General features: G+C 71.4%; 57 protein-coding genes, 6 tRNA genes and 1 other RNA gene (1 of these 64 cut by a window edge). 27 read left to right on the plus strand and 37 right to left on the minus strand.

All coding sequences use genetic code 11. From position 1 onward, the window contains the following. Positions 1-11 precede the first annotated feature (11 nt). The 4 genes from ACWC5O_RS11450 to ACWC5O_RS11465 form a co-directional block, all read right to left on the minus strand. Positions 12-482: a PPOX class F420-dependent oxidoreductase gene (locus ACWC5O_RS11450; protein WP_450780960.1), complete on the minus strand. Its 471-nt coding sequence runs from the start codon at positions 480-482 to the stop codon at positions 12-14. A gap of 68 nt (positions 483-550) precedes the next feature. Continuing rightward, positions 551-1,372 carry a YceI family protein gene (locus ACWC5O_RS11455; RefSeq protein ID WP_450586290.1) on the minus strand — a complete coding sequence of 274 codons (822 nt, stop codon included), beginning with the start codon at positions 1,370-1,372 and terminating at the stop codon, positions 551-553. Between the two features lie 103 nt (positions 1,373-1,475). Then, positions 1,476-4,034, minus strand: a complete 2,559-nt coding sequence (locus ACWC5O_RS11460) for an MFS transporter (RefSeq protein ID WP_450586292.1) — start codon at positions 4,032-4,034, stop codon at positions 1,476-1,478. A 13-nt stretch (positions 4,035-4,047) separates the two neighbouring features. Next, positions 4,048-4,542 carry a MarR family winged helix-turn-helix transcriptional regulator gene (locus tag ACWC5O_RS11465; RefSeq protein WP_450586294.1) on the minus strand — a complete coding sequence of 165 codons (495 nt, stop codon included), beginning with the start codon at positions 4,540-4,542 and terminating at the stop codon, positions 4,048-4,050. Between the two features lie 204 nt (positions 4,543-4,746). Here ACWC5O_RS11465 and ACWC5O_RS11470 point away from each other — a divergent pair, with 204 nt between their 5' ends. Next, a complete protein-coding gene (locus ACWC5O_RS11470) occupies positions 4,747-4,944 on the plus strand; it encodes a hypothetical protein (RefSeq protein WP_450586295.1) in 198 nt (65 codons plus the stop codon). A 22-nt stretch (positions 4,945-4,966) separates the two neighbouring features. On the opposite strand, the gene ACWC5O_RS11475 is transcribed toward ACWC5O_RS11470, so the two are convergent. The 9 genes from ACWC5O_RS11475 to ACWC5O_RS11515 all read right to left on the minus strand — a co-directional run bounded on the left by ACWC5O_RS11475 (position 4,967) and on the right by ACWC5O_RS11515 (position 10,394). Next, on the minus strand, positions 4,967-5,710 hold the full coding sequence (locus ACWC5O_RS11475; protein WP_450586297.1) for a hypothetical protein: 744 nt from the start codon (positions 5,708-5,710) through the stop codon (positions 4,967-4,969). A 38-nt stretch (positions 5,711-5,748) separates the two neighbouring features. Further along, positions 5,749-6,675 (minus strand): RNA polymerase sigma factor SigF, encoded by a 927-nt coding sequence (locus ACWC5O_RS11480; protein WP_450586298.1) that lies wholly within the window; start codon positions 6,673-6,675, stop codon positions 5,749-5,751. A 312-nt stretch (positions 6,676-6,987) separates the two neighbouring features. Continuing rightward, a complete protein-coding gene (locus ACWC5O_RS11485) occupies positions 6,988-7,857 on the minus strand; it encodes an RNA polymerase sigma factor SigF (protein ID WP_450586434.1) in 870 nt (289 codons plus the stop codon). 175 nt (positions 7,858-8,032) lie between these two features. After that, positions 8,033-8,326, minus strand: coding sequence for a Dabb family protein (locus ACWC5O_RS11490; RefSeq protein ID WP_450586300.1), 294 nt, complete (start codon positions 8,324-8,326; stop codon positions 8,033-8,035). Between the two features lie 31 nt (positions 8,327-8,357). Then, positions 8,358-8,537, minus strand: coding sequence for a hypothetical protein (locus ACWC5O_RS11495; protein ID WP_450586301.1), 180 nt, complete (start codon positions 8,535-8,537; stop codon positions 8,358-8,360). 167 nt (positions 8,538-8,704) lie between these two features. Then, positions 8,705-8,789: transfer RNA gene (locus ACWC5O_RS11500), tRNA-Ser, on the minus strand. A gap of 45 nt (positions 8,790-8,834) precedes the next feature. After that, the gene (tadA, locus tag ACWC5O_RS11505) at positions 8,835-9,266 is read right to left on the minus strand and encodes a tRNA adenosine(34) deaminase TadA (protein WP_450586303.1); all 432 of its coding nucleotides are present in this window, start codon (positions 9,264-9,266) and stop codon (positions 8,835-8,837) included. Positions 9,267-9,322: 56 nt separating this feature from the next. Beyond that, positions 9,323-9,859 carry a tRNA adenosine deaminase-associated protein gene (locus tag ACWC5O_RS11510; RefSeq protein WP_450586436.1) on the minus strand — a complete coding sequence of 179 codons (537 nt, stop codon included), beginning with the start codon at positions 9,857-9,859 and terminating at the stop codon, positions 9,323-9,325. Between the two features lie 334 nt (positions 9,860-10,193). Next, on the minus strand, positions 10,194-10,394 hold the full coding sequence (locus ACWC5O_RS11515; protein ID WP_450586438.1) for a hypothetical protein: 201 nt from the start codon (positions 10,392-10,394) through the stop codon (positions 10,194-10,196). 105 nt (positions 10,395-10,499) lie between these two features. Here ACWC5O_RS11515 and upp point away from each other — a divergent pair, with 105 nt between their 5' ends. Beyond that, entirely contained in the window at positions 10,500-11,135 is a 636-nt protein-coding gene (upp, locus tag ACWC5O_RS11520) for a uracil phosphoribosyltransferase (RefSeq protein WP_386580343.1), read from the plus strand. Positions 11,136-11,260: 125 nt separating this feature from the next. Here upp and ACWC5O_RS11525 read toward each other — a convergent pair whose 3' ends face one another. Both ACWC5O_RS11525 and ACWC5O_RS11530 read right to left on the minus strand, forming a co-directional pair. Continuing rightward, positions 11,261-11,899 carry a LytR C-terminal domain-containing protein gene (locus ACWC5O_RS11525; RefSeq protein ID WP_450586305.1) on the minus strand — a complete coding sequence of 213 codons (639 nt, stop codon included), beginning with the start codon at positions 11,897-11,899 and terminating at the stop codon, positions 11,261-11,263. Positions 11,900-11,998: 99 nt separating this feature from the next. Beyond that, entirely contained in the window at positions 11,999-12,295 is a 297-nt protein-coding gene (locus tag ACWC5O_RS11530; protein WP_003999914.1) for a type II toxin-antitoxin system VapB family antitoxin, read from the minus strand. Positions 12,296-12,681: 386 nt separating this feature from the next. On the opposite strand from ACWC5O_RS11530, the gene ACWC5O_RS11535 reads away from it, so the two are divergent. Then, complete coding sequence (locus tag ACWC5O_RS11535) at positions 12,682-13,428, plus strand: hypothetical protein (RefSeq protein WP_450586307.1); 747 nt, start codon at positions 12,682-12,684, stop codon at positions 13,426-13,428. A 226-nt stretch (positions 13,429-13,654) separates the two neighbouring features. Here the strand turns inward: ACWC5O_RS11535 and ACWC5O_RS11540 are convergent, their stop codons facing one another. The 5 genes from ACWC5O_RS11540 to ACWC5O_RS11560 form a co-directional block, all read right to left on the minus strand. Next, positions 13,655-13,783 carry a hypothetical protein gene (locus ACWC5O_RS11540; RefSeq protein ID WP_450586309.1) on the minus strand — a complete coding sequence of 43 codons (129 nt, stop codon included), beginning with the start codon at positions 13,781-13,783 and terminating at the stop codon, positions 13,655-13,657. A gap of 46 nt (positions 13,784-13,829) precedes the next feature. Then, complete coding sequence (locus ACWC5O_RS11545; RefSeq protein ID WP_450586310.1) at positions 13,830-14,153, minus strand: hypothetical protein; 324 nt, start codon at positions 14,151-14,153, stop codon at positions 13,830-13,832. A 77-nt stretch (positions 14,154-14,230) separates the two neighbouring features. After that, on the minus strand, positions 14,231-14,899 hold the full coding sequence (locus ACWC5O_RS11550) for an HdeD family acid-resistance protein (protein ID WP_450586312.1): 669 nt from the start codon (positions 14,897-14,899) through the stop codon (positions 14,231-14,233). Positions 14,900-15,007: 108 nt separating this feature from the next. Then, entirely contained in the window at positions 15,008-15,601 is a 594-nt protein-coding gene (locus tag ACWC5O_RS11555; RefSeq protein ID WP_450586314.1) for an HhH-GPD-type base excision DNA repair protein, read from the minus strand. Between the two features lie 24 nt (positions 15,602-15,625). Further along, complete coding sequence (locus tag ACWC5O_RS11560) at positions 15,626-16,348, minus strand: siderophore-interacting protein (RefSeq protein WP_450586315.1); 723 nt, start codon at positions 16,346-16,348, stop codon at positions 15,626-15,628. Positions 16,349-16,426: 78 nt separating this feature from the next. Here ACWC5O_RS11560 and ACWC5O_RS11565 point away from each other — a divergent pair, with 78 nt between their 5' ends. From ACWC5O_RS11565 to gcvH, 8 genes are all read left to right on the plus strand, one after another. Continuing rightward, on the plus strand, positions 16,427-18,694 hold the full coding sequence (locus ACWC5O_RS11565; RefSeq protein ID WP_450586317.1) for a penicillin acylase family protein: 2,268 nt from the start codon (positions 16,427-16,429) through the stop codon (positions 18,692-18,694). Beyond that, positions 18,672-19,271 carry a GNAT family N-acetyltransferase gene (locus ACWC5O_RS11570; RefSeq protein WP_450586318.1) on the plus strand — a complete coding sequence of 200 codons (600 nt, stop codon included), beginning with the start codon at positions 18,672-18,674 and terminating at the stop codon, positions 19,269-19,271. The genes ACWC5O_RS11565 and ACWC5O_RS11570 overlap by 23 nt, the downstream gene beginning before the upstream one ends. 178 nt (positions 19,272-19,449) lie before the next feature. Then, positions 19,450-19,758 carry an SDR family oxidoreductase gene (locus ACWC5O_RS11575; RefSeq protein ID WP_450586320.1) on the plus strand — a complete coding sequence of 103 codons (309 nt, stop codon included), beginning with the start codon at positions 19,450-19,452 and terminating at the stop codon, positions 19,756-19,758. Between the two features lie 56 nt (positions 19,759-19,814). Further along, positions 19,815-21,614 carry a copper resistance CopC/CopD family protein gene (locus tag ACWC5O_RS11580; protein WP_450586322.1) on the plus strand — a complete coding sequence of 600 codons (1,800 nt, stop codon included), beginning with the start codon at positions 19,815-19,817 and terminating at the stop codon, positions 21,612-21,614. A 2-nt stretch (positions 21,615-21,616) separates the two neighbouring features. Beyond that, complete coding sequence (locus ACWC5O_RS11585; protein ID WP_450586324.1) at positions 21,617-22,240, plus strand: poly-gamma-glutamate hydrolase family protein; 624 nt, start codon at positions 21,617-21,619, stop codon at positions 22,238-22,240. Beyond that, positions 22,230-22,406 carry a hypothetical protein gene (locus ACWC5O_RS11590; RefSeq protein WP_450586326.1) on the plus strand — a complete coding sequence of 59 codons (177 nt, stop codon included), beginning with the start codon at positions 22,230-22,232 and terminating at the stop codon, positions 22,404-22,406. Before ACWC5O_RS11585 ends, ACWC5O_RS11590 begins: the two co-directional genes overlap by 11 nt. 156 nt (positions 22,407-22,562) lie before the next feature. Further along, complete coding sequence (locus ACWC5O_RS11595; RefSeq protein WP_450586328.1) at positions 22,563-23,858, plus strand: MFS transporter; 1,296 nt, start codon at positions 22,563-22,565, stop codon at positions 23,856-23,858. Between the two features lie 147 nt (positions 23,859-24,005). Then, the gene (gene gcvH, locus ACWC5O_RS11600; protein ID WP_450586330.1) at positions 24,006-24,389 is read left to right on the plus strand and encodes a glycine cleavage system protein GcvH; all 384 of its coding nucleotides are present in this window, start codon (positions 24,006-24,008) and stop codon (positions 24,387-24,389) included. A gap of 295 nt (positions 24,390-24,684) precedes the next feature. Here the strand turns inward: gcvH and ACWC5O_RS11605 are convergent. Continuing rightward, positions 24,685-24,772, minus strand: a tRNA-Ser gene (locus ACWC5O_RS11605). Between the two features lie 97 nt (positions 24,773-24,869). On the opposite strand from ACWC5O_RS11605, the gene ffs reads away from it, so the two are divergent. The 6 genes from ffs to ACWC5O_RS11635 all read left to right on the plus strand — a co-directional run bounded on the left by ffs (position 24,870) and on the right by ACWC5O_RS11635 (position 33,685). Continuing rightward, positions 24,870-24,968, plus strand: an RNA gene (gene ffs, locus ACWC5O_RS11610) — signal recognition particle sRNA small type. 59 nt (positions 24,969-25,027) lie between these two features. After that, positions 25,028-27,340 carry a DNA polymerase III subunit gamma and tau gene (locus ACWC5O_RS11615; RefSeq protein WP_450586332.1) on the plus strand — a complete coding sequence of 771 codons (2,313 nt, stop codon included), beginning with the start codon at positions 25,028-25,030 and terminating at the stop codon, positions 27,338-27,340. 177 nt (positions 27,341-27,517) lie between these two features. Further along, a complete protein-coding gene (gene purD / locus ACWC5O_RS11620; RefSeq protein ID WP_450586334.1) occupies positions 27,518-28,837 on the plus strand; it encodes a phosphoribosylamine--glycine ligase in 1,320 nt (439 codons plus the stop codon). Positions 28,838-29,113: 276 nt separating this feature from the next. Further along, positions 29,114-30,964, plus strand: coding sequence for a hypothetical protein (locus tag ACWC5O_RS11625; protein ID WP_450586336.1), 1,851 nt, complete (start codon positions 29,114-29,116; stop codon positions 30,962-30,964). Positions 30,965-31,196: 232 nt separating this feature from the next. Beyond that, positions 31,197-32,693: a N,N-dimethylformamidase beta subunit family domain-containing protein gene (locus ACWC5O_RS11630; protein ID WP_450586338.1), complete on the plus strand. Its 1,497-nt coding sequence runs from the start codon at positions 31,197-31,199 to the stop codon at positions 32,691-32,693. A 92-nt stretch (positions 32,694-32,785) separates the two neighbouring features. Continuing rightward, positions 32,786-33,685 (plus strand): phosphoribosylaminoimidazolesuccinocarboxamide synthase, encoded by a 900-nt coding sequence (locus ACWC5O_RS11635; RefSeq protein WP_450586340.1) that lies wholly within the window; start codon positions 32,786-32,788, stop codon positions 33,683-33,685. A gap of 49 nt (positions 33,686-33,734) precedes the next feature. Here ACWC5O_RS11635 and ACWC5O_RS11640 read toward each other — a convergent pair. From ACWC5O_RS11640 to ACWC5O_RS11675, 8 genes are all read right to left on the minus strand, one after another. Next, positions 33,735-33,810 (minus strand) — tRNA-Gly (locus ACWC5O_RS11640). A 23-nt stretch (positions 33,811-33,833) separates the two neighbouring features. Next, the gene (locus tag ACWC5O_RS11645) at positions 33,834-34,448 is read right to left on the minus strand and encodes a response regulator (RefSeq protein ID WP_450586342.1); all 615 of its coding nucleotides are present in this window, start codon (positions 34,446-34,448) and stop codon (positions 33,834-33,836) included. Then, positions 34,445-35,686, minus strand: a complete 1,242-nt coding sequence (locus tag ACWC5O_RS11650; RefSeq protein ID WP_450586344.1) for a sensor histidine kinase — start codon at positions 35,684-35,686, stop codon at positions 34,445-34,447. The genes ACWC5O_RS11645 and ACWC5O_RS11650 overlap by 4 nt, the downstream gene beginning before the upstream one ends. Positions 35,687-35,700: 14 nt before the next feature. Then, complete coding sequence (locus ACWC5O_RS11655) at positions 35,701-36,480, minus strand: ABC transporter permease (RefSeq protein WP_450586346.1); 780 nt, start codon at positions 36,478-36,480, stop codon at positions 35,701-35,703. Further along, positions 36,477-37,415 carry an ABC transporter ATP-binding protein gene (locus ACWC5O_RS11660; RefSeq protein ID WP_450586348.1) on the minus strand — a complete coding sequence of 313 codons (939 nt, stop codon included), beginning with the start codon at positions 37,413-37,415 and terminating at the stop codon, positions 36,477-36,479. The genes ACWC5O_RS11655 and ACWC5O_RS11660 overlap by 4 nt, the downstream gene beginning before the upstream one ends. Positions 37,416-37,541: 126 nt before the next feature. After that, a tRNA-Gly gene (locus ACWC5O_RS11665) sits at positions 37,542-37,614 on the minus strand. A gap of 82 nt (positions 37,615-37,696) precedes the next feature. Further along, positions 37,697-37,768, minus strand: a tRNA-Gly gene (locus ACWC5O_RS11670). A 156-nt stretch (positions 37,769-37,924) separates the two neighbouring features. Then, complete coding sequence (locus ACWC5O_RS11675) at positions 37,925-38,242, minus strand: histone-like nucleoid-structuring protein Lsr2 (protein WP_031164632.1); 318 nt, start codon at positions 38,240-38,242, stop codon at positions 37,925-37,927. Between the two features lie 311 nt (positions 38,243-38,553). Here ACWC5O_RS11675 and purS point away from each other — a divergent pair, with 311 nt between their 5' ends. The 3 genes from purS to purL are packed head-to-tail and all read left to right on the plus strand — an operon-like array spanning position 38,554 to position 41,749. Beyond that, positions 38,554-38,817, plus strand: a complete 264-nt coding sequence (purS, locus tag ACWC5O_RS11680; protein ID WP_015659417.1) for a phosphoribosylformylglycinamidine synthase subunit PurS — start codon at positions 38,554-38,556, stop codon at positions 38,815-38,817. Further along, entirely contained in the window at positions 38,814-39,494 is a 681-nt protein-coding gene (gene purQ / locus ACWC5O_RS11685) for a phosphoribosylformylglycinamidine synthase subunit PurQ (RefSeq protein WP_450586351.1), read from the plus strand. The genes purS and purQ overlap by 4 nt, the downstream gene beginning before the upstream one ends. Then, entirely contained in the window at positions 39,491-41,749 is a 2,259-nt protein-coding gene (gene purL, locus ACWC5O_RS11690; RefSeq protein ID WP_450586353.1) for a phosphoribosylformylglycinamidine synthase subunit PurL, read from the plus strand. The genes purQ and purL overlap by 4 nt, the downstream gene beginning before the upstream one ends. Before the next feature lie 126 nt (positions 41,750-41,875). On the opposite strand, the gene ACWC5O_RS11695 is transcribed toward purL, so the two are convergent. From ACWC5O_RS11695 to ACWC5O_RS11705, 3 genes are read right to left on the minus strand one after another with little or no spacing between them, the layout of a single operon-like run. Beyond that, on the minus strand, positions 41,876-42,157 hold the full coding sequence (locus ACWC5O_RS11695; RefSeq protein WP_450586354.1) for a type II toxin-antitoxin system RelE family toxin: 282 nt from the start codon (positions 42,155-42,157) through the stop codon (positions 41,876-41,878). Positions 42,158-42,160: 3 nt separating this feature from the next. Further along, positions 42,161-42,418 carry a type II toxin-antitoxin system Phd/YefM family antitoxin gene (locus ACWC5O_RS11700; protein ID WP_450586356.1) on the minus strand — a complete coding sequence of 86 codons (258 nt, stop codon included), beginning with the start codon at positions 42,416-42,418 and terminating at the stop codon, positions 42,161-42,163. A gap of 54 nt (positions 42,419-42,472) precedes the next feature. Next, complete coding sequence (locus tag ACWC5O_RS11705) at positions 42,473-43,948, minus strand: MFS transporter (protein ID WP_450586358.1); 1,476 nt, start codon at positions 43,946-43,948, stop codon at positions 42,473-42,475. Positions 43,949-44,044: 96 nt separating this feature from the next. Between ACWC5O_RS11705 and ACWC5O_RS11710 the strand changes: the two genes are divergently transcribed. The 5 genes from ACWC5O_RS11710 to purM all read left to right on the plus strand — a co-directional run bounded on the left by ACWC5O_RS11710 (position 44,045) and on the right by purM (position 48,893). Further along, on the plus strand, positions 44,045-44,683 hold the full coding sequence (locus ACWC5O_RS11710; protein ID WP_450586360.1) for a TetR/AcrR family transcriptional regulator: 639 nt from the start codon (positions 44,045-44,047) through the stop codon (positions 44,681-44,683). A 10-nt stretch (positions 44,684-44,693) separates the two neighbouring features. Further along, complete coding sequence (locus tag ACWC5O_RS11715; protein ID WP_450586362.1) at positions 44,694-45,491, plus strand: sterol carrier family protein; 798 nt, start codon at positions 44,694-44,696, stop codon at positions 45,489-45,491. A gap of 98 nt (positions 45,492-45,589) precedes the next feature. Continuing rightward, positions 45,590-46,033: an META domain-containing protein gene (locus ACWC5O_RS11720; RefSeq protein WP_450586364.1), complete on the plus strand. Its 444-nt coding sequence runs from the start codon at positions 45,590-45,592 to the stop codon at positions 46,031-46,033. 201 nt (positions 46,034-46,234) lie between these two features. Next, positions 46,235-47,764 (plus strand): amidophosphoribosyltransferase, encoded by a 1,530-nt coding sequence (purF, locus tag ACWC5O_RS11725; RefSeq protein WP_450586366.1) that lies wholly within the window; start codon positions 46,235-46,237, stop codon positions 47,762-47,764. Between the two features lie 34 nt (positions 47,765-47,798). Next, positions 47,799-48,893 (plus strand): phosphoribosylformylglycinamidine cyclo-ligase, encoded by a 1,095-nt coding sequence (gene purM / locus ACWC5O_RS11730; RefSeq protein WP_450586367.1) that lies wholly within the window; start codon positions 47,799-47,801, stop codon positions 48,891-48,893. A gap of 82 nt (positions 48,894-48,975) precedes the next feature. Here the strand turns inward: purM and ACWC5O_RS11735 are convergent, their stop codons facing one another. Together ACWC5O_RS11735 and ACWC5O_RS11740 are read right to left on the minus strand one after the other, a co-directional pair. Further along, positions 48,976-49,227: a DUF3073 domain-containing protein gene (locus tag ACWC5O_RS11735; protein ID WP_067000810.1), complete on the minus strand. Its 252-nt coding sequence runs from the start codon at positions 49,225-49,227 to the stop codon at positions 48,976-48,978. Between the two features lie 304 nt (positions 49,228-49,531). Then, positions 49,532-50,626, minus strand: a complete 1,095-nt coding sequence (locus ACWC5O_RS11740) for a Leu/Phe/Val dehydrogenase (RefSeq protein ID WP_450586369.1) — start codon at positions 50,624-50,626, stop codon at positions 49,532-49,534. Positions 50,627-50,826: 200 nt separating this feature from the next. On the opposite strand from ACWC5O_RS11740, the gene ACWC5O_RS11745 reads away from it, so the two are divergent. Both ACWC5O_RS11745 and bldC read left to right on the plus strand, forming a co-directional pair. Next, positions 50,827-51,669 carry a hypothetical protein gene (locus tag ACWC5O_RS11745; RefSeq protein ID WP_450586371.1) on the plus strand — a complete coding sequence of 281 codons (843 nt, stop codon included), beginning with the start codon at positions 50,827-50,829 and terminating at the stop codon, positions 51,667-51,669. Between the two features lie 519 nt (positions 51,670-52,188). Then, positions 52,189-52,395 (plus strand): developmental transcriptional regulator BldC, encoded by a 207-nt coding sequence (gene bldC, locus ACWC5O_RS11750; protein ID WP_003949541.1) that lies wholly within the window; start codon positions 52,189-52,191, stop codon positions 52,393-52,395. Between the two features lie 459 nt (positions 52,396-52,854). Here bldC and ACWC5O_RS11755 read toward each other — a convergent pair whose 3' ends face one another. From ACWC5O_RS11755 to hrpA, 3 genes are all read right to left on the minus strand, one after another. Beyond that, on the minus strand, positions 52,855-53,046 hold the full coding sequence (locus tag ACWC5O_RS11755; RefSeq protein ID WP_450586372.1) for a DUF6274 family protein: 192 nt from the start codon (positions 53,044-53,046) through the stop codon (positions 52,855-52,857). Between the two features lie 270 nt (positions 53,047-53,316). Beyond that, positions 53,317-53,391: transfer RNA gene (locus ACWC5O_RS11760), tRNA-Asp, on the minus strand. 96 nt (positions 53,392-53,487) lie between these two features. Next, positions 53,488-54,872, minus strand: partial view of an ATP-dependent RNA helicase HrpA gene (gene hrpA / locus ACWC5O_RS11765; protein WP_450586374.1) — the 3' end only. The gene runs 2,560 nt beyond the window's last position; only the last 1,385 of its 3,945 coding nucleotides appear in the window; its start codon lies beyond the right edge, outside the window; its stop codon occupies positions 53,488-53,490.

Consider the following 54,872-nt stretch of genomic DNA (forward strand, 5'->3'; position numbering starts at 1 on the left):
GGCTGGGAGGTCTACCCCTCGGCCACCAGTCGCGCCGGAAATCCCCCGGTCGCCACGGGCCCCCACCGTTCCGGAGTGACCCGGATGATCGACTTGCCCTGCTTGACCATCGCCTCCCGGTACTCGTCCCAGTCGGGGTGCTCGCCGGCGATGTTGCGGTAGTACTCGACCAGGGGCTCCACGGAGTCGGGGGCGTCGACGACCTCGGCGGTGCCGTCGATCTGGACCCAGGGGCCGTTCCACTCGTCGCTCAGGACGATCAGGCTGACCCGTGGGTCGCGCTTGGCGTTGCGGGTCTTGGCGCGCTCGGGGTAGGTGGAGACCACGATCCGGCCCGAGTCGTCCACCCCGCAGGTCAGCGGGGAGCCCTGGGGGCTCCCGTCGGTGCGGCGGGTGAGCAGGATGGCGCGGTGGCGGGGGCGTACGAAGTCCAGCAGTTCGTCCAGCGAGACTTGGGTGTTCGTCGCGATGTCGGGTGCCATGGCCGCAGCCTAGAGCGCGCACGCGCCGGTGAGCCTGACCCTGCCGGGCACAGGCTCACCGGCGCGCCTCAGGCGGCGGGCAGTGCGCCGCCCTGGACCGCCTGGATGTCCAGCTCGACCTTGAGGGTCGTGCCGATGGCGGCGATGCCCGCCTGGAGGACCTGGTTGTAGTTCATCGCGAAGTCCTCGCGGTGGAGTTCGGTGGTGGCGCGGAAGGCGGCGCGGGTGCCGCCCCACGGGTCGGCCCCGGTGCCGAGGTAGGCCAGGTCCAGGTCGACCGGCCGTACGACTCCGTGCATCGCCAGCTCGCCGTGGACCGTCCAGCGGTCCGGGCCGGCCTGGGTCAGGCCGGTCGAGCGGTAGGTGATCTCCGGGTGCCGCTCGACGTCGAGGAAGTCGGCGGACCGCAGATGCGTGTCGCGCATCCCGTTGCCGGTGTCGACGGAGGCCGCCCGGACCACCGCTTCCACACGGGACCTGGTGACGTCGTCCGGGGCGATCTCGATGGACCCGCCGAACTCCGCGAACCGGCCGTGCACGCTGGAGATTCCCAGGTGCTGGGCGACGGCGGCGACGGAGGAGTGCACCGGGTCGATGGTCCACGGGCCGGGCGGCGGCAGTTCGGTGCCGCCCTGCCGGGCCAGGGTCACCGTGCCGACCTCGGCTCGTCCGCTCGCGGTGACGATCGCGCTGGAGGCGGCGGGCGCGTACCCGACGGCGGTCACGATCACCGTGTACGCCCCCGGCGCCAGCTCGGTGGCGTCCCGTACGGCACCCTCGGTGTCCGCCTCGGCTCGCAGCACCTGCGTACCGGTCATGTCGGTCACCGTGACGACCGCGTGCGACACGGCCCATCCGTCCCGGGTACGGATCCTCGCGGTCAGTCCCATCCCGTTTTCTCCCTGCAAGGAATGACAAAGGCTTGTAATGAGTCGCGTATGACACCGGCCCGTGGCGCGCGCATGGCGGCGCGCACCACGGGCCGGGGATGAACTACTCGCCGAGGTGGGCGAGTTCGATGTCGTGGCCGTCAACTCCGATGCCGGAGAGGGTCAGCGCGGTGGCCGCCGGCGGGTAGCCCGTCGCGATGACGGTGTACTCGCCGTTGTCCAGGTCGGTGAAGGCGTACGCGCCGTCCGTCCCGGTGGTGGCGGTGCCGACCACGTTGCCCGCCGCGTCCACGAGGGTCACGCGGGCGTCGGCCAGCGGGCCGTGCGGGGCCCGTACGACACCCTGCAGCTGGGCGCCGGCGTCCAGGCCGACCTCGATCCGGGTGACGCCGGTGGCGCCGATCTCGACGGGCAGGGCGCGCGGACGGTACCCGGCCGCGTTCACCGCGACGGTCACCACGCCCGGCACCAGCTCGGTGAAGGCGAACTCGCCCTGCTCACCGCTGGCCGCGGTGGCCAGCAGGTCCCCGCGCACATCGGTGACGATCACCATCGCGTCCTTGACCGGCAGCGCGCTCCCGGCCGCCCGGACCACACCGCTCAGCCCGCTGGTGCCGCTGAGCAGGAGGTCGTACGACAGCGGCTCCTCGCCCACCACGATCGTGGAGGCCTGTGGCTGGTAGCCGTCGGCGGAGGCGATCAGCACGTACGAGCCCGTGCCCGGCGCGTTCAGCCCGTAGGAGCCGTCGGCCTGGGCGACCGAGCGGCCCAGCTGGCGGCCACCGAGGGAGATCAGGGTGACCGCGGCCTGCGGGACCGGGGCGCTCTCGGCCCCGCGGACGAAGCCGTGGACCGGGGTGCCGCCGGAAGAGCCCGCCGCGTCAGCGGCAGGTGTCGACGCCTCGGGGGCGGGCAGGGTGGCGACTGCGGTGAACTGGTCGGTGGCGGCGGCCTCGGTGCCGTCCTGCGGGTTCACGATCGGGGCGGCCCAGCTGGGCACCTTCTCCCCGGCGGGGGCGGTCTGCGCGACGGCGGCGGCCCGGGTCTCGGCCTTGCCGGCCTCGGCGGCCTGGGCCAGGGCGCCCGTCGTGCGCAGCGGGACCTCCTTGATGAACAGGGTGACCAGGAAGGCGAGGAAGGCGATCGGCGCGACGTACAGGAAGATGTCGGCGATGCCGTGCCCGTAGGCGCCCTCCAGCCAGGTGCGGATGTGCGCGGGCAGCAGGTCCATGTCCGGCAGCTGGCCGGAGCCGCTGGCCTTGGCGGCCGCCAGCTGCTCCTTGGGCTTCAGCTGGCCGATGGTGTCCTTGGCGTAGTGGGTGATCCGGGTCGACATCACGGAGCCGAGCGCCGAGACGCCCACCGCGCCGCCGAGGGACCGGAAGAAGGTGACGACCGAGCTGGCGGCACCGAGTTCGTGCGGGGCGACCTGGTTCTGGGTGGACAGGACCAGGTTCTGCATCATCATGCCGATGCCGAGGCCCATGACCGCCATGAAGATCGCGATCTTCCAGTAGTCGGTGTCGTACCGCATGGTGCCGAGCAGCCCCAGACCGGCCGTCAGCAGCACACCGCCGGTGACCAGCCAGGCCTTCCACTTGCCGGTCTTGGTGATGACCTGGCCGGAGACGGTGGAGGAGACGAACAGACCGGCGATCATCGGGATCGTCATGACACCGGACATCGTCGGGGACTTGTCGCGCGCCAGCTGGAAGTACTGGCTGAAGAACACCGTGCCGGCGAACATGGCGATGCCGACGAAGAGGGAGGCGACCGAGGCCAGCGCGATGGTGCGGTTCCGGAAGAGACGCAGCGGGATGATCGGCTCGCCGGCCTTCGTCTCGACGAAGAGGAAGATCAGCGTGAGGAGGAGCGCGCCGCCGACCATCGTGTAGGTCTGCCAGGACAGCCAGTCGTACTTGTCGTCGGCGAAGGTGACCCAGATCAGCAGCAGGCTGACGGCGGCGGTGATGAAGAAGGCACCGGCCCAGTCGACCTTGACCTTGCGCTTGGTCTCCGGCAGGTGCAGCGTCTTCTGCAGCACGAGCAGGGCGATCAGCGCGAAGGGGATACCGACGAACAGGCAGTAGCGCCAGCCGAGCCAGTCGGCGTCGGTGATGACACCGCCGACGAGCGGGCCGCCGACGGTGGCGACGGCGAAGGTCGCGCCGAGGTAGCCGGAGTACCGGCCCCGCTCACGCGGGGAGATCATCGCGGCCATGATGATCTGGGCCAGCGCGGTCAGACCGCCGGCGCCGAGGCCCTGGATGACCCGGGCGCTGATCAGCATCCCCGGGTTCTGCGCGAGACCGGCGACGACCGAGCCCGCGATGTAGATGACCAGGGCTATCTGGACGAGCGCCTTCTTGCTGACCAGGTCGGCGAGCTTGCCCCAGAGCGGGGTCGAGGCGGTCATCGCCAGCAGCGCGGCCGTGACGACCCAGGTGTAGGCGCTCTGTCCGCCGCCGAGGTCCTGGATGATCTCGGGCAGGGCGTTGGAGACGATGGTGGACGACAGGATGGCGGCGAACATGCCGAGCAGCAGCCCGGAGAGCGCCTCCATTATCTGCCGGTGGGTCATCGGGGCGTGCCCGGAGGCGCCTTGGGAGCCTCCCCCGTGCTTGGCGTGAGCCCGCACACCGGCTGGTGTGGTCGTTGCCATGGGCTTCCTTTGCTTACGTGCTTGCGGGTGTACGGGTGGTCTCTTCGACTACGGGTGCGGGCAGCCGTGGCGGGGCGGACCGGCAGTCGCCGAAGCTGGCGCGCAGGCGCGTCATCAGCCGGATGAGCTGGCCGACCTCCTCGTCGGTCCAGTCGCTCAGCCGGTCGGCGAGCAGATGGGTGGTCCGCCGGGACAGCTCGTCGAGCTGCTCCAGGCCCGCGGGCGTCAGACGCAGGATGCGCGAGCGCTTGTCCGCGGGGTCCGGTGACCGCTCGATCCAGCCGCGTGCGGCGACGTGCGCGACATGCCGGCTGGTGACCGACATGTCCACGGCGAGCAGCTCGGCGAGCTTGCTCATGCGCATGTCGCCGTGGCGACCGAGCAGGGTCAGCACGGCGGCCGAGCCGGCCGGGCACTCGGGCGGCAGGATCCGCCCCATGTCCCGTTTCACGGCTCCGACGGCACTGAGCTGACGCGCCAGCTCTTCGTACTGCGCCTGCCCGGCCATCACACCTCCCGTATTCGTTGCTTGGGGCAACCATAGATCAGTTGGTTGCTGCAGGCAAACAAGTGGGGGTGGGCTGGCGTAAAAACTTGGCAAAGGCAAGTGTTGCGACAGTAAATACGCAGGTGGGGGAGGGTGGCCTGCCCCCCTCTGTCCCGGTGGCCCCGCACTTGGGTCGGTCACCTGGATTCGCTAGTGTCTCGGGCCATGGCTAACACCCAGGGCCCCCAGGGCAACTACGACCCCGCCGGCAGCACCCAGATGTTCCGCGCGTTCGTCGACGAGGCTCCCCAGGGAGGCCGGCAGCAGGCGGCCGCCTCCTCCGGCCCGCGCCTCGGCCTGATCATCGGCGTCGTCGTCGCCGTGGCCGTCGTCGCCGCGGTGGCCTGGCTGGCGATGATGTAGGGACGCGACCTCCGGGCGAGCCTCACTCGCTCCACTGGACGGACACGTCCCGCGTCTCGATGTGCATGCCCAGCGGGACGCGCCAGGCGTCGACGCACACCGTCCAGGTGTGGTCCGCGCGCGCTCCCGGTCCGATCGGCACCGGGAGGTCCACGGTCGACTCGACCGTCCCCCAGTCGATGCCGAGCGCGCCGATGATGTGCGTCCCGAACGTCACCGTGCCCGACCGCACCGCCGTCCCGCCGGAGTTGTGAAAGCCGACGGTCACCTTCTCGCACCAGCGCTGGTCCGTGTCCTTGCGCGAGGGGTCGCCCCAGCCGAGGTCGGCGGGCGCGGGAGGCTTGGTACGACTGGGAGTTGGGGTGGGTGACGACGGCTGCTCCGGGGCGGTCGTGCCGTCACCGGTGGTGCTCGGTGGGCTGTCCGCGGGATCGGGTGCGGTGCTCCCGCCGGCCGGCGGGGTGCCCGACTCGGTCGCATCGGAGGGTGGATCCGAAGTGACCCCGTTCGACGGTGAGTTGGAGTGTGTGGTCGGCCCGTCCAGCGGGACCATCCGCACCGCTCCCGTCGGCGCCCCTGCCGAACCCGCCGGGCTCGGCACACCGCCCACCGCCACGTATCCGTCCCGGCCGCCGCCTCCGCACGCGGCCAGAGCCACGCCCAGGCACACGACGGCCGCCGACGCTGCCGTGACGGCGCCTCGGCGGCCCTGTGTCCATGTCGTCGTACGAAGTGTCCGGGTACGAAGCATCCGGGTACGAAGCATCCGGCCATGGTGACTGACGCTTCGTCAGATAGGAAGCCTCAGTCGGAGATGAGCCCTTCGCGCAGCTGGGCCAGGGTCCGGGTCAGCAGGCGGGAGACGTGCATCTGGGAGATGCCGACCTCCTCGCCGATCTGGGACTGGGTCATGTTGGCGAAGAAGCGCAGCATGATGATCCGGCGCTCCCGGGGCGGCAGCTTGGCCAGCAGCGGCTTGAGGGACTCGCGGTACTCCACGCCCTCCAGCGCGGTGTCCTCGTAGCCGAGACGGTCGGCCAGGGAGCCCTCGCCGCCGTCGTCCTCGGGGGCCGGGGAGTCGAGGGAGGAGGCGGTGTAGGCGTTGCCGACCGCGAGGCCGTCGACCACGTCCTCCTCGGAGACGCCGAGGACCGCGGCGAGTTCGGTCACCGTCGGGGAGCGGTCCAGCTTCTGGGACAGCTCGTCGCTGGCCTTGGTGAGGGCCAGGCGCAGCTCCTGCAGCCGGCGCGGGACGCGCACCGACCACGAGGTGTCGCGGAAGAAGCGCTTGATCTCACCCACGACCGTCGGCATCGCGAACGTCGGGAACTCCACGCCCCGTTCGCAATCGAAGCGGTCGATCGCCTTGATCAGGCCGATGGTGCCGACCTGGACGATGTCCTCCATCGGCTCGTTGCGCGAGCGGAAGCGGGCCGCCGCGTAGCGCACGAGCGGGAGGTTGAGCTCGATCAGGGTGTCCCGGACGTAGGCGCGCTCGGGGCTGTTCTCGTCGAGTGCGGCGAGCCGCAGGAACAGGGAGCGGGACAGGGTGCGGGTGTCGATGTCCGCCGTGGCCGGGACGGCCGGGGCGGCATCGGGGGCCTGGACGGGCGGGGCCGGCAGGGTCTCGAGGGACGTGACGTCGTCGAGCACGTCGATGGCGTCGAGCTGCTTGGGCGCTGCCTCGCTCGTGGGCGTGAGCACCTTCGAGCTGCCCTGGTCTGCGGACATGCCACCCCCTTTGGGTCGCGGGACGGTCGCGGCGGCGATGCCTTTCGAGCAACGCAGCCTTCACCTGAATACCGGAGCCGGAGGTCCGGCAAACGCGCTTCCCGCAGAATGTCACATGTCGGCAACACGCTGTAGCGACATGTCGACATGTGAGATGTGAATCGGCCCTGGAAAGAAGGGGTCTGACGGTTTTTCGGCGCACAACTGTCGGGAACCGCCCTGGTGAGCGATTCGCTCTCGCCGGTTACCGATCGATCCTGCTTGCGAATCGGTTCGAGCTGGTGTGTTCCGGTCCGTGCTCCCGTGCGCCGGTTATGCCTCGATGCGATTCGCGGAACGCAGCCGCTGGAAGCTACGCGCGAGTAGTCGGGAGACGTGCATCTGGGACACACCGAGTTCCGCGCTGATCTGAGACTGAGTGAGATTGCTGTAGTAGCGCAGAAGAAGGATTCTCTGTTCACGTTCTGGGAGTTGCACGAGGAGATGGCGGACCAGGTCGCGGTGTTCCACGCCGTCCAGGGCCGGGTCCTCGTAGCCGATGCGGTCCAGCAGGCCCGGCAGCCCGTCGCCCTCCTGGGCGGCCTCCAGGGAGGTCGCGTGGTACGACCGCCCGGCCTCGATGCAGGAGAGCACCTCGTCCTCGCTGATCCGCAGGCGCTCGGCGATCTCGGCGGTCGACGGCTGGCGCCCGAAGGCCGTGGTGAGGTCCTCGGTGGCGCTGTTGACCTGTACCCACAGCTCGTGCAGCCGGCGCGGTACGTGGACCGTGCGGACGTTGTCCCGGAAGTACCGCTTGATCTCGCCGACGACGGTCGGCATCGCGAAGGTCGGGAACTGCACACCCCGGTCGGGGTCGAAGCGGTCGATGGCGTTGATCAGGCCGATGGTGCCGACCTGGATGACGTCCTCCATCGGCTCGTTGCGGGAGCGGAAGCGGGCGGCCGCGTAGCGCACGAGCGGGAGGTTGGCCTCGATGAGCGCCCCGCGCACGCGGTTGTGTTCCGGGGTGCCCGGCTTGAGGTCCTTCAGCTCACCGAAGAGCACCTGGGTCAGGGCGCGGGTGTCGGCACCGCGGCGCTTCTCGGGGGCGGGAGGGACTGTGGCGGGGTCGGGGGGAGCGGAGGCGGGGGCTGGGGCGGGCGCCTCGTCCTGGGGCGGCGCAGTACTGGCCGACACGGTCAACGCCACCTCTTCATCGGTCAATCATCCGTCAAAAGCGGTCATAGCATCACAAGACATGTGCACTGTGTGCAAGCACCGGATAACGCCGTGTTGTGTTCAAACAGCGCCAAGTTGGGTCACAAGACGCGCGAAAGCCCCCCGCCGTTCCCGGCGGAGGGCTCCCGGAGCGAGGGGCTCAGAACTCGTAGTCGGCGATCACCCACGTGGCGAACTCCCGCCACAGCGCGACACCCGCCTGATGGGCCGGGTGCTCCAGGTAGCGCCGCAGCGCGTCCGTGTCCTCGACCGCCGAGTTGATCGCGAAGTCGTAGGCGATCGGCCGGTCGCTGATGTTCCAGGCGCACTCCCAAAAGCGCAGCTCCTCGATCTGGCCGCCGAGCGCCCGGAAGGCGGCGACGCCCTCGACGACCCGTGGATCGTCGCGCTCGACGCCCTCGTTGAGCCTGAAGAGGACCAGGTGGCGGATCATGGGGTGTACCTCAGCTCTCTCGGCTTTCCGCTCAGCTCTTTGCTCCGTTGGCGATCCAGGTCATGAAGTCACCTATGGCCTTGGCCGCGTCCGATATGCCCTCGAAGGCTATCTGGACGTAGTCGGCCGCCTTGGCCGGATCCGTGATGATCACGTACAGCGCGAAGACCACGAGCACGTACACGGCGATCTTCTTGGCGTTCACCGTCACCGCGGCCTCCCCTGTGCCTGTGTGCCCCGTGGGACCCCTGTTGCCGGCGGCGAGTGTAACCTTCGTGCCCCCCGCGGGGGCCAACGGCCCGCCCGCCGAGGTTCCTTGCCGGGTCCCTGCCCGGTCACGCACGAAGGGCCCCGTCTCGCGACGGGGCCCTTCTTCAGCGGTAGCGGAGGGATTTGAACCCTCGGTGACTTGCGCCACACTCGCTTTCGAGGCGAGCTCCTTCGGCCGCTCGGACACGCTACCGAGGGAGACCTTACAGCAAGGTGGGGCATGGTTTGAAATCGGTATTCAGGGGCCCCGGAAAAACTCTGTGAGGATCCGGGCGCAGTCCTCGGCCAGGACGCCCTCGATCACCTCGGGCCGGTGATTGAGCCGCCGGTCCCGTACGACGTCCCAGAGGGAGCCGGCCGCCCCCGCCTTGTCGTCGCGGGCGCCGTAGACCACCCGGTCCACGCGGGCCTGCACGAGCGCGCCCGCACACATCGTGCAGGGCTCCAGGGTGACCACCAGCGTGCAGCCGGTCAGCCGCCACTCGCCGAGCCTGGACGCAGCCCGCCGGATCGCCAGGACCTCCGCGTGGGCCGTGGGGTCGCCGGTGGCCTCGCGCTCGTTGTGCCCGGCCCCGAGCACCGTCGTACCGTCCGGGGACAGCACGACGGCGCCGACGGGGACGTCCCCGCCCTGGACGGCCAGCTCGGCCTCGTCCAGGGCGAGCCGCATCGCGGCCCGCCAGCGGTCGCGTACCGGGTCCGGCGCGCCTTCCGTGTGCGAAGCGGTCAGCGGACGGTCTCCAGCACGTCCGAGGCGCCCAGGGCCTCGGCGATCTCGGCCAGCGCGTCGTTCGGGTCCAGGCCCAGCAGTTCCTTCTCGTTGACGCCCAGGTCGTCGAGGATGCGGCCGTCGCCCACCGGGCCGTGCGGCACCGCGCCGGCGGCGACGGTCCCCTCGTCGTCGTCCTCGTCCTCGGCCTCGCCGTCCTCGGTGCCGTCGAGGTCCAGGGAGTCCAGGTCGGGGCCGTCGTCGGAGCCGGGCTCCCGGCCGAGCAGCTCGTCGGTGAGCAGCAGCTCACCGTAGGCGCTGCGGGCGGCTGCGGCCGCGTCGGAGACGAAGATGCGAGGGTCCTCCTCGCCGTCCACGCGGACGAGACCGAACCAGGCGTCCTCCTGCTCGATCAGGACGAACACCGTGTCCTCGTCGGGAGAGGCTTCCCGGGCCAGGTCGGCCAGATCCGACAGGGTCTCCACATCGTCGAGCTCTGTGTCGCTCGCTTCCCACCCGTCTTCGGTGCGCGCGAGCAGTGCGGCGAAGTACACCGTGACTCTCCCACTGGTCATAGGCGTGCCGGTTGGGGGTCCCCCCGGCGGAGGTTCTGGGCGGAGAGAGCTGGGCTCCGAGCCCCACCCACTCGGAATCGTGGCAGAAACAAGGCGTTCAGGGGACGTCTTCGGCTCCCTGTGTCTGGCTGTTTTGATCGTGTGTCCGCATCCCGGGGGGAAAAGGACTCACCAGCGCACTCGTTGCCGCCACCTGCGGATCGTACGCGGCTTTTCCAGGCACCCACGCACGCCCACCTCCCAAACGCCGGAGCGGGCACGGATCTTCCTCACCTGGATCTCACCTTGACGGCGCCCGTGCACCGGGCTCCGCCTACCAGCGGAAGGTCCGCATTCGCATGGCGTGGCGCAGTCGGGCGGCCTTGGCGCGTCGGGGCTGGACCCGTTCGCGCAGCGCGCGGGCCTCGGCGAGGTCGCGCAGGAACTGGGCGCGGCGGCGTCGGCGCTCGGTGTCGGTCTCGGGCCGTTCCGGCCCGACGGTGTTCTTCGCGGCGTCGGTTTTGCGGTCAGGCAGGTCAGGCACAGTCACACCACCCCCGGTCCGTCCCTCCCACTTTCCCTCGGACGGGCGGTTTGATGCCAGAGCGAGGGGCCACCGAGCGCGGCTACTGTTATGGGCATGCGTCTCCACGTCGTCGACCACCCCCTGGTCGCCCACAAGCTCACCACGCTGCGCGACCAGCGCACCGACTCCGCGACCTTCCGGCGGCTCGCCGACGAACTGGTCACCCTGCTCGCCTACGAGGCCACGCGGGACGTGCGCACCGAGCAGGTCGACGTCCGGACGCCGGTCGCGCAGACCACCGGCGTCAAGCTCGCCCGCCCGCGTCCGCTGGTCGTGCCGATCCTGCGCGCCGGTCTCGGCATGCTGGACGGCATGGTCCGGCTGCTGCCGACCGCCGAGGTGGGCTTCCTGGGCATGATCCGCAACGAGGAGACGCTGCAGGCCTCCACGTACGCCTCGCGCATGCCGGAGGACCTCTCCGGCCGCCAGGTGTACGTCCTGGACCCGATGCTGGCCACCGGCGGCACGCTGGTCGCGGCCATCCAGGAGCTGATCAAGCGCGGTGCCGACGATGTGACCGCCGTGGTCCTGCTCGCCGCGCCCGAGGGCGTCGAGGTCATGGAGCGCGAGCTGGCGGGGACGCCGGTGACGGTCGTCACGGCGGCTGTCGACGACCACCTCAACGAGCACGGGTACATCGTGCCCGGGCTCGGGGACGCGGGGGATCGGCTGTACGGCGCGGCAGAGTAGGCGCTCCGCTCCGGACGCCGTAGGGGTGCGGTCGTGCCGGCGGCTGCGGGTTCGTTGTGGCTGGTCGCGCCCACGCGGCGGAGCCGCATGCCGGACACGGCCCCGCGCCCCTGGGGGCGCTTGCCTCAGCAGCTCTTCTTCGTGGCGGCCGCCGGCTCGGGGTCGGTCAGCTTGACCAGGGCCTGGTCGGCGGCCGTTCGCTGGGTGAGGTTCTTGAAGCCGTCACCGAGGATCAGGTCGAGGTCGGTGCCCTTGCGGGCCGCGTCGGTGCGGTGTTCGGCGGCGGGCAGTTGGGTGGCGAGCACCGGCAGCGAGGTGTTCAGCGCGGAGGCGGGGCCGAGGAGTATCCCGGCGCCCTTGACCTTCTTGTCGAACTCCTTGGACGCGTTGCCCACGTCGCCGATCTTGAAGCCGCGCTTCTTCAGCTCGTCCGCGGTGTCCTTGGCGAGGCCGGTGCGCGCGGTGGCGTTGTAGACGTTCACGGTGATCTCGCCGGGCTTGGGCAGCGCCTCCACCTGTGCGGCGGCCGTACTCGCCTTCGTGCGGCAGTGCGGCTTGGTGCCGGACGCCGAGGTCTTCTTGTCGCCGCCGGTGAAGACGTCGATGAGCTGCAGCGTGCCCCAGCCGATCAGGCCGAGCACGGCGGCGGACGCCACCACGGCGAACACGAGCCTGCCGCGTCTCCGGGGAGGGCGCATCCGCGGGTATTTGCCCCCCGTGATCCGGTACTGGCCGCCCATGCCGGGGGGAGTCAGCATGCTCATGGGCGCAGCGTAGTGCGCCTGGGCGGCGATGCCTATTAGATGATCAGTAGACGCCGCTCAGCGGAACCCGAAAGGGTCAACGGCCGTGTCGTGCCGCGGTCAGTCGAGTTCGAGCACGCGCGCGTGCAGCACCTGGCGCTGCTGGAGGGCGGCGCGGACCGCACGGTGGAGGCCGTCCTCCAGGTACAGGTCGCCCTGCCACTTCACGACGTGCGCGAAGAGGTCGCCGTAGAACGTCGAGTCCTCGGCCAGCAGGGTCTCCAGGTCGAGCTGCCCCTTGGTCGTCACGAGCTGATCGAGGCGGACCGGGCGCGGCGCGACGTCCGCCCACTGCCGGGTGCTTTCCCGGCCGTGGTCGGGGTACGGCCGGCCGTTTCCGATGCGCTTGAAGATCACACGGAAAGCCTACCGGTCAAGACGTTCCGGGCGCAGCCAAGGCGACGGAGTGTGACGCTGGAAAAGCCGTAGCGAAACGGATCATAGCGGGGCCTATCGGGAACAGGGGCCGGGGAGCTCGACCGGACTGAGCCGTTTCGGAGGCATGGCGAAGACCTTCCGCAGCACGGCGACGGTACTTGGCCACGACCCTTCCGGCAGTTGATCAACAGTGCGTAATCTCCTTGCCGCACAAGCTCTTCACGTATGGGTCAGGGGGAGACCGCAGGCAGCACCGCTCCACACCGCTCGCCAGAACTCTGGGCGCGGCGGCCATGCTTTCGGCGGCCATCGCATGGGGGGCGACCGTCTTGCCTCCCACGCACCCCCCGCGCCTGGAGGTTCTCGTGCCTCTGGCCCTGGCGGCGCTGTTCAGCCTGGGGTGGGTGCTGGCGGGCCGGTGGGCGCCGCCCGTGGAACCGCTGCCGACGACGGCTCCTCCCCAGGAGAGGATCCCCGGCAAGCTGGGAGCGGTGCGCCGCGACTGGGGATTCTTCGTCGCGGCTTGCCTCACCGTCCGGGCGCCGTGCGCGGCCGGCTGTGTCGCAGTAGCCGCAGCAGGAGACGATGACCCGTTCCTGTACGCCCTGTACGTCGTGGTCAGCTGGCTCTTCGGTGTCGTGCTCTCCCTGTACGCGCTCGCCCTGCTCAAGAACCAGCTCGGTCCCGGGCAGCGCATGCTCAGGGAGGACGCCGCCGCGGGCAGCGTCCACGCGGTCCGCGTCCGGTTCGCCACCCCGGTGCGGGAGGCGTACCGGTACCCGACCGGGGACGGTGTCGGTCGGATCGCCACCTCCAGCACCTACTGCATCGAACTCGTGCACGAGAACGAGGCCGGCAGGCGGCGGACCATCCGGCTGCGGGCCATGTCCGGTCACAACTTCCGCATATCCGTCGGCAACAAGCACCTCGCCCATGCCGCCGCCCGACTCGTCGGCCGTACCGGTACCTGCCGAAGGCACACGCCTCACAGCTGTGCGTCGCGGCGGCCGGCGCGCTCCTCTCCGTCCCGTTCCTGCTGGGTGTCGTCCCGCACTGGGCCGGCATGCTGCCGGCCGTGCTCTCGGGGGCCGTGGGGCTCTTCGCGGGGATGAGGGGCGGAGTGAGCCTGGACCAGGAACCGTGGACCGTCCGCACGACGTCGCATCCGTCGCTGCGGTAGGCGCAGCACGGCCATGGACGGGCAGGTCTCGGATCGCGCCCGGCTCGAGCCGCGCGGTGTGCCGTGTTGTGCACAGGCTGTGGATCGCGAGTCGGCGTACGAGGGGCTGGGCGCAGGCGGTGACCCGGCGGAGGCGGTGGTCCGCCCCCGCCGGGGGCTCAGCGGCCGTCCTCCCTCGCCGCCGGCTGCTGCGGTTGCGGGTTCTTCCGCTCCGGCTGGGGCGGTGTGCCGCGTCTGGCCTCCGCGCGCAGCAGGGCGCGCAGGACCGCGTACGGGTCTGTGGGCATGGTGGGTTCCTTGCGTCGAGCTGACTGGCCTGGGGGGAGGGCACGGTCAGCAGCGCAGGACCACCGTCCGGAGCAGGGGCACGGCGTACGGCGGCCGGGGCACGGCGGGACACGGGCGCAGCGCCGGACGGACGGGCGTCGGCGGGTCGGGCAGGGGTGCGGTGCGCTCGGGCGCGTCGGTCTGGTGGAGGGTGCGCGCGGGCGGCCGTAGCAGCGTGTCGAGGACGTCGTGCTCGGCGGTCTCGGCCGACACGGCCGGGGCGGGCGCCGCCTGGGCCTGCAGATGGGCGCCGGGCACCCACAGGGCGAGGAGCAGCACGAGCACCCGCAGCCAGGTACGGCTCCGGGGGAGGCTCGGGGTCCCGCTCACGGCAGTTCTGTGCCCGCCCGGCACCCGTCGCGCATCCCGCGTCCCGGAAGATCCGCCCGCTCGGCGTACCACGGAGATCACACCGTGTGCGGGACCTGCCGGGCGCGGCCGCGGATGCGCAACGCGGTGACGATCTCCACGACGCCGACGACCACCAGCCACCAGCCGCCGACCAGGGTCAGCACGGCGACCGACGTGAACGGGGAGTCGATCAGCACGATCCCGGCGATGAAGGTGACGACCCCGAGGAAGATCTGCCAGCCCCGGGCGGGCATGCGGCTGTCGGAGGCGGCGGCCAGGGTCTGGGTGATTCCGCGGATCACCCAGCTGATGCCGATCCACAGGGCGAGCAGCAGGATCGACTGCATGGGCCCGCGGAAGCAGAACAGGCCCAGCACGATCGACAGGGCGCCGCTGATGAAGGCGAGCACGCGCAGCGAGGTCGTCTTGTGGGTGCCGAACGCGGAGACCAGCTGGAAGATGCCGCTGACGAGGAGGTAGACGCCGAACAGGACACCGGCGGCGAGCAGGGAGGGGCCCGGCCAGACCAGCACCAGGATGCCGAGGACCAGCGAGGCGACGCCGGTGAGCAGGACGACCTGCCAGGCGGCCCGGGACAGGGCGTGCAGGGGGCCCTCGAAGGGCGGCTCGGGCTCGTGGTGCGCCTGCGGGGCCCCTCCCGCGTGGACGTTGCGGTCGTCGTACTCGCGACCCCAGGAGGGGTCACCGGTGGGTGCCTCGGTCATGCTCCATGCTTGGACCGCCCGTGCTCGTCCGGCCACCGGGGTGGGCCATGCGGCTGAGCCGCCCGCCCGGCCGGGCCCCGCCACCGGGGTGGGCCACCCGTTCGAGCCCTACTTCCCGGCGGCCTTCGCGGCCTTGGCCGCCGCCTTCGTCTCCTGCTTGTGGGCGCGCACCTTGGCCAGCGACTCGGGCCCGGTGATGTCGGCGACGGACCGGAAGGACTTCGCCTCGCCGTACGCCCCCGCGGCCTCCCGCCACCCCGCGGGTGCCACGCCCAGCTGCTTGCCGAGCAGCGCGAGGAAGATCTGCGCCTTCTGCCTGCCGAACCCGGGCAGGTCCTGGAGCCGCCTCAGCAGTTCCTTCCCGTCCTCGACACCCTTCCAGACCAGCTCGGCGTCCCCGTCGTAGTGCTCGACAAGGTACTGGCACAACTGCTGGATACGCTTGGCCATCGAGCCCGGGTAGCGGTGCACGGCGGGCTTCTCGGAGAGCAGCGCGGCGAAGGCCTCGGGGTCCATGACGGCGATCTCGTGCGCGTCCAGGTCCTCGGCGCCCATCCGCCGGGCGATGGTCACCGGCCCCTTGAACGCCCACTCCATCGGAACCTGCTGGTCGAGCAGCATCCCGGTCAGCGCGGCGAGCGGACTGCGCCCGAGCAGCGCGTCGGCCTCGGGGTCCTGGGCGAGGTGCAGCGTGACGTTCATGGGTCGATGATCGCGCCTGCGACGTCAGGACGCGCGCCAGTACCCGAGGGCATGCACCCGGGTCTTCGGCAGGCCCAGCTCCTTGCGCACGAACGCGGCCAGCGTGCGGGTGGTGGCCGTGTCGCAGGCGATCCAGACGTACGGGTCGGGGGTGCCGTCGAGCACGACGGGCAGCTCGGCGCGGACCCGGTCGGTGAGGTGGGCGCCCTCGTCGCGGCGGGGCACCTCGCGGATCTCGTGGCGGGCCGGGTCGGCGTGCCAGGGGAGACCGTCCAAGGTGCCCTCGAACCAGATCGTCGCCGGGGCGGAACCCAGCGTGCCGAGCAGGGAGTTGATCGCGGGCAGCGAGGCCGGGTCGCCGACGGCGACGACGTGCGAGGGGACGGGATCGGGATGCTGGAACCCGGTGCCCTGGACGGTCGCCTCGATGGTGTCCCCGGGCCGCGCGGCCCGCGCCCAGTCGGCGGCGCACCCGTCGTGAAGCGCGAACTCCAGGCCGAAGGTGCCGGTCGCCGGGTCCGGGCCGACCAGGGTGTAGGCCCGCTGGTGCGGGCGGCCGGCGTCGGAGAACCACAGGCGTATCCACATCGTGGGGTGGACGCCGGTCGCGGCGAGCAGCCCGCCGTCGGTCAGCCGCAGCCGCCGGTAGTGCGGGGTGACGTCCTCGGTCTCGGTGACCGTGCACACGAAGTCCTTGGCGCGCAGCAGTCGTAGGACCGCTCCCTCCCAGCCCCGCCCCTGCCCCATCCCGTCTCCACTCCTCGCGTACGATTCCTGGGCCGCACACTTAGGCAAGGCTAACCTAAAACAAAGGGGTGTCCCAGGGTGACCACCGAGACCTACCGCGACGCCTGGGGCATCCCCCACCTACGCGCTTCAGACGTTTGTGCCCTCGCCCACGCCCAGGGCCGCGTCACCGCCCTGGACCGCGCCTGGCAACTGGAGGTCGAACGGCACCGCTCCCAGGGCACGTCGGCCGCCTTCCTCGGCGCCGCCGCCCTCCCCTGGGACGTCTTCGCCCGCCGCGCCCGCCTCGACGACACCGCGAGACGCTGCTTCACCGCGCTGGAGAGCCGGGACCCGGAGACGGCGGACTGGGTCCGGGCGTACGTGGACGGCGTCAACGAGGGCCTGCCGGAAGGCGCCCACCGGGCCCCCGAGTTCACTCGAACCGGCCTCACCCCCACCCCCTGGCACCCCTGGACCCCCCTCGGCATCTGGCTCGGCACGCACATCCTCTTCGCGGGCTTCCCGGCCAAGCTGTGGCGCGAGGAGGCGATACGGCACCTCGGCCCGGAGGCGGTCGGCATGTTCGCCACCGACGGCCCCGGCACGGCGGGCAGCAACGGCTGGCTCCTCTCGGGCGAGCGCACCGTCACCGGTCTGCCTCTCCTCGCCGGCGACCCCCACCGCTTCATCGAAGCCCCCGGCGTCTACCAGCAGATCCGCCTCTCCTGCCCCGAGTTCGACGTCGTCGGCCTGGCCGTCCCCGGAGTCCCGGGCATCGCCCACTTCGGCCACACCGGCACGGTCGCCTGGTCCATCACCAACGCCATGGCCGACTACCAGGACCTCTACCGCGAACGCCTCCGCCGCACGGGTGCAGGCGTGGAGGCCCTGGGCCCCGACGGCGCCTGGCACCGCGCCCAACGCCACACGGAGACCGTGGAGATCGCGGGGGAGGAGCCACTGGAGATCGAGATCATCGAAACGCAACGGGGCCCGGTGATCGCCGGGGGCCCGGAGGGCTTGGAGACCACGGAACCGAGGCGAGCCGCCGACGGCGGAGGCGAGGCGAGGGCCGCGAACGACGACCCGCGAGCCGCCGACGGCGAGGACGCCCTAGCCGACGGCGAGGGCGCCCCACAGGGGCCACCCGCACCCGACGACGAAAGCCGCACGGGTGGTGCGGGTGGGAACCGGATCGCCGCCGAAGGCGGAGCCGAGGCGGCCCTGGCCCTCCGCCATCCACCCCGCGTCACAGAAGACCTCGGCTTCAGCAGCCTCCTGCCCCTCCTCCGAGCCCGCCGAGTCACCGACATCGACCGCGCCTTCGACACCTGGGCCGAGCCCGTCAACGTCGTACAGGCAGCCGACACCGAGGGCGGCACCCTGCACCGAGTCGCGGGCCGCGTACCCATCCGGTCGAAAGCCAACTGCACGCGCCTGGTCCCCGCCTGGCAGCCCGGCCACGACTGGCACGGCTGGCACGAGATGCCCCGCGCCGCCCTGACCGACGGCATCGCGGTGATGGCCAACCAGCGAGGCCCGGCCGCACCACTCGGCACCGAGTTCGCCCCACCGCACCGCGCCACCCGGATCCGCGCCCTCCTCGACGAGCGCCCCGTCTGGTCCGCCGCCGACCTGCCCGCGATCCACACGGACACCCACCTCGCCTCCGCCGCGCCCCTCCTGGACCACCTGGCCGAGCTCGACGACCTCACCCCCGAGGCCGCCCGGCTCAGGGACCGCCTCCTGGCCTGGAACCGCCGCATGGACGCGGACAGCGCCGACGCGGCGTCGTACGCGGCGGTGCGCGGCGCGGTCGTACGACACCTCGCCGCACACCCGGCGTTCGCCGCGCTGACCGAGGTGCCCGCCTACCCGGAGGTCCTCCTCCCCTGGCTCGCCCTCCTCCCGCGCATCGGCTTCGCCCTCGAACACCTGCTGAGCGCCGAGGAGTTGTACGGCGTCGACCGGCTCGCCGCCGTACGCGTGGCCGTCGAGGAGGTCGCCGCCGGGACGCCGACGGGCACGTGGGGCGACACCCACCGCCTTGCCCCCTGGCGGGCGCTGCCCGGCGAGCCGTACGACGAACCAGGTCTGTCCGGCGACCACGACTGCGTGCTGTGCACCTCCGCCGTGCCCGGCCTGACCGACCTCGCCGTCCGCGGCCCGGCGGCCCGTTACGTCTGGGACCTGGCCCGCCGTGAGGACAGCCGGTGGGTGGTGCCCTTCGGCGCGTCCGGGGTCCCCGGCTCGCCGCACCACCGTGACCAACTCCCCCTGTGGCTCGGGGGAGAGCTCGTTCCCGTCGTCACCGACTGGGACCGCCTCGAGAAGGAGACCGATGTCCGACCCGCACGTCCATGAACAGGTGATCGACGGCTACGGCACCGTCCGCATCCGCCCCCTCGACCCGGTGGCCGACGCGGAGGTGGTCCACGCCTGGGTGAGCGACGAACGCGCCGCGTTCTGGGGCATGACCGGCCTCACCCGGGCCCAGGTCGGCGAGATCTACGCCCACATGGCCGGCCTGGACACCCACCACGCCCACCTCGTCACCAAGGACGGCGAACCGGCCGCCCTGCTCCAGACCTACGAGCCCGACGCCGACCGGGTCGGCGAGTGCTACGAGGTCCGCCCCGGCGACATCGGCGTCCACCTCCTCCTCGCGCCCGCCGCGGACGGCCCGCGCCCCGGCTGGAGCGCGGCCCTGCTGACCGCGATGACGTCGTACCTCCTGCTGGCCCTGGACCGCCGCAGAGTCGTGGTCGACCCGGACGTGCGCAACACCAAGGCGATCGCCCGCTTCGAGCGCCAGGGATTCCGGCGCGGCCCCGAGGTGGTCCTCCCCGAGGTCGACATCCCGGACGCGTACCTGCCCGAGAAGCGTGCCCAACTGGCCTTTCTGGACCGGGAGGCAGCCTTCCCGGGTGACCACGCCTGACGAGCTGATCGCCCACTACGGACTGGAGCCGATTTGGTTCAGGGCCTCTCCGGCGCCTTTGTCCCAGTGAGGGGAGCGTTCCCGCTCGTCGCCAAGGGACGGTTCGAACACGGCGACTCGGCCGTGTTGACCGTGTGTTACCCGGTCGAAGTGGCCCGCTGCACGGAGCTGTTCACCCGTGAGCGGGCTCTCTCCGTCGAGGCAGCCCTCATTACCGGCAGCGGCCGCCCGCGCGGCCGCCCCGGAGTACGGTCCCCACGGCATCCGCGTCGACTCGGTCTCGCCGGGCCTCATCGACCGGGAGGGCCTGGCCCAGGCCTGGCCGCACGGCGTAACGCCGCTGGCTCGACGCCGTCCCCACCGGCCGCCCGGGCCGTGCGCGGGACGTGGCGACGCCTGCGTGTTCCTCGCCTCGCCCCTCGCCTCGTGGATCACGGGCCACGATCTGGTGGTGGACGGCGGGGTGTCGGCGCGGCCGACGTGGTGAGCGTGGCGGCCGATCCTTGCGTACCTGTAGGAGGGCCAGTGGGACGGAGGGGTGAGGTGCGCGACGAACACCGGTGGCTGCGACGGCTGACCGTCCTCGGCGCGGGCCTGCTCCTGCTCCTCCTCGGCACGACCGCCCCCGCCTCGGCCCACGCGGCCCTGCGCGGGACGGACCCCGCCGACGGAACCGTCCTCAAGTCGGCGCCCCGCGAGGTCAACCTGACCTTCACGGAGTCGGTCGGCCTGCTGACCGACTCCCTGCGCGTCTACGACCCCGAGAACCACCGCGTCCGCACCGGCGAGGCGGACCACGCCGCCGGCCGCTCCGACACCGTCCGGGTCTCCCTGCCCGCCAAGCTGGGCACCGGCACCTACACGGTGGCCTGGCGGGTGGTGTCGGCGGACAGCCACCCGGTGTCGGGTGCGCTCACCTTCTCGGTCGGCACACGCACGGCGACGGCGACGAGCGTGCTCCCGGACCGTGCGGAGAACCCGGCGACGACCAGCCTCTACAACATCGCGCGCTACGTCGCCTACCTCGCCGTGGCGCTCCTGCTGGGCCCGGCGGCGTTCGTGGCGTACTGCCGCCCGCCGAGGCCGGCCCACCTGCGCACACCGGTGGCGGCCGCCTGGGGCACCCTGTTCGCCTCGACGATCGCCCTCTTCCTCCTGCGGGCCCCGTACGAGGAGGGCACCGCCCCGACGACGGCGTTCGCCCTCCCCTCGCTCACCCGCACGGCCTCGACCCGCCCCGGCGAACTCCTCCTCACCCGCCTGGCCCTGCTGCTCCTGGCCGGTGCCTGCGCACTGGCCCTGCGGAGATGGCGCCGCCGGATCCCCCGCCGAGCCGCCCTCGCGACCGCCGCGACCCTCTCCGTCGCTCTCGCCCTGACCTGGGCGGCCTCGGAACACGCCTCGGCGGGCCTCCAGGTCCCCCTGGCGATCACCTCCACCACGCTCCACCTGCTGGCGACGGCGGCCTGGCTGGGCGGCCTGACGGCCCTGGTGCTGACGCTGCGCCGCGCCTCTCCGGGCCCCGCCGCACCGCTGGTCCCGGCCGTCACCCGCTTCTCCCGCCTGGCCTTCGCCTCGGTGACGGTCCTGGTGGCGACCGGTGTCTACCAGTCGTGGCGGGGCCTCGGCTCCTGGCAGGCGCTCACCGACACGACGTACGGCCGCCTCCTGCTGGCGAAGCTGACAGCGGTCACCCTCCTGCTCGCGGCCGCGTCCCGCTCCCGCCGCTGGACGACCCGCCTGGCGACCCTGCTCCCGGCACGCGAACGGAACCGCGTCCCGCAACCGGCCGGCGGCCCCCCGCTCCCCCCGGAGCCGAACCCCGCGCCCGCCCCCTCCCCGCACCACCCCCACAACCTCCGCCGCTGGGTGCTGACCGAGATGGCGGTGGGCACCCTGGTCCTCGTCCTGACGACCCTCCTGACGAGCACGCTGCCGGGCCGGGCGGCGGCCGAGGCGGCCGAGGCGGCGGAGTCGGCACCGGCGACGGCCGGCATCCAGGCGGCCTCGGTCACCACGATCCCCTTCGACGTCGGCACCCCCGGCGGCCACGGCAGGGTACAGATCACCCTGGACCCCGGCCGGGTCGGCACGAACTCCGTCCAGGCGGTGGTCTACGGCCCCGACGGCGGCCTGTCCGCGGTCCCCGGACTGCGCATCACGTTCACCCTCCCCACCCAGCGGATCGGCCCCCTGGACACCAAGGTCACCGACCGGGGTGGCTACTGGGCCGCGGACGCCTTCAACCTGCCGATCCCGGGAACGTGGACGATGAAGGTGACGGTACGGGTGTCGGAGGTGGACCAGGTGACGGTGTCGAAGGCTGTGCGGGTGGTGCGCTAGCGGTGGCGACCGAGCGCGTGGTGATCGAGGAGGTGGAGTTCGCAGCCGCCCTTACGCTCCGGTCGCCCGAGATCGGGCTGCTGGCCCTGCACGGCAGCAAGGAGGGCGGCACGGCGGAACTGGCCCACGAGGTGGCGGCCCGCACGGGAGCCAGCTGCCTGGTCTTCACCCAGCCCGCCGGCGACCCGGTGCACATCCCCTCGCACCGCATGTCCGTACCCACCTGCGCGGCCCTGCAGCAGTTCCTGTCCCACGTGTCCCTGACGATCTCCCTGCACGGCCACCTGAGACCCGAGACCCCCCGCGCGATCTTCCTGGGCGGCGCCAACCGCGCAGCGGCCGACACCCTGGCCCACAGCCTCACCCTCCTCGCCCCGGACTTCGACACCGTCACCGACCTGGACCACATCCCGCCCGGCCTGCGCGGCCTGGGCCCCCGCAACCCGGTGAACCTGACCCCGGCCGGCGGGGTCCAGATCGAACTCCCCCTGAGCGCCCGGACCGAGGGCCCCCGGAAGACCCTCGGAGCTCCGGATGTGCCGTCGCCGACGGTGACGGCCGCGCTCACGGCCGGAGTCCGGCGGCTGATGGAGGCACCGGCCGGTCCTCGGCGGGGTGCACGGTGATCCAGCGTGCGGCCAGGAGGTCGCAGGCGGCGGCACGTACTGCGTCCTCGCCCACGCCGCGGTACGGCTCCTGACCGACCGCGGCCGCCGCGCGATCCGCCTCGACGACGGGACGCCGGAGTGGCGCCTGAGCGAACTGCCGGGCGAAGCTGGGGACTTGGGATGACGGCCGCCGTGTATCCGGCACCGGCCCCCCGCTCCTGCCGATGCCGGGGACCTGGCACGACCGCCGTACACCCTGGGTCGGCCGGCAGGCCGGTCCACCTGGACTGCAGCGCCACCACGGCCCCCTGACGCCACCCACTGCCACCGGAAGAGAGACATGACCCGAGCCGAACCCGCCGCCCCTGCCTCCCTGCCCGGCATACCCGACGCCGCCCAGGCACAGCGCCGCATCCTGCGCGTCCTGGTCGCCTCCCAGGTCCTCAGCGGTGCCGGTCTCGCCGCAGGCGTCACCGTCGGCGCCCTGCTCGCCCAGGACATGCTCGGCACCACCAGCCTCGCCGGACTGCCCAGCGCGCTGTTCACCGCCGGATCCGCGCTCGCGGCCGTCGCCGTGGGCCGTATCTCCCAGGCCCGTGGCCGCCGCCCCGGACTGGCCATCGGCTACCTCACCGGAGCCGTCGGCAGCGCCGGCGTCATCACCGCCGCCGTACTCGACAGCCCCGTCCTGCTGTTCCTCGCCCTGTTCGTCTACGGCGCCGGCACCGCCACCAACCTCCAGGCCCGCTACGCCGGAGCCGATCTGGCCGACCCCGCCCACCGCGCCCGCGCCGTCTCCACGGTCCTGGTCGCCACCACCCTCGGCGGCGTTGCCGGCCCCAACCTTGCCGCACCCACCGGCGACTTCGCCGAAACCCTGGGCATCCCGAACCTGGCCGGCCCCTTCCTGCTGTCCGGAGCCGCCTACGCCCTCGCGGCCGTGGTCCTGGCCACCAGCCTGCGCCCCGACCCGCTGCTCACGGCCCGCACCCTCGCCGCCACCGAGCAGGCCGACCCGGCGAAGGCACCCGCGGTCCTTGCACATGAGGGCCGCGGCGGAGTGGTCCTGGGCGCACTCGTCATGGTGCTCACCCAGCTCGTCATGGTCGCGATCATGACGATGACACCCGTCCACATGCACGACCACGGCCACGGCACCGCCGCCTCGGGCCTCGTCATCGCCATCCACATAGGCGCCATGTACCTGCCCTCACCGCTGACGGGCCGCCTCGTGGACCTCCCCCACGCTCGGCTTCGCTCGCGCGGGGGGACCCCCAGCGGCCGCATGACGATGGCCACCGTCTCCGGCGTCGTCCTCCTGACCGCCGGCATCCTCGCCGCCCTGGCCCCCGCCGACTCCGTCGCGCTGCTGGCGCTCGCCCTGGCCCTCCTGGGACTCGGCTGGAACTTCGGCCTGGTGTCGGGCACGGCGATCATCACCGACACCGTGCCGCTCGCCGCCCGCGCCAGGACCCAGGGCATGGTGGACGTCTCCATCGCGATCGCCGGCGCCACCGGCGGCATCAGCTCCGGCGTCATCGCCACCGCGGCCGGCTACCCCGCCCTCGCCCTCACCGCCGGCGTCCTGGCCCTGGCCATCCTGCCCGCCGTCGCGGTGACGGCGTACCGCCGATGAGCCCGAGCCGAGCCGCGCGCCGATCCGGTCCCTTCCACCGCCGGCGCCCGGGGCCTTGTGAGCCATGCGGGGGAAACCACGTCCCGCACCCTTCGGTCCCGGGCATGGATGGCCGTGCTGATCATCTACGGCTTCAGGGGAGCACGTATGTCGAACATTCCGGCTGAGCTGCGGTATGCCGATACGCACGAGTGGGCGCGCAAGGAAGCGGACGGCACGATCACGGTGGGCATCAGCGACCATGCCCAGAAGGCGCTCGGCGACGTCGTGTTCGTGGAGCTGGTCGACGTCGGCAAGGTCTTCGAGGCCGGCGAGGCCGCCGGCGTCGTGGAGTCGGTGAAGGCCGCGACGGAGATCTACACGCCGGTCGGCGGCGAGGTGATCGCGGTCAACGAGGAGCTGTCCGACAGTCCGGAGCTGATCAACGAGGATCCCTACGACAGCTGGATCTTCAAGCTCAAGCCGTCCGACCGGTCGGCGTTCGACCACCTCCTGGACGCCGCCGGCTACAAGACCGCGATCGGCGAGTGACCCGGCCTCAGCGGCCCGGCTCGCCGCCGGTGCGGAGAAACGCCAGAGAGCCGGGCCGCCTTCGCCGGGGAGGTTCAGAGCCTCCTCGTCGATCGCGGGCCGCTGAGCCCGAACCCCGAACACCGACTCTCACGTCTGGAAGCGGCTTCCTCGGGACGCGGGCGTACGGGACGGGCGTCTCCATGACGCTCGCCACACCGCTGCGACGGTTCTGAAGAATCCGACTGAGACGGACAACGTCGAAGGGCCCCACTGCGAACAGTGGGACCCTTCGACAACGTGCCCGGTGAGGCACTGGCGGAGGATACGAGATTCGAACTCGTGAGGGGTTGCCCCCAACACGCTTTCCAAGCGTGCGCCCTAGGCCTCTAGGCGAATCCTCCGCCGGAAACATTACATGACCGAGGGGAGTGCTCGCGAACTCGTTCCCGCAGGCCGTCATCGGGTGCAGCGCCTGGGCCGCGATCGGGTACTGTGGGGCCCAGCCCCTCACGCGGCGCTATCTGACTGAACTCCCCCAGGGCCGGAAGGCAGCAAGGGTAGGTCGGCTCTGGCGGGTGCGTGGGGGGCGCTTGCGTTCGCCGGGAGGAAGCCTTCGGCGGGGTGGGTTGTCAGTGGGCGCCTATAACCTCGTATGCGTGTCGTCTCTCGCGCTGTACCGCCGCTATCGCCCGGAGACCTTTGCCGAGGTCATCGGGCAGGAGCATGTCACCGACCCGCTGCAGCAGGCGCTGCGGAACAACCGGGTCAATCACGCGTACCTGTTCAGCGGGCCGCGTGGTTGTGGCAAGACGACCAGCGCGCGGATCCTGGCGCGCTGCCTGAACTGTGAGCAAGGTCCCACGCCGACTCCCTGCGGGGAGTGCCAGTCGTGCCAGGACCTGGCGAGGAACGGGCCCGGGTCCATCGACGTCATCGAGATCGACGCAGCGTCGCACGGTGGTGTGGACGACGCCCGTGAGCTGCGCGAGAAGGCCTTCTTCGGGCCCGCCTCCAGCCGGTACAAGATCTACATCATCGACGAGGCCCACATGGTCACGTCGGCCGGCTTCAACGCGCTGCTGAAGGTCGTCGAGGAGCCGCCGGAGCACCTCAAGTTCATCTTCGCCACCACCGAGCCCGAGAAGGTCATCGGGACGATCCGGTCGCGCACGCATCACTATCCGTTCCGCCTCGTGCCCCCGGGGACGCTGCGGGACTACCTCGCCGAGGTGTGCCGGCGGGAGAACATCCCCGTCGAGGAGGGTGTGCTGCCGCTCGTCGTGCGGGCCGGCGCCGGCTCCGTGCGTGACTCCATGTCCGTCATGGACCAGCTCCTCGCCGGTGCGCGGGAAGAAGGTGTGACCTATGCCATGGCCACCTCCCTCCTCGGATACACCGACGGGTCGCTCCTCGACTCCGTCGTCGAGGCCTTCGCCACCGGTGACGGCGCCGCCGCCTTCGAGGTCGTGGACCGGGTCATCGAGGGCGGCAACGACCCGCGTCGCTTCGTCGCCGATCTGCTGGAGCGGCTGCGGGACCTGGTGATCATCGCCGCCGTGCCGGACGCGGTGGAGAAGGGGCTCATCGATGCCCCGGTCGACGTCCTGGAGCGCATGCAGGCCCAGGCCGGCACCTTCGGGGCCGCCGAGCTGAGCCGCGCCGCCGACCTCGTCAACGAGGGCCTCACCGAGATGCGCGGCGCCACCTCGCCCCGCCTCCAGCTCGAACTCATCTGCGCACGCGTCCTGCTCCCCGCCGCCTACGGAGACCAGCGGTCCGTGATGGCCCGCCTCGACCGTCTCGAGCGCGGCGTCAACTTCGTGGGCGCGGGCGCCGCACCCGCCATGGGGTACGTCCCCGGACCCGAGGCCCACGCGGGCATGGCCCAGGGCGGTGCGCCCGTGCCGGCCGCCGGTGGGGCCGCCGCCGCTCGTGCGGCCGTACGGGCCTCGGGTGGGCAAGGTGGACCGGTCGGCCCGGGTGGCTCCGGGGGCCCGGCGGCAGGGGTGCCTACGGCCCCTGCGCCTGCCCCAGAGCCCGCTCCGACGCCGACTCCGGCACCCCCTGCGCCCGCTCCGGCAGCGGTTGCTCCGGCACCCCCTGCGCCCGCTCCGGCACCCCCTGCCCCGGCGGCGGCCTCGGCTCCTCCCGCCGCTCCCGCTTCCGCTCCCGCCCCCGGCGCCTGGCCCACCGCCGCCCAGGCCGGCGGCGGCCGGCGCCCGGGCGGCTGGCCCACGGCCGCTCCCGCGGGCGGCGGCGCCCCGCAGGGCCCCGCCCCGGCCCAGCCCCAGTACCAGGCACCCACTGCCCCAGCGGTACCCTCCGCCCCGGCCCCGGCTCCGGCCGCCGCCCCCACCGGCGGCCTCGACCCCCGCATGCTCTGGCCGAACATCCTGGAGGCCGTCAAGAACCGCCGCCGCTTCACCTGGATCCTGCTCAGCCAGAACGCCCAGGTGGCCGGCTTCGACGGCACCACCCTCCAGCTCGGATTCGTCAACGCCGGCGCCCGCGACAACTTCGCGAGCAGTGGCAGCGAGGATGTGCTGCGACAGGCGCTGGCCGAGCAGTTCAACGTGCAGTGGAAGATCGAGGCGGTCGTCGATCCCTCGGGCGGCTCCGCGCCCCCGCCGTCCGGCGGCTCCCCGGGCTTCGGCGGTGGCGGCGGCGCGGGCTACGGCGGCGCGCCCGCTGGCGGTGGCTACGGCGCCCCCGCCGCGCCTCGCCCCACGGCACCCCAGCCGGCGGCCCCGGCGCCCGCCGCACCCCAGGGATCCGCCGCGGCCCAGCCCCAGTACCGGGCACCCGCCGCCCCGCAGCCCGTCCCGGCCCCCGAGCCGCCCCCCGTCGCCCCCGAGGACGACATCCCCGAGGACGACGACCCCGACCTCGACGAGTCGGCCCTGTCCGGCCACGAGCTGATCGTGCGGGAGTTGGGCGCGACGGTGGTGGAGGAGTTCTCGAACGAGTAGGCACGTGCACGGAAACGGCCCGTCCGGCGTGTGAGGACGAGGCCGTTCAGGCCTGAGCGAGGGGTCCGGGGGCGGCAGCTCGCAGGCAGAGGCCCACGCCGGTACCGGCCCATTCGTAGGAACGCACAGCTTGCCCGCCCCCCGACCTTCGGCAACCTTGCCATTAGGCTGACCCCCGTGAAGGTCCTCGTCATCGGTACCGGCGCCCGCGAACACGCCCTGTGCCGCTCCCTGTCCCTCGACCCCGACGTCACCGCGCTCCACTGCGCCCCCGGCAACGCCGGCATCGCCGAGGTGGCCGAGCTGCACCAGGTCGACGCGCTCGACGGCAAGGCCGTGGCCGCGCTGGCCGGCCGGCTCGAAGCCGACCTCGTCGTCGTCGGCCCGGAGGCCCCGCTGGTCGCGGGTGTCGCCGACGCCGTGCGCGAGGCGGGCATCCCGGTGTTCGGCCCCTCCCGGGAGGCCGCGCAGCTCGAGGGTTCCAAGGCCTTCGCCAAGGACGTGATGGCGTCGGCCGGGGTGCCCACGGCCCGGTCCTACGTCTGCACCACGGAGGAGGAGGCCGCCGAGGCCCTCGACGCCTTCGGCGCCCCCTACGTCGTCAAGGACGACGGGCTGGCCGCCGGCAAGGGTGTCGTCGTCACGGACGACCTCGAGGCCGCCAAGGCCCACGCGGCCGGCTGCGTGGGGGCACCTCCCGCGCCTTCCGGGCAGCAGGGGAGGGTCGTCATCGAGGAGTTCCTCGACGGGCCCGAGGTGTCCCTGTTCGCCATCACCGACGGCCGTACCGTCGTGCCGCTCCAGCCCGCGCAGGACTTCAAGCGCGCCCTGGACGGCGACGAGGGCCCGAACACGGGCGGCATGGGCGCGTACTCGCCGCTGCCGTGGGCGGACCCGAAGCTGGTCGAAGAGGTGCTGGAGACGGTGCTGCAGCCGACGGTGGACGAGTTGCGCCGCCGTGGCACGCCCTTCTCGGGCCTGCTCTACGCCGGGCTCGCGATCACCTCGCGCGGTATCCGGGTCATCGAGTTCAACGCCCGCTTCGGCGACCCCGAGACCCAGGTCGTGCTGGCCCGCCTGAAGACCCCGCTGGCCGGTGTCCTGCTGGCCGCCGCGAACGGCACCCTCGACAACCTGGAGCCCCTGCGCTGGAGCGAGGACGCGGCCGTCACGGTGGTCATCGCCTCGCACAACTACCCCGGCACCCCGCGCACCGGCGACCCGATCACCGGCCTGGACGAGGTGGCCGCCGAGGACGCCCCGCACGCCTACGTCCTGCACGCCGGGACGAAGCGGGAGGGTGACGCGGTCGTCAGCGCGGGTGGCCGGGTGCTGTCCGTCACGGCGACCGGCGAGGACCTCGCCGAGGCCCGCGAGCGGGCGTACCGGGCGGTGGCCCGCGTCCGCCTGGACGGTTCGCAGCACCGCACGGACATCGCGGCGAAGGCTGCGGGTGCAAAGGAAGCCGAGCGGGCGGGCGAGGCGACGGAGGCGTAAAGCCGCCGGTCGCGCGCATCTCGCACCCACCCAGGCCCCGGACGAAAATCCGGGGCCTGATCTTTGCTGACTGTCATCCACCTCTGACCAAAGCCATTCCATCGAGTGAGCAATCGCCCATCCGGCTGACGGGGGCCGAGGCCCCAACTAGGGTGCGGCGCAAGCATTCCGGCACTTGGCCCACCGGCATTGCGATGTCGGTGTCGGGTGCCACAGTGGGGGAGTGAGCAACGCCAGGACAGCGTGGGATCCGCAGGGAGGGGGTGAGGTCCGCACGTGACCGGAACCGGTGTGGAGGTGGGTGCGCAGGCCGCGCGCTCGCGGGCTCTCGCCGTGCTGCGCATCCGTGGCCGGGCGCTGGCCGTGGCCGTGCTGCCGGCGGCCGCCGAGGTGATCCTGCTGACCGGCGCTTCCACCGGCCATCTCGTCGGCCCGTTCTGGTCCGCCGCCCGCTGGGTCGTGGGCGTGCTGGCCGTGGTCGTGCTGCTGGCCGCCGCCGGTATCGCCCTGGTGGTGGCCCGTGCCCGCCCCGCCGTGACCCCCACGGTCCCGATCGCGGAGGACTCCGCCCCGGACCTGTACCGGCTGGTGCGTGACCTCGCCGAACGGCTGGAGGTCCCCGCGCCCTCGGCCATAGCGCTCACCCCGGACTGCGACAGCTGGCTGGAGGACCGCACCCACCCGGCCCACGGCCCGCCCCCGCGGCCCGCGCACGACGAGCTGGCGGGCCCCGGCCAGGGATCCGGCTTCGGCGCCCACCGCCGGGCCGTCACCGCCCCGGTCCTCGTCATCGGCTCCCCGTTCCTGTGGTGGATGCGCGTCGGCGAGCTGCGCGCGGTCCTCGCCCCGGTCGTCGCCGGTACGGGCCCCTCCGCGCACCCGGACATAGCCGCCGCCCGCCGCTTCGTGCGCGGTCTGGACGCGGCGGTCGGCGTGGCCTCGACGCCCGGCCGCTGCCCGCTCACCCGGGCCGTCTGCGCGGCCGTCGGCTGGGTCGCCCGACTGATGCTGCGTGGCTGCCGCGAGCACGCGGCCCTGATGGAGCGCGGGGTCGCTGCGGCGGCGGCCGAGCGCGCGCAGGCCGTGGACTACGGGCTGCGGATCGTCGCCCAGGAGCAGGTCGGTCTCGCCTACGCGGGCTGGGACCGGCTGCTGACCCGGGTGGCGCTGCCCGCCTGGCGCATGGGCCGCTGGCCCGCCCGGCTGGACGCGGGCGTCGTGGCCGCGCTCACCGAGCTGTCCCGGCGCGACCGGCTGGCCGAGGGCTTCGCCTCCCGCCTCGGCGAGCGTCCCGCCTGCGATCTCCTGGAGGAGCCCGGCGCGGTGGACGAGGCCGCCTCCCTGCTCGCCGCCCGCCTCTTCCACGGCGGCCCGGCCGAGTGCGGCCCGGGCTGGGCCCCGGTGGACTGGCAGGCGTACCCGGAGGAGGTCGTCGACCGCACCTGGCGCGCCGACGCGGCCCGCCTGCACCGCGTCCTGGACTCTCTGGGCGTCCGCCCCACCGCCGACCCCACGGCCCCCGGCCACGGCGGCCCCACCCTGACCCGGGTCCTGGACCACCTGACCGAGCCGAGCACCCGGACCACCCCGCAGGCCGCCGACGGCGAACACCCCCCGCAGGGGCCACCCGAACCCGATGACGAAAGTCGCACGGGTCGTGCGATGGGGAACCGAATCCCCGCCGAAGGCGAAGCCGAGGCGGAACCGGCCGACGACACGGACCGCGGCACAGAACGCAGTGCCGCCCTGGCCGCGGGCCTCACCGCCGCGCTGGCCCGTGAGGAGGCCGCCGTGCCGAGAGGCGCGACCGCCGCCGGCCAGGGCCCCGACAGCGCCCTGTGGGACGACGGCGCGCTGCCGCTGTTCCCGCTGCAGCCCCCACGTACCGCCCGTGAGCTGCTCACCGATCACGTCACCGCGATGGTGTGCTGCGCCGCCGTCGACACGGCCGGGGCGGCCCCCGGTCTCGACTGGCTCGACGGCCCCTCCCTGCTGCTTGGCGGTGAGCGAGCCGCCGACCTCGCGCCCAAGGTGCTCAGCCTGATCGAGGAGGGAGACCCGGGCCCGCTGCGCGACTGGCTGGCCGCGTCCGGGATACGGCCGGAGAAGCCGGTGCGGCTCGTCTGAATCCGGCCAAAGCCGAGTGCCCTGGTCTACCCGGCGGCCTGGGCGTTGTAACGGAAAAGCATCTTCCACTTCAGGTCAATTCGCAACGAATAGTGACCAGACCCATGCGTTATGTGATGTGCTGGGGACCGACCTCGCACATGGCAAGCGCATGCGACATACGACAGCACGACCGAGCACCACACCGCACCACCGTCAGAGCGACACGGGGGCATGAGGGAGGGGAGCGACCATGGCCTCGGACCACATCCGCCGCTGGGAGTCCGGAGCACTCGCGCACGCTGTCACGGACCCCTTCGGCCAGGGCCCGGTCCCCTGGCTGCGCGGCAGTGAGACCTACTTCGACGACACGGGACACGTCGTGCCCTGGTACGTCGACCCCAGCCCGCAGCAGCCGGCCGGGGAGCGGCCGCGCGTCCCCGCGCCGCGCACGGCGGGCTCCGGCCCCCGTTCGGCCGACGACGTGCACCGGCAGATCAAGGGCTTCACCTCCACCGGCGCGGTCACGCCCGGAGAGGCGATCGACTTCCACATCACGGTCGACCCGCCGCAGCAGTTCAGCGTGGACATCTACCGGATCGGCCACTACGGCGGCGACGGCGCCGCCAAGATCACCACGAGCCCCCGGCTCTCCGGCATCGTCCAGCCCCCGCCGCTGGCCGCCGACCGCACGGTCTCCTGCCACCACTGGTGGCTGTCCTGGCGCCTCCAGGTGCCCTCCCACTGGAACATCGGCGCCTACGTGGCCGTCCTCACCACCGCCGACGGCTACCGCTCCCACGTGCCGTTCACGGTCCGCGACGACCACCCCGCCGACCTGCTCCTGCTGCTGCCCGACATCACCTGGCAGGCGTACAACCTCTACCCGGAGGACGGCCACGCCGGCGCCAGCCTCTACCACGCCTGGGACGAGAAGGGCTGCCTGCTCGGCGAGGCGGACGCGGCCACCACGGTCTCCTTCGACCGCCCGTACGCGGGCGCGGGCCTGCCCCTGCACGTCGGCCACGCCTACGACTTCATCCGCTGGGCCGAGCGCTACGGCTACGACCTCGCCTACGCCGACGCCCGCGACCTGCACGCCGGCCGCGTCGACCCCACCCGGTACCGGGGCCTGGTCTTCCCCGGCCACGACGAGTACTGGTCGGTGCCGATGCGCCGCGCCGTCGAGGACGCCCGTGACCGCGGCACCTCACTGGTCTTCCTCTCCGCCAACACCATGTACTGGCAGGTGGAGTTGGGCCCGTCCCCGTCCGGCGTCCCCGACCGGCTGCTGACCTGCCGCAAGCGCAAGGGCCCCGGAAAACCGGTGCTGTGGCGCGAGATCGACCGGCCCGAGCAGCAACTGGTCGGCATCCAGTACGCGGGCCGGGTCCCCGAGCCGTATCCGCTGATCGTCCGCAACGCGGGCCACTGGCTGTGGGACGCCACCGGCGCGCACGAGGGCGACGAGATCGAGGGCTTGGTCGCCGGGGAGGCCGACCGCTACTTCCCGCGCACTCCGCTGCCCGAGCACGAGGAGCGGATCCTGCTCGCGCACTCCCCCTACACCGACAACGACGGAGTCCTGCGCCACCAGGAGACCTCCCTCTACCGCGCCGCCTCCGGCGCCTGGGTGTTCGCCTCCGGCACCTTCGCCTGGTCCCCGTCCCTGGACCGCCCGGGCCATGTGGACCCCCGCATCCAGCGGGCCACGGCGAACCTGCTGGACCGCATCTGCAAACGGGACTGACCCCCGGCGGACGTCCACCGCCCCCCTGGCCGAAACCGATCGCCCCCATAAGGGAGAATCGAGGCACTTGGACAGAACCACGGGGAGGAACCGTGTCCGGATTCGTAGAAAAGCCCGAGCCGATCCAGGTTCCGGGCCTGGTGCACCTGCACACCGGAAAGGTGCGCGAGCTGTACCAGAACGAGGCGGGCGACCTCGTGATGGTCGCCAGCGACCGCATGTCCGCGTACGACTGGGTGCTGCCCACGGAGATCCCCGACAAGGGCCGCGTCCTCACCCAGCTCTCCCTGTGGTGGTTCGACCAGCTGCGCGACCTGGCCCCCAACCACGTGCTGAGCACCGAGGTCCCTGCGGGCGCTCCCGCCGACTGGGCGGGCCGCACCCTGGTCTGCAAGTCCCTGAAGATGGTCCCGGTGGAGTGCGTGGCCCGCGGCTACCTCACCGGCTCGGGCCTGGTCGAGTACAACGAGTCCCGGACCGTCTGCGGCCTGGCCCTCCCCGAGGGCCTGGTCGACGGCTCGGAACTGCCCGGCCCGATCTTCACGCCGGCCACCAAGGCCGAGGTCGGCGAGCACGACGAGAACGTCTCCTACGAGGAGGTCGCCCGCCAGGTCGGCGCCGAGACCGCGGCCCAGCTGCGCCAGGCCACCCTCGCCGTGTACTCGCGGGCCCGGGACATCGCCCGCGACCGGGGGATCATCCTGGCGGACACCAAGTTCGAGTTCGGCTTCGAGGGAGACACGCTCGTCCTCGCCGACGAGGTCCTCACCCCGGACTCCTCCCGCTTCTGGCCGGCCGACCAGTGGCAGCCGGGCCGCGCGCAGCCGTCGTACGACAAACAGTTCGTCCGTGACTGGCTGACCTCGGCCGAGTCCGGCTGGGACCGCAGGAGCGAGCAGCCCCCGCCGGCGCTGCCGCAGCACGTCGTGGACGCGACCCGGGCCAAGTACGTGGAGGCGTACGAGCTGCTGACGGGCACCAGCTGGGTCTAGGGCCTGTCTGACGCGAAAGGCCCCCGGTGGGAACCGGGGGCCTTCGTTCTGGAGCGGACGACGAGGCTCGAACTCGCGACCTCAACCTTGGCAAGGTTGCGCTCTACCAACTGAGCTACGTCCGCGTTGCGCCGTGGCGCGAGGCCAACTATACCCAACCGCGGTCGCGTGCGAGACGCACTGCCGCATGACGGTTCTCCGCACCGAGCTTCGTGACGGCCGAGGAGAGATAGTTCCGCACGGTTCCCGGGGACAGCGCGGCCCGTTCGGCGATCTCCGCGACCGGCGCGCCGTCGGCCGCCAGCTCCAGCACCTCGGCCTCCCGAGCGGTCAGCGGGGAGTCGCCGGCGGAGATCGCGTCGGCGGCCAACTCCGGGTCGACGTAACGGCTTCCCGCGTGCACGGTCCGGATGATCTCGGCGAGCCGCTGGGCGCTGACCGTCTTCGGGACGAACCCCCGCACACCGGCCGCGAGCGCCCGCTTCAGGTGCCCCGGCCGACCGTGACCGGTGACGATCAGCACCCGGCAGCCGGGCAGTTCGGCGCGAAGGGATGTGGCGACCTTCACACCGTCGGCGCCCGGCATCTGGAGATCCAGTACGGCCACGTCGGGTTCGTGCGCCCGCGCCATCGCCAGCGCCTCCGGCCCGCTCGCCGCCTCCGCGACGACGATCAGGTCGTCCTCCAGGGAGAGCAGGGCGGCCAGCGCGCCCCGGATCAGATGCTCGTCGTCGGCGAGCAACAGCCGTACCGGGCTGCTCATGAGGTGACTCCGCTCACTTCCTGTTTCACCGGCGCCTCGGCCACCAGCCGGAACCGGTCCTTGCCGACGAGCCCGGCCTCCAGCGTCCCGTCCACGGCGGCCAGCCGTTCCCGCAGCCCGGCGAGTCCCGAGCCGCCGCTGCCGGCCGGGCCCGCCACCCCGTCGTTCTCCACCGTCAGCACCACACGCCCCTCCTGCACCCGCAGTCTCAGCGCACACCGTGCCGCGTCCCCGTGCCGCAGCACGTTGGTCGCCGCCTCGCGCACCACCCAGCCGAGCGCTGACTGCACCTCGGCGGGCAGTCCGGCGGCCTCGGCGCGGACCTCGCAGACGATCCCGGCGGCCGTCAACACGCCCTGGGCGCCGGCGAGTTCGACCAGGAGATCGGCCTCCCGGTAGCCGCGTACGACGTCCCGCACCTCCCGCTGCGACTCCTGGGCGATGCGCTGCACCTCGATCATCTGGTCCACGGCCTCCGGCCGCCCGCGCCGCGCCAGTTGCACGGCCAGCTCGCTCTTCAGGGAGATGACGGAGAGGTTCCGCCCCAGCACGTCGTGCAGGTCCCGGCCGAACCGCAGCCGCTCCTCGGCGACGGCGAGCCGGGCCTCGATCTGCCGGCCGCGTTCCGCCTCCCACAGCACGGCGAGGGTCCAGGCGCCGCAGCGGCCCGCGAGCAGCGCGAAGAGCACCTGGAAGACGGTCATCGCGCCGGTCGCCACCAGGCCGAGGCCGTCGTGATCGGCGAGCCCGATGGCGGCCGTGAGCAGGACCGTGAACACCGCCGAGCGGCGCAGGAGCACCCGGACCGGGACCGTGAGCCCGTAGACCAGCGCGAACGGCAGCACCAGGCCACCGATCGCGAAGCGGACCGCCGCCGGGCCGACCGCGTCCAGCCCGGCGAGCGCCACGAGCAGCGCCACCCCCAGCCCCAGCAGGACGGCCGGTGCGCGGTACGCGCGGGCCGGCAGCTCGGCGCGCCCGAGGTAGTGGTCGAGCGCGGGACGGGTGAGCCGGTTCGAGACGGCGCACTGCAGGATCCCCACGAGGATGAAGAGGGCGCCGAGGCCGACCGCCACGGGCCGGTAGGCGAGGCCGCCGACCATGGGCAGCAGCAGCCAGCAGAACATGATGAACCAGACCGTGCAGCACCAGGTGAGGACGCTGAACAGCTCGACCCGCTCGGCCTTGCTCCGCTCCCCCCAGTGCCGCTGCTGCCACCGCCGTATCCGCCCGACCATGTGTGCCCCCGTGCTCAGCGCCGCGGCTCCCACCGGAACCACCGCCGTACAGCAAACACCGCCACGACGGTCCAGGCCAGCGCGGCCGCCACGGCGCCCAGCACCTGGTACGCGCTCAACTGGCCGGTCCAGCCCGCGCGGACCAGCCGGATCGCGGGGGACAGCGGAAGGAGTTCGCAGACGGAGGCGAGCCGGTCGGGCAGTACCTCGGTCGGGATCGCGATGCCGGAGCCGATCATCGAGAAGAGCACCAGCGGCAGCGCGGTGACCTGTCCGCTCTCCACGCTTCGGGTGAAGGCCGCGGTGAGCGCGGCCAGCGCGGCGCTCAGCACGAGCCCCGCCACCAGCCCCAGCAGGGTCAGGTACGGCGCCTTGGGGGCTCCGGTGTGCAGCAGCACCGCGCAGCCCGCGCACAGCAGCAGGGCCTGGGCGAGGCCGAGGCCGACGGCCGGCAGGGCGGTGCCGGTGAGGATCTCGGCGTCGGAGAGTTCGCCGGTGCGAAGCCGCTTGAGGACGAGTTCCTCGCGGCGGGCGACGTAGGCGTTGACCAGGGAGGTGTAGACGGCGAAGAGGAAGGAGAAGCCGACCGCGGCCGTCATCATCACCGCGCTGACGGAGAGCCCTTCCTTCTTCAGGTCTATCTGGTCGAGGGCCGGACGCACGCTGAACGGCAGCGCGAGCGGCATGACGAGCGCGGTGAGGACGACGCCGCGGTTGCGGCCGAGAAGGGCGAGTTCGGCGCGGGCCAGCGCCCGCAGTCGCCGGCCCGCCGGTGCCCAGGCGAGAGTGCTCATGCCATGACCTCCTGCTCCTGCGCGATCCCGAGGAACGCCTCCTCCAGCGAGGCCGAGCGCACATCGAGCCGGCGCAGCTCGACCCCGGCCCGCTCGGCCCAGGCCAGCACCCCGGCGGCGGTCCGCTGCAGCTCCCGGGTGCGCAGCCGTACGAGGCGGCCGTCGCTCTCGTGCCCGCAGACGCCGAGGTCGGCGAGGGGCGGCAGATCGCCGAGGAAGTAGCCGTCGGGCAACTCGAAGGACATCCGGGAGGGCCGGCCCGCGGTGACCTCGGCCGGGGTTCCGGAGGTGGCGATGCGCCCCTCGTGCAGGATGGCGAGCCGGTCGGCGAGGCCTTCCGCCTCCTCCAGGTAGTGCGTGGTGAGCAGCACGGTCGTGCCCGCCGCCCGCAGCTCGCGCACCAACTCCCAGGTGTCCCGGCGGCCTTCGGCGTCGAGCCCGGTCGTCGGCTCGTCCAGGAACAGCACTTCGGGGTCGCCGAGCAGGGCGAGCGCCAGGTCCAGCCGCCGCCGCTCGCCACCGGACAGCTGCTTGACCCGTACGTCGGCCTTCCGGGCCAGCCCGACCAGTTCCAGCACCTCCGCCTCGGTTCGCGCCCCGCTGGTGCAACCCGCCCACATCCGGGCGGTCTCGGCGACGGTCAGGTCGGAGGGGAAGCCGCCCTCCTGGAGCATGACTCCGGTGCGCGGGCGTACGGCGGCCCGCTCCCGGAAGGGGTCGTGGCCGAGGACGCGGACCTGGCCCCCGGCCGGTGCCGCGAGGCCTTCCAGCAGTTCGACCGTGGACGTCTTGCCCGCGCCGTTGGTGCCCAGCAGGGCGAAGATCTCCCCGCGTGCCACGGAGAAGGTGATTCCGCGTACGGCCTCGAACCCGCCCCCGTAGACACGCCTGAGATCGGTGACCTCGATCACGTGCTCGTGTTCGTTGGTGTTCATGCCTTCAGCGTCCCGGCCCGCGAGCCGGAACAGCAGTGCGCGGGGTCATCATCCGGCATGACAAATGTCAGACGGCGTGGGGCACACGAAAAGACCCCGGTCCATTGGACCGGGGTCTCATTCCCGAGCGGACGACGAGGCTCGAACTCGCGACCTCAACCTTGGCAAGGTTGCGCTCTACCAACTGAGCTACGTCCGCACTGCTCCCGACCGGCTCCCACCGATCGGTGCGAGCACCAGCCTACCTGATCCACAGGAGTGGTCGTGACGACCGGTGCCAGAGCGGGTGACAGGAATCGCACACTGCGCCTTCCCCCTGGAAGGGGGATGTTCTGCTACTGAACTACACCCGCACGGTCCGTGGGATCCGGCCCTTCGGCCTCGCCCCTCGGCGTGTCCCAGACACTAGCTGATCAGCAGGGGGGTAGCGCAAGTCGGTTCCCGGCGCGGCCAAGTGCACGGCCCTCAGGGCCCGCTGACGGACCCTGAGGACTGCCCCTTCGCGGGCTTCACTGCGCGGCGCTGAACGCCTCGTAGACCTTCTTCGGGATGCGTCCGCGCGCCGGCACGTCCATCTTGTTCGCCTGGGCCCAGGCCCGGACGGCCGCCGGGTCGGGAGCGACCTCCGTCTGCTTGTACGCCTTGCCGGAGCGCGAGCGCTTGCGGCCGGCCTCCACGTAGGGCGCGAGCGCCTTGCGCAGTTTCTTGGCGTTGGTTTCGTTCAGGTCGATCTCGTACGACTTGCCGTCGAGTCCGAAGGCGATCGTTTCCGCCGCTTCCGAGCCGTCGATGTCGTCAAAGAGAGTGACCACGACCTTTTGCGCCACGAATATCGGTCCCTTCGTGCGGCACGTCGATACAGCTCATCGGCGATGACGTGCCGAGTATCGGCTATTGCCAATTCATTTGTACAGTGCCCGGCAATGCAAAGTGAAGCCCGACTAAATCCGTCAGCGTGTCCCAGTGCAATATGCGTCGTGGGCGGACCCGTGGAACTTTCCCAGAACTTTTCGCGAGGGCGCCCGCCCGTCACCCGATCGTGATGCGCCTCACGTAGTTTCCTACAACTCTACCCGCGTAGAAATTTTGTGCGGGTAGTCTGAAGGAACCTGCTCAGCACCACACACCGGGAGTGCCAGTGGCACGCGTCGTAGTCGACGTCATGCTCAAGCCGGAGATCCTCGACCCCCAGGGCCAGGCGGTCCAGCGTGCGCTGCCGCGCCTGGGTTTCGAAGGGATCTCGGACGTACGTCAGGGAAAGCGTTTCGAACTGGAAGTTGACGGGCCGGTTGACGAGGCCGCGCTCGCCCGCATCCACGATCTTGCGGAATCCTTCCTCGCCAACACCGTGATCGAGGACTTCACCGTCAAGGTGGAGGAAGTCGCGGAGGCCGCGAAGTGACCGCTCGTATTGGCGTCGTCACTTTCCCGGGGAGTCTCGACGACCGGGACACCCAGCGCGCGATCCGCCTCGCGGGCGCCGAACCGGTCGCTCTCTGGCACAAGGACAAGGACCTCAAGCAGGTCGACGCCGTGGTGCTGCCCGGCGGTTTCTCCTACGGCGACTATCTGCGGGCCGGAGCCATCTCCCGCTTCTCGCCGGTGATGGAGACCGTCATCGAGCAGGCGAAGGCCGGACTTCCGGTCCTCGGTATCTGCAACGGCTTCCAGGTCCTCACGGAGGCCCACCTCCTTCCGGGCGCGATGCTCGGCAACGACCACCTCCACTTCATCTGCCGCGACCAGAAGCTGCGGGTGGAGAACGCGGGGACGGCCTGGACCAGCGACTACCGCGAGGGCCAGGAGATCCACATCCCGCTGAAGAACATGGACGGCCGGTACGTCGCCGACGAGTACACGCTCGACAAGCTGGAGGCGGAGGGCCGGGTCGTCTTCCGCTACCTGGACTTCAATCCGAACGGCTCGCTGCGGGACATCGCCGGCATCACCAACGAGGCCGGGAACGTCGTCGGCCTCATGCCGCACCCCGAGCACGCCGTCGAGCCGCTGATCGGTACGGGCCGTACCGACGGCCTCCCCTTCTTCACCTCGATCCTCAAGAAGCTGGTCAACGCATGAGCCGGACGCCTCTGGACACGGTCGAGAACGCGGCCGCGACCCCCGACGTCGAGCTGCCCTGGGCCGAACTCGGCCTGAAGAAGGACGAGTACGAGCGGATCGTCGAGATCCTGGGCCGCCGCCCCACCGGTGCCGAGCTCGCCATGTACTCGGTCATGTGGTCCGAGCACTGCTCGTACAAGTCCTCCAAGGTCCACCTGCGCCAGTTCGGCGAGAAGGCGCCCCAGTCGGACGCGCTGCTCGTCGGCATCGGCGAGAACGCCGGCGTGGTGGACGTCGGTCAGGGGTACGCGGTCACCTTCAAGGTCGAGTCGCACAACCACCCCTCCTACGTCGAGCCCTACCAGGGCGCGGCCACGGGTGTCGGCGGCATCGTCCGCGACATCATCGCGATGGGCGCGCGTCCGGTGGCCGTGGTCGACCCGCTGCGCTTCGGCGCGGCCGACCACCCCGACACCAAGCGCGTCCTGCCGGGCGTCGTCGCCGGCATCGGCGGCTACGGCAACTGCCTGGGTCTGCCCAACATCGGCGGCGAGGTCGTCTTCGACGCCTGCTACCAGGGCAACCCGCTGGTCAACGCCGGTGCCATCGGTGTGATGCGGCACGAGGACATCCACCTCGCCAAGGCCTCCGGCGCGGGCAACAAGGTCATCCTGTACGGGGCCCGGACCGGCGGCGACGGCATCGGCGGCGCCTCGATCCTGGCCTCCGAGACCTTCGACGACGCCAAGCCCTCGAAGCGCCCGGCGGTCCAGGTCGGCGACCCCTTCCAGGAGAAGCTCCTCATCGAGTGCACCCTGGAGGCCTTCCGGGAGAAGCTCGTCGTCGGCATCCAGGACCTGGGTGCGGCCGGCCTGTCCTGCGCCACGTCCGAGCTGGCCTCCAACGGCTCCGGCGGCATGCGCGTGACCCTGGACGACGTACCGCTGCGTGACTCGACCCTCTCGCCCGAGGAGATCCTCATGAGCGAGTCGCAGGAGCGCATGTGCGCCGTGGTCGAGCCGGAGAAGGTCGACCGCTTCCTGGAGATCTGCGCCAAGTGGGACGTCATCGCCACGGTGATCGGCGAGGTCACCGACGGCGACCGGCTTGAGATCTTCTGGCACGGCGGCAAGATCGTCGACGTCGACCCGCGGACCGTGGCCCACGAGGGCCCGGTGTACGAGCGCCCGTACGCCCGCCCGTCCTGGCAGGACGAGCTGCAGGCGGACGACGCGAACAAGCTCCCGCGGCCGCAGACCGCCGAGGAGCTGAAGGACCAGGTCCTGAAGCTGGTGGGCTCGCCCAACCAGGCCTCCAAGAAGTGGATCACCTCGCAGTACGACCACTTCGTGCAGGGCAACACGGTGCTGGCCCAGCCCGAGGACTCGGGCATGATCCGCGTCGACGAGGAGACCGGCCTCGGCGTCGCCATCGCGACGGACGGCAACGGCCGCTACGCCAAGCTCGACCCGTACGCGGGTGCCCAGCTGGCGCTGGCCGAGGCCTACCGGAACGTGGCGACGACCGGTGCCAAGCCGCTCGCCGTCTCGGACTGCCTGAACTTCGGCTCCCCCGAGGACCCGGCGGTCATGTGGCAGTTCGCCGAGGCCGTGCGCGGTCTCGCCGACGCCTGCCAGCAGCTGGGCACCCCGGTGACCGGCGGCAACGTCTCCCTCTACAACCAGACGGGCGAGGCGGCCATCCACCCGACGCCGGTGGTGGCCGTGCTGGGCGTCATCGACGACGTCGCCCGCCGCACGCCGGTCGCCTTCCAGGAGGAGGGCCAGCTCATCTACCTCCTCGGCGACACCCGTGAGGAGTTCGGTGGCTCGGCCTGGTCCCAGGTGGTCCACGACCACCTCGGCGGTCTGCCCCCGCAGGTCGACCTGGAGCGCGAGCGCCTGCTGGCCGAGATCCTGATCTCCGCCTCCCGCGACGGCATGATCGACTCCGCGCACGACCTGTCCGACGGCGGTCTGGTCCAGGCGGTCGTGGAGTCGGCGCTGCTCGGCGGCAAGGGCGCGCGTCTGGTCGTACCGGACGGGCTCGACGCCTTCACCTTCCTGTTCTCCGAGTCGGCCGGGCGTGCGATCGTCGCGGTGCCGCGCTCGGAGGAGGTCCGCTTCAACGACATGTGCGGTGCCCGGGGTCTGCCGGCCGCCCGCATCGGTGTCGTGGACGGCGCCTCGGTGGAGATTCAGGGTGAGTTCGCGCTCACGCTGGAGGAGCTGCGGAAGGCTCACGAGGAGACCATTCCGGCACTGCTGGCGTGATCGACGTACGCCTGTGAAGGCCCCGCCCGTTTCGATGGGCGGGGCCGTCTCATGTGCCCGTCTGCCTGTTCGCGCCGGGCCAGTCGCTGCCGCGCCCCGGCCCCGGCGCGCTGCCGGCCACCGAGCCTACGGAAGCTGACGGTAGACGTCGCGGCGGTTGCCGACGGTCAGGACCCACACGATGAGTTGGCCGTCTTCGACGGTGTGGACGACGCGGTAGTCGCCGGCCCTGAGCCGCCAGCGGGCGTTGTGCCCCTGGAGGGCCTTGATGTCGAGCGAGGTCGTGTCCTGCGCGTCCATCGCTTTCTGGAGTTCGGTGAGGCCGTACAGGATGCGCAGGGCGTCCGGGCGCGGGATCTTGAGCATGTCCCGCTGGGCGTGCGGCGTGAAGCGCGTGACGTACCCCATGGGTCAGTCCTGCCGGGCGCGGAGCAAGGCGGCCATCTCTTCGAGCGAGACCGAACCTTCCGTGCCCTCGGCCTCCGCTTCGTCGGCCAGCCGGTTGAGCCACGCCTCTTCGGCGTCTTCGGCGATCCGGCGCAGGCGCTGGTACTCCTGGATGTCGATCACGACGGCTTCTTGCTTGCCGCGCCGGGTGATGATCGTCGGGGTTTCCTCCCGGTGAGCGCGATCGATGACGTCGGCGAGGTGGTTGCGGACCTCGGCCATGGATTCAACTACCGGATCACTCATGGCATGAATGTAACAGATGTACATGTAGCTTCAGGTGGGGACTGATTCCGGCTCCTCAGCTCCCACCGGAGCTCCCCCACCGCGCACAGGCTTCGGCAACCTCAGCGCCAGCACCAGGCACAGGGCCATCACCCCGGCCCCGCACAGGAACACCGAGTCCATCGCGGAGACGTAGGCGGCCACTCCCTGGGCGTGTGCGGCACCCCGCAGCGCGGCGAGCGAGCCGATGTCGCCGGGGCCGTCGTACAGGCGGTTGAGGAGGGTGCCGAAGAGGGCGGCGCCGAGGGCCGTGCCGAGGGTCTGGAAGAAGCGGATGGCGGTGGTGGCCACGCCGAGCTGGTGGCGGGGCGCCGCGGCCTGCACCAGCTGGATCAGCTGGCCGAGCAGCTGGCCGAAGCCGATGCCGACGAGCAGCAGGGCCGCGCGCAGCTGCCACAGCGACGTGGTCGTGCCGGTGGTGGCGAGGAGCAGGAAGGCGGCCGCTGTCACGACGGACCCGCTGATCACGAAGGTCCGCTCGGACCAGCCGCGTTCGGTGAGCCGGCCGGTGATGACGCCGACCGCCGTGATCCCGGCCGCCATCGGGACGAGGAACAGCCCGGCGGAGGAGCTGGCGATGCCACGGGCGACCTGGAGGTAGACCAGGACGTAGTACATCGCGCCGGTCATGGCGACACCCATCAGCCCCTGGACCGCGAAGCCGAGGCGCAGCTCGGGGACGCGGAACAGCGAGGGCGGCAGGATCGGTTCGGCGGCGGTGAGCTGGCGGTGCAGGAAGAGGGCGAGCGCGCCCGCCGAGGCCAGGCCCAGGGTGAGGATCTGCGGCGAGGCCCAGGCGTACTGCTTGCCGCCCCACTCGGTGACCAGCAGCAGCGTGGTGGAGAACGCGGCGGCGAGGGCCGCGCCGGGGAAGTCGATCGCGCGGCTGTGCGTGTCGCGCGGGAGCCCGAGGACCACGACCGCGGTGGCGAGGGCCGCGATGCCGAGCGGCAGGTTGACGTAGAAGGCCCAGCGCCAGCTCGCGTGGTCGGCGAGAAAGCCGCCGAGCCAGGGGCCGACGGCCATGCCGCCGCCGGCGACGATCCCGCCGGTGCCCGCGCCCTTGTTCTTCTTCTCGCCGGGTCCCTTCAGCTGCGCGATCACGACCATCGTGACGCTCATCAGCCCGCCCGCCCCGACGCCCTGCACGGCCCGGGCGGCGATCAGCCAGCCGATCGAGGGGGCCGCGCCGCACAGCGCGGAACCGGTCAGGAAGGCGCCCAGGGCGCCGAGGAAGACCCGCTTGGCGCCGAGCACGTCGCACAGCCGGCCGTACAGGGGCAGCATCGCGGCCGACGCCAGCGAGAAGGCGCTGACCAGCCACGGGATCTTGTCGATGCCGTGCTCGGGATCGAGGTCCCGGACGATCGGGACGGTCGCCGCGGACACGATCTGCAGATCCAGGACGGCGAGAACGATCGTGACGAGGCAGACGAGGAAGCCGATCTTGCGCTGGGTTTCGGTCATGGGCATCACCATGCCGGGCATTCATATACCGAGTCAATGTTTCATCCAGGCCTAAGGTTAATCTCGGGCTAAATTTCATCGCGGTAAGGTGTCCGCATGGCTGAGGCGATGGGGCTGCGTGAGCGCAAGAAGCTGCAGACGGCGATGCGGATCTACCGGGTCGCGGTCGGCCTGTTCGTCGAGCGGGGCTTCGACAACGTCTCCGTGCAGGAGATCGCCGACGCCGCCGAGGTCTCCAAGATGACCGTCTTCAACTACTTCGGCACCAAGGAGGACCTGGTCTTCCTGCCGATGGAGGAGCACTTCGGCGACGTGGCCCGCGCCGTGCGCGAGCGGCAGCCGGGCGAGTCCGCCGTGGACGCCGTACGCCGGCAGTTCCTGGAGCTGGTCGAGGCCCGGGACCCCTCGATCGGGCTGAACCCCGAGCCGCTCTCCCGGCAGGTCCGGCAACTCGTGATGGGCACCCCGGCCCTGATGGAGCGTGCCTTCCTCTCCTTCCAGAAGGGCACCAGGGAGCTGGCCGACGTGCTGGCCGCCGAGACGGGCGACCTGATGCTGGGCACGGTCGCCGCCGCCACCCTCAGCGCCGCCCGCAACGCCCTCGTCGAGGAGCATCACCGCCGTATCGCCGAGGGTGAAAGCGCGGACCAGGTTGCCGCCGACGCCGCCGAACGGGCCGGGAAAGCCTTTGACCTGGTGGAAAAGGGCCTGAGGGACTACGCCGTGAAGGCATAGGCTCACCGCCATGCCCCCGGCCAAGAAGCGCGCCCGCAGCTACGACCCCGCCAAGACCCGCGCCGCGGTCCTCGCCCAGCTCGGCAACGTACGGGAGGCCGTACGCGGCCTCACCCCCGAGCAGCTCGCCCTGCCCACCCGGCTCGGCGACTGGACCGTACGGGAGCTGGTCGCGCACATCGGCATGGCCGTCACGGCCGTGCACCGGTCCCTGGATCTGCCGGCCCCGCCGAAGCAGGACGTCCAGGTGGTCGAGTGGCCCTTCGCCACCGCCGCCGGCTCCGCAGCGATCGCCGACTTCACCCGGAACCTCGCCGCCGAGCACCCCGACCTCGACGCCTACCTCGCCGACGTCGACCGGAGCCTGCGTGCCCTGCTCGACGCGCAGCCCGGCAGCCGGCTCCTGCAGACCAACGCGGGCGCACTGCCCCTGGACGACTACCTGGTCACCCGGACCGTCGAACTCGTCGTCCACACCGACGACCTCAACGCCGCCGTCCCCGGCCTAAAGGTGCCGTACGACCGCCGGGCCCTGGGTGCCGCCACCCGGCTCCTCGCCGACGCCCTCGCCGTGAAGGCTCCCGGCGGCTCCACCGAGGTGCGCGTGCCGCCGTACGCCGTCGTGCAGTGCGTCGAGGGGCCCCGGCACACCCGCGGCACCCCGCCCAACGTCGTGGAGACCGATCCGCTGACCTGGATCCGGCTCGCCACCGGCCGCGTGGCCTGGACGGACGCCGTGGCGGAGGCCGAGGTCAGCGCCAGTGGGGAGCGCGCGGACATCGGGGACCTGCTGCCGCTCATGTCGTGACGGAACCGGCGGCCCCGGCGGGCCGTCGAATCCGTATGAACCGGTACAAGAAACCGAACCTGGACCGGTACAGGAAACCGAACCGGTACAAGCAGCGCATGACCCTGACGGCGGCCGCCGTGCTCGTCCCGCTCACGCTGGCCTGCGGCAGCAGCCAGGGCGGACAGGCGGACAGCGGCCCGCCCGGCGTACGGCAGCCCGTGACCGGCGTCGACTGGCGGGTGGACAGCCTCACCGCCGACGGCACCACCCGGCAGGCCCCCGCCACGGCCCACATCCGGATCGGCACGGACGGCCTGGCGGCCGGCAACCTCGGCTGCAACCAGTTCAGCGCCCGGGCCACCGTGCGCGGCGACCGGATCACGATCGGGGACGTCCGCGCCACCAAGATGGCCTGCGACCAGGAGCGGATGGACTTCGAGCGCGCCTTCGCCCGCACCCTCACCACCGGCACGCTCACCGCCCGGACCGACGACGGGAAGCTGTCTCTCACGGACGGCGACGGCGACGTCGTCCACCTCAGCCACGGCGCACCCGAATGATGTGCGACACCTCACTCATACATGCGGCGAACGGGCCCAGGATCTTCGTCCACAGGGCCGCCGACGGCCGCTCAGGCCGCACCGAAACCTTGCTGACCTGCGGAAACGAAGAAACAACCAAGGTGATCGGCAAGCCCTGACCCGTTAACGCCGTGTATCCCCAATTCGGACCAGTGGTCGACCTCGCCTACACTCGGTGCCGTGCCACGTGGTGACGGTCGACTCAATCACGATCTGCTTCCCGGCGAAAAAGGCCCCCAGGACGCTTGCGGCGTCTTCGGTGTCTGGGCTCCGGGTGAAGAGGTCGCAAAGCTCACGTACTTCGGGCTCTACGCCCTCCAGCACCGGGGTCAGGAATCCGCGGGAATCGCGGTCAGCAACGGCTCCCAGATCCTCGTCTTCAAGGACATGGGCCTTGTCTCCCAGGTCTTCGACGAGACCTCTCTCGGTTCGCTCCAAGGCCATATCGCGGTCGGACACGCCCGCTACTCGACCACCGGCGCCTCCGTGTGGGAGAACGCCCAGCCGACGTTCCGCGCCACCGCGCACGGCTCGATCGCGCTCGGCCACAACGGCAACCTGGTCAACACGGCGCAGCTCGCCGAGTTGGTCGCCGAACTGCCGAACGACAACAACAGCCGCTCCACCCGGGTCGCGGCCACCAACGACACCGACCTGCTGACGGCCCTGCTGGCCGCCCAGGTCGACGAGGACGGCAAGCCGCTGACCATCGAGGAGGCCGCCCACACGGTCCTCCCGAAGGTGCGGGGCGCCTTCTCCCTCGTCTTCATGGACGAGCACACCCTCTACGCCGCCCGTGACCCGCAGGGCATCCGTCCGCTGGTCCTCGGCCGCCTGGAGCGCGGCTGGGTGGTCGCCTCCGAGAGCGCCGCCCTGGACATCTGCGGTGCCAGCTTCGTCCGCGAGATCGAGCCGGGCGAGTTCGTCGCCATCGACGAGAACGGTCTGCGCACCTCCCGCTTCGCGGAAGCGAAGCCCAAGGGCTGTGTCTTCGAGTACGTGTACCTGGCCCGCCCGGACACCGACATCGCCGGCCGGAACGTGTACCTCTCCCGGGTCGAGATGGGCCGCCGCCTGGCCAAGGAGGCCCCGGTCGAGGCCGACCTGGTCATAGCGACCCCGGAGTCCGGCACCCCGGCCGCCATCGGCTACGCGGAGGCCTCCGGCATCCCCTTCGGTGCCGGTCTGGTCAAGAACGCGTACGTGGGCCGCACCTTCATCCAGCCCTCGCAGACCATCCGTCAGCTCGGCATCCGCCTGAAGCTGAACCCGCTCAAGGAAGTCATCAAGGGCAAGCGCCTGGTCGTCGTCGACGACTCGATCGTGCGCGGCAACACGCAGCGGGCCCTGGTCCGCATGCTGCGCGAGGCGGGCGCGGCCGAGGTCCACATCCGGATCTCCTCGCCGCCCGTGAAGTGGCCCTGCTTCTTCGGAATCGACTTCGCCACCCGCGCCGAGCTCATCGCCAACGGGATGACCATCGAGGAGATCGGCACCTCGCTCGGCGCCGACTCCCTGGCGTACATCTCCATCGACGGCATGATCGAGGCGACCACCATCGCCAAGCCGAACCTGTGCCGCGCCTGCTTCGACGGCGAGTACCCGATGGAGCTGCCGGACCCCGAACTGCTCGGCAAGCAGCTGCTGGAGACCGAGCTGGCCGCAGGTCCGGCCGCCACGGCCGCGGCCGACGCGATCCGTCGCCCGTAAGCCCCCGTAGGACGACACGAAAGTTCTCAAGGTCATGTCAGCTGAGTTTGATCAGCGTGCTCCGCACGCGGGCACTGGTGCCAGCTACGCGAGCGCAGGCGTCGACATCGAGGCGGGCGACCGCGCCGTAGAGCTGATGAAGGAGTGGGTGAAGAAGACCCAGCGCCCCGAGGTCCTGGGCGGCCTCGGCGGCTTCGCCGGGCTCTTCGACGCCTCCGCCCTCAAGCGCTACGAGCGCCCGCTGCTCGCCTCCGCCACGGACGGCGTCGGCACGAAGGTCGACGTCGCGCGCCGACTGGGCGTCTACGACACCATCGGCCACGACCTGGTCGCCATGGTCATGGACGACATCGTGGTGTGCGGTGCCGAGCCGCTGTTCATGACCGACTACATCTGTGTCGGCAAGGTCCACCCCGAGCGGGTCGCCGCGATCGTCAAGGGCATCGCGGAAGGCTGTGTGCTGGCCGGCTGCGCCCTGGTGGGCGGCGAGACGGCCGAGCACCCCGGTCTGCTGGGCGAGGACGACTTCGACGTCGCCGGCGCCGGTACGGGCGTCGTGGAGGCCTCCCGGCTGCTGGGCGCGGATCGTATCCGTACGGGTGACACCGTGATCGCCATGGCGTCCTCCGGGCTTCACTCGAACGGGTACTCCCTGGTGCGCCACGTCCTGCTGGACCGCGCGGGCCTGGCCCTCGAGACGGAGGTCGCGGAACTCGGCCGCACGCTCGGCGAGGAGCTGCTGGAGCCCACCAAGATCTACTCGCTGGACTGCCTGGCGCTGACCCGCACCACCGAGGTGCACGCGTTCAGCCACATCACCGGCGGTGGGCTCGCGGCCAACCTGGCCCGGGTCATCCCGGGCGAGCTGCACGCGACCGTCGACCGGGCCACCTGGACCCCGGGCGCGATCTTCGACCTGGTCGGGAAGACCGGGAACGTCGAACGCCTGGAGCTGGAGAAGACCCTGAACATGGGCGTCGGCATGATCGCGATCGTGCCGGAGGAGTCGACGGACGTGGCTCTCACGACCCTGGCCGACCGCGGGGTCGACGCGTGGGTCGCGGGCGAGATCACCGACCGGGGCGACAAGGAGACCGGCGCCGAGCTGGTCGGCACGTACTCAATCTAACGGCGCCGCCGTCTGAACCTGCGGGTAGCACAGAACCCGGTCGGTGGCTCTGCCACCGACCGGGTGAGTGCTCAATGCAAGGTCAAGCGCCGCGACGGTGTTGTGAGGGACCTTCATCCTCGTCCTCGTCGTCGTCCTCATAGAGGTCGGCGTACCGAGAGTAAAGATCGTCCTCGTCATGCTCATCGTCCTCGAACGGCTCGCCGTTCGGCGGCTGGCTCGAAGTCGATGCGCCCAGTTCACTGGCCAGACGTGACAGGTCAGTCCCACCGCTGTTGTACTTCAGCTGGCGGGCGACCTTTGTCTGCTTGGCCTTGGCCCGGCCGCGCCCCATGGCTCGACCCCCTCGGTGACGGGGCTCGACGGCCCCAGAGTCTGACACGCGTTCATGATCCGGAACGGACCCTCCGCAGAGAGGCCGGTCCGTAGGGCTTCCACGGTACCTGAGCCCGCGCCCATACGGTACGTCGCCCGCAGCACGCGCGTGTGCCCAGGACCCTCGAGGCGCCCTGTCCTCGCTGGTCAGTGGCGATTTTAACCACTTATCGGGGTACGACCCGCCGGTGGAAGTGAGAGTTCTCTCGAAGTTCCCGCCGACGGGTACCGTTCATGCGTGCGATCGGACACCCGATCGGCTCTCAGCGTGCCGCGCGGGCCTCGGCCATACGCTGCTCGGCGATCCGGTCGGCCGCCGCGGCCGGCGGAATCCCGTCCTCCTTCGCACGTGCGAAGATGGCCAGCGTGGTGTCGAAGATCTTCGCCGCCTTCGCCTTGCACCGCTCGAAGTCGAAGCCGTGCAGCTCGTCGGCCACCTGGATCACGCCACCGGCGTTCACCACGTAGTCCGGCGCGTAGAGGATCCCGCGGTCGGCGAGGTCCTTCTCCACGCCCGGGTGGGCGAGCTGGTTGTTGGCGGCACCGCACACGACCTGGGCGGTCAGCACCGGCACGGTGTCGTCGTTCAGGGCGCCGCCCAGGGCGCAGGGGGCGTAGATGTCGAGGCCCTCGACGCGGATGAGCGCGTCGGTGTCGGCGACCACCTGCACGGTCGGGCACTGGTCGGAGATCCGCCCGACGGCCTCGCGCCGTACGTCCGTGATGACGACCTCGGCGCCCTCGTCGAGCAGGTGCCGGACCAGGTGGTGGCCCACCTTGCCGACGCCCGCGATGCCGACCTTGCGGCCGCGCAGCGAGGGGTCGCCCCACAGGTGCTGGGCGGAGGCGCGCATGCCCTGGTAGACGCCGAAGGCGGTGAGCACCGAGGAGTCGCCGGCGCCGCCGTTCTCGGGCGAGCGGCCGGTGGTCCAGCGGCACTCGCGGGCCACGACGTCCATGTCGGCGACGTACGTGCCGACGTCGCACGCGGTGACGTAGCGCCCGCCGAGCGAGGCGACCATGCGGCCGTAGGCGAGCAGCAGTTCCTCGGTCTTGTCGCGGTCCGGGTCGCCGATGATCACGGCCTTGCCGCCGCCGTGGTCCAGGCCGGCCATGGCGTTCTTGTACGACATACCGCGCGCGAGGTTGAGGGCGTCGGCGACGGCCTCGGCCTCGGTCGCGTAGGGGTAGAAGCGCGTTCCGCCGAGGGCCGGGCCCAGGGCGGTGGAGTGGATGGCGATCACGGCCTTGAGACCGCTGGCGCGGTCCTGGCAGAGCACGACCTGCTCATGGCCCCCCTGGTCCGAGTGGAACAGGGTGTGCAGGACATCAGCAGATGCGCCGGTTACGTCGGTCACTGTGGTGACTCCTGTGTAAATAGCGGCGAGTGGGGCTCAGCTCCCGTGCGGGTGGCGGGTGCTGTGGCATGAGCGTAGAGCCTGTGCCCACCAGCCATCCTCGCAGTGTTCAGGATCACTCTGCCGTGCCGCTGGCGCACGCATGACCGTGGGACGATTTGCAGGGGTTTCGAGCCGGGTCCGATGGGGAGGGAGCAGGCGTGCCCAAGGTGTCCTCCGTGGTCGTCCCCTATGCCGCGTACCTGCGCGTCTACGAGCCGCTGGCCGCCTTCCCGGAGCCGGAGCGCACCCACTGGGCGCGCTACGCCCGGCGTCCCGACCGCCCCTCCTACCAGGACGAACTGCGCCGCTCGCTCGCCGACTTGCTGCCCACCCCGCCGATCCCGGTGCCGGTGCACGAGAGCGGCGACGCCTTCGTGCTGGACGTCGACGGAGTCGTCTGCGTCTGCCCCTGGCGAACCCGGCTGCGCGGCTGGCAGGCCCTGGCCGACCTCGCCGAGGAGCTGCCCGCGTCGGTGCTGGACGCGGTGCTGCCGCCGCTGGTGCGCCACCAGGCCGCCCAGGACTACGAGCGCTGGCTCGCCCGCAACCCGGACGCCCGTCCCTGGATCCGCACGGCGACCTGGCAGGTCCCGCTGAACTGGTTCGTGCTGGTCTCCGACGAGGAGCGCCGGTACGAGAAGGGGTCCGGCGAGGTGCCGCCGATGCTGCGCTACCGCACCCCGATGGTGCAGGCCCGGCGCCGGGTGGCGCGGGCGCTGCGCACGCTGAGGGACACCATCGAGGAGGGGCCGCTGATCGACGGCCTGGTGGACGTCGGCCGCTGGCTGGAGGAGTTCCACCCGCGCTCGCTGGTGGAGCTGGACTACGGCGGCCTGGTGCACGCGGTGCCGGCCGGCGAGCTGGAGGGCGACCACTCGGCGGCGGACGTCGCCGACGGCATCGAGGCGCTGCGCCGGGGGGACGGGACGGCCGCCGGAGAGGCCTACGGGCGGCTGGTGGAGCGGTGGCGGGCGGTACGGGACCGGCGCTCCGCGAACTGAGTGACGTACGTCACGGCCAAAACGGCCCCGAACGACGTACGGTCTACGCCACTTACCCCATCTGACGGGATGTTGGTCCCGATCCGGGCTTTTGTCCAAAGGGTGATGGACGGCACTTAAACGGCCCTTGCGCCGCTTGCCGCCCCTCGTGCCAAAATAGGACAAGGAGTCCGGGGAGGGCTCCGTCCGTCCAACTATGCTCCACTATGGGCGGAATCCCCGCATTGCACGCTTTGGGGGGTCTGGTGCCTCCTGATCGCCCTGTGACTGATCGTCACAGTGGCGTGACTGTCCGCTATGGCATGGTCCATCGGCTTCCGTCGCTGATGAACACCTGGGAGGGCAATTCCATCGGTTTGGCCGACGTGGCTGGACAGATGGTGTAGTTGTAGTGCCGAGGACAAGCCGTTCGTCCTATAACCGACTCGGCCCGCGTCCGCCATTTCGGGCAACGTGGGTCAAGGTGCAGAATTTAGAGGAAAGAACCGAGAAGGTTCGGTTCTCCCGAGGAGGCCGCTCATGACCGCTCGCACCCCTGATGCCGAGCCGCTGCTGACCCCGGCTGAGGTCGCCACGATGTTCCGCGTGGACCCGAAGACGGTCACGCGGTGGGCGAAGGCCGGCAAGCTCACTTCGATCCGTACGCTCGGCGGGCACCGCCGCTACCGCGAGGCCGAGGTCCGCGCTCTGCTCGCGGGCATCCCGCAGCAGCGCAGCGAGGCCTGAACAACTGAATAACCGGGCAAACCGGCTGGTCCCCCAACTGACCGAGGTGCCCGGACCCTAGCTCCAAGCGACGCGGGACCTGCCCCAACAGGGCCCACGCCCAAGCCGAAGAGAACGTTGTAGGCAGCGACACAGGGTGCGTCGTAGATCGCGCTGGACTCCGCCGGGTCCAGCGCGATCTTTTTTGTGCGCTGGTCGTGGGGTGTCGGGGTCGCTGTGAGCGGCCTTGTCGGAGTCTGGGGAGGGGTGTCGGAACTTCTGTGCGCGACCCCTGAGTCGGGTGCAATTGCACATATTAAATTGACCTGTTGTAGGAGGGGGGTAAGTCCCGCCATTTCAAAAAGTCATGCGGTGACTCCCGTCACATGCCAGGGATCTTGTTGCCTCTGGCGCAGGTGCGGTAGAGGAACCGCCTCTTCCAGCGTGCCACGTCCGGGCGGGTGTTGGGCCCGGCGTCGGTCACGCGCTTCGGGGACTCTCGTCCTCCAGCACCTCTTCGCTCGCATCCTGGGACCGCGGGCCGGCGTCCATCGCCAGCCGCAGCAGGTGGTGACAGATCGGGCAGTGGCGGGTGAGGTGCCGGTAGGGCATGGCCGCCGACAGGTGCGCCCGGAGCAGCGCCCGCGTCTCGTGCCTGGCCGATGCCGCCATACGCCACCTCCAGGGGCCGCACAGGGGGGCGGGCCCTGGTTTCTGGGTACCGGCGGAATGTGACGTCGTCAATCCCCCCGGGGGCAGGCTGAGCGCACGAAGAAGGCCCCATCCGGATCGGATGGGGCCTTCTCTCTTGCGGTCCTGACGGGATTTGCCGTGTCGATTGCGGCTCCGCCGCGGGCGCGGCCTCCCCCTCGGCGGGGTGGTGGGCGGTCGATGGCATGAGAAGGGCCCCCATCCGGATTGGATGAGGGCCCGTCACTGTTGCGGTCCTGACGGGATTTGAACCCGCGGCCTCCACCTTGACAGGGTGGCGAGCACTCCAAACTGCTCCACAGGACCAGGTTTCGCTGCGCTTGGCTTGCTGTGTTGCGCTGCGAGAAGGACTGTACAGGAGGGTGAGGGTCCTGGTCGAACTCACCCTCTGTACGCTTGCGGTTACGGTACGGCCGCGTCGATCGCCTTCACGATCCGCTTGTCGGAGACTGGGTACGCCGTGCCCAGAGCGTGGGCGAAGTAGCTGACCCGGAGCTCCTCGAGCATCCAGCGGATGTCCAGGACCTGCTGCGGCACCGGCCGGCCCTTCGGGAGCTGTTCCAGCAGCCAGGCGTACTCGTCCTGCATCTCGTGGACCTTCTCCATGCGCGTGGTGTCCCGCTGGACGCCCGTCGGCATCTGCTGCAGGCGCCGGTCCGCCGCCACCAGGTAGCGCATGAGGTCGGGCAGGCGGCGTATCCCCGCCCAGGTCACGAAACCGGGCTTCACAAGGGCGTCCAGCTGCTTGCGGACGTCCGTCAGGTTGGCCAGCAGGGCGGGGCTGCGTACGCCCTTCAGACGGCGCTCACAGGCCTGCCAGGCGGCGAGGACCTGCTGCACCTGGGTGACCGTACGGACCGTCGTGTCGACGATCTCCGCCCGCACCTTGTCGTACAGCTTCCGGTACGACTCCTCGTCCCACACCGGTCCGCCGAAGTCCGCGATCAGCTTGTCGGCCGCGGCCATCGCGCAGTCGTCGAAGAGGGCCTGGACCGAGCCGTGCGGGTTGGCGGAGAGCGCCAGCTTCTGGGCGTTCGTCAGCTTCTCGGATGCGAATTTCGCCGGGTTCACCGGGATGTTGCGCAGGATGAGCCGGCGGGTGCCCTTCCACATGGCTTCCGCCTGCTCCGCCTCCGTGTCGAAGAGACGGACCGAGACCGTGTCGCCGTCGTCCACCAGCGCCGGGTACGCCTTCACCGGCTGCCCGGCCCGGCGGGTCTCGAAGACCTGGGTGAGCGTGCCGATCGTCCAGTCGGTGAGGCCCCTGCGCTCCAGGGACTCCCCGCCCTCGCGGGAGGCGGTCGCGGCCGCCGCCTGGGACAGGGCCTTGCGCGCCTTCGGCTTCAGCTGGAGCTTCAGCGCCTCCAGGTCCTTGTCCTCGGCGAGCCCCCGCCGCCGCTCGTCCACGATTCTGAAGGTGATCCTCAGGTGGTCGGGGATCTTCGTCCAGTCGAAGTCGTCCGCCTCGAAGGGGACGCCGACCATGCGCTTCAGCTCCCGGGCCATGGTGACCGTCAGGGGCTCCCGCAGCGGCACCGCGCGCTCCAGGAACGCCTTCGCGTAGTTCGGCGCGGGCACGTAGTTGCGGCGGATCGGCTTGGGGAGGGTGCGGATCAGCTCCGTCACCACTTCCTCGCGCAGGCCGGGGATCTGCCAGTCGAAGCCCTCGTCCGTGACCTGGTTGAGCACCTGGAGCGGGATGTGGACCGTCACACCGTCCGCGTCCGCGCCCGGCTCGAACTGGTAGGTCACCCGGAACTTGAGCTGCCCCTGCCGCCAGCTGTCCG

The organism is Streptomyces sp. NPDC001450 (genome assembly GCF_053597295.1).

Excerpts from the sequence above, each read along its gene's own strand:
- ACWC5O_RS11645 (WP_450586342.1), bottom strand. The coding sequence starts at position 34,448 with ATGAGCAGCCCGGTACGGCTGTTGCTCGCCGACGACGAGCATCTGATC.
- purL (WP_450586353.1), top strand. The coding sequence starts at position 39,491 with ATGAGCCGGACGCCTCTGGACACGGTCGAGAACGCGGCCGCGACCCCC.
- ACWC5O_RS11720 (WP_450586364.1), top strand. The coding sequence starts at position 45,590 with ATGACCCTGACGGCGGCCGCCGTGCTCGTCCCGCTCACGCTGGCCTGC.
- ACWC5O_RS11700 (WP_450586356.1), bottom strand. The coding sequence starts at position 42,418 with ATGGCCGAGGTCCGCAACCACCTCGCCGACGTCATCGATCGCGCTCAC.
- upp (WP_386580343.1), top strand. The coding sequence starts at position 10,500 with ATGCGTCTCCACGTCGTCGACCACCCCCTGGTCGCCCACAAGCTCACC.
- ACWC5O_RS11755 (WP_450586372.1), bottom strand. The coding sequence starts at position 53,046 with ATGGCGGCATCGGCCAGGCACGAGACGCGGGCGCTGCTCCGGGCGCAC.
- tadA (WP_450586303.1), bottom strand. The coding sequence starts at position 9,266 with ATGCGGCTCGCCCTGGACGAGGCCGAGCTGGCCGTCCAGGGCGGGGAC.
- ACWC5O_RS11735 (WP_067000810.1), bottom strand. The coding sequence starts at position 49,227 with ATGGGGCGCGGCCGGGCCAAGGCCAAGCAGACAAAGGTCGCCCGCCAG.
- gcvH (WP_450586330.1), top strand. The coding sequence starts at position 24,006 with ATGTCGAACATTCCGGCTGAGCTGCGGTATGCCGATACGCACGAGTGG.
- ACWC5O_RS11525 (WP_450586305.1), bottom strand. The coding sequence starts at position 11,899 with ATGAGCATGCTGACTCCCCCCGGCATGGGCGGCCAGTACCGGATCACG.
- ACWC5O_RS11560 (WP_450586315.1), bottom strand. The coding sequence starts at position 16,348 with ATGGGGCAGGGGCGGGGCTGGGAGGGAGCGGTCCTACGACTGCTGCGC.
- ACWC5O_RS11540 (WP_450586309.1), bottom strand. The coding sequence starts at position 13,783 with ATGCCCACAGACCCGTACGCGGTCCTGCGCGCCCTGCTGCGCGCGGAG.
- ACWC5O_RS11695 (WP_450586354.1), bottom strand. The coding sequence starts at position 42,157 with ATGGGGTACGTCACGCGCTTCACGCCGCACGCCCAGCGGGACATGCTC.
- ACWC5O_RS11570 (WP_450586318.1), top strand. The coding sequence starts at position 18,672 with ATGTCCGACCCGCACGTCCATGAACAGGTGATCGACGGCTACGGCACC.
- ACWC5O_RS11550 (WP_450586312.1), bottom strand. The coding sequence starts at position 14,899 with ATGACCGAGGCACCCACCGGTGACCCCTCCTGGGGTCGCGAGTACGAC.
- ACWC5O_RS11480 (WP_450586298.1), bottom strand. The coding sequence starts at position 6,675 with ATGTCCGCAGACCAGGGCAGCTCGAAGGTGCTCACGCCCACGAGCGAG.
- ACWC5O_RS11465 (WP_450586294.1), bottom strand. The coding sequence starts at position 4,542 with ATGGCCGGGCAGGCGCAGTACGAAGAGCTGGCGCGTCAGCTCAGTGCC.
- ACWC5O_RS11660 (WP_450586348.1), bottom strand. The coding sequence starts at position 37,415 with ATGAACACCAACGAACACGAGCACGTGATCGAGGTCACCGATCTCAGG.
- purM (WP_450586367.1), top strand. The coding sequence starts at position 47,799 with ATGTCAGCTGAGTTTGATCAGCGTGCTCCGCACGCGGGCACTGGTGCC.
- ACWC5O_RS11450 (WP_450780960.1), bottom strand. The coding sequence starts at position 482 with ATGGCACCCGACATCGCGACGAACACCCAAGTCTCGCTGGACGAACTG.
- ACWC5O_RS11595 (WP_450586328.1), top strand. The coding sequence starts at position 22,563 with ATGACCCGAGCCGAACCCGCCGCCCCTGCCTCCCTGCCCGGCATACCC.
- ACWC5O_RS11650 (WP_450586344.1), bottom strand. The coding sequence starts at position 35,686 with ATGGTCGGGCGGATACGGCGGTGGCAGCAGCGGCACTGGGGGGAGCGG.
- ACWC5O_RS11630 (WP_450586338.1), top strand. The coding sequence starts at position 31,197 with ATGGCCTCGGACCACATCCGCCGCTGGGAGTCCGGAGCACTCGCGCAC.
- ACWC5O_RS11490 (WP_450586300.1), bottom strand. The coding sequence starts at position 8,326 with ATGATCCGCCACCTGGTCCTCTTCAGGCTCAACGAGGGCGTCGAGCGC.
- ACWC5O_RS11470 (WP_450586295.1), top strand. The coding sequence starts at position 4,747 with ATGGCTAACACCCAGGGCCCCCAGGGCAACTACGACCCCGCCGGCAGC.
- ACWC5O_RS11710 (WP_450586360.1), top strand. The coding sequence starts at position 44,045 with ATGGCTGAGGCGATGGGGCTGCGTGAGCGCAAGAAGCTGCAGACGGCG.
- ACWC5O_RS11655 (WP_450586346.1), bottom strand. The coding sequence starts at position 36,480 with ATGAGCACTCTCGCCTGGGCACCGGCGGGCCGGCGACTGCGGGCGCTG.
- ACWC5O_RS11475 (WP_450586297.1), bottom strand. The coding sequence starts at position 5,710 with ATGCTTCGTACCCGGATGCTTCGTACCCGGACACTTCGTACGACGACA.
- ACWC5O_RS11555 (WP_450586314.1), bottom strand. The coding sequence starts at position 15,601 with ATGAACGTCACGCTGCACCTCGCCCAGGACCCCGAGGCCGACGCGCTG.
- ACWC5O_RS11715 (WP_450586362.1), top strand. The coding sequence starts at position 44,694 with ATGCCCCCGGCCAAGAAGCGCGCCCGCAGCTACGACCCCGCCAAGACC.
- ACWC5O_RS11705 (WP_450586358.1), bottom strand. The coding sequence starts at position 43,948 with ATGACCGAAACCCAGCGCAAGATCGGCTTCCTCGTCTGCCTCGTCACG.
- bldC (WP_003949541.1), top strand. The coding sequence starts at position 52,189 with ATGACCGCTCGCACCCCTGATGCCGAGCCGCTGCTGACCCCGGCTGAG.
- ACWC5O_RS11455 (WP_450586290.1), bottom strand. The coding sequence starts at position 1,372 with ATGGGACTGACCGCGAGGATCCGTACCCGGGACGGATGGGCCGTGTCG.
- ACWC5O_RS11460 (WP_450586292.1), bottom strand. The coding sequence starts at position 4,034 with ATGGCAACGACCACACCAGCCGGTGTGCGGGCTCACGCCAAGCACGGG.